The sequence below is a fragment of the Idiomarina sp. 28-8 genome, from assembly GCF_000320945.2.
Classification (GTDB): domain Bacteria; phylum Pseudomonadota; class Gammaproteobacteria; order Enterobacterales; family Alteromonadaceae; genus Idiomarina; species Idiomarina loihiensis.
Window position 1 is genome coordinate 1 of sequence record NZ_DF266789.1, and the last position, 57,497, is coordinate 57,497.

Annotated in this window: 56 protein-coding genes, 1 tRNA gene and 1 rRNA gene (1 of these 58 running past the window's edge); 17 read left to right on the top strand and 41 right to left on the bottom strand. The window is 47.5% G+C overall.

The annotated features are described in order from the left end of the window. From RJ32_RS00235 to rluD, 5 genes are all read right to left on the bottom strand, one after another. Positions 1–251: ribosomal RNA gene (locus RJ32_RS00235) — 16S ribosomal RNA — on the bottom strand; the annotation flags it as partial. A gap of 398 nt (positions 252–649) precedes the next feature. Further along, positions 650–1,477: a CDP-diacylglycerol--serine O-phosphatidyltransferase gene (gene pssA, locus RJ32_RS00240; RefSeq protein WP_034818094.1), complete on the bottom strand. Its 828-nt coding sequence runs from the start codon at positions 1,475–1,477 to the stop codon at positions 650–652. Between the two features lie 89 nt (positions 1,478–1,566). Beyond that, the gene (gene clpB / locus RJ32_RS00245) at positions 1,567–4,140 is read right to left on the bottom strand and encodes an ATP-dependent chaperone ClpB (RefSeq protein WP_034818096.1); all 2,574 of its coding nucleotides are present in this window, start codon (positions 4,138–4,140) and stop codon (positions 1,567–1,569) included. A gap of 72 nt (positions 4,141–4,212) precedes the next feature. Then, on the bottom strand, positions 4,213–4,926 hold the full coding sequence (pgeF, locus tag RJ32_RS00250) for a peptidoglycan editing factor PgeF (RefSeq protein WP_034818098.1): 714 nt from the start codon (positions 4,924–4,926) through the stop codon (positions 4,213–4,215). Then, positions 4,904–5,872: a 23S rRNA pseudouridine(1911/1915/1917) synthase RluD gene (gene rluD, locus RJ32_RS00255; RefSeq protein ID WP_034818210.1), complete on the bottom strand. Its 969-nt coding sequence runs from the start codon at positions 5,870–5,872 to the stop codon at positions 4,904–4,906. Before rluD ends, pgeF begins: the two co-directional genes overlap by 23 nt. A 111-nt stretch (positions 5,873–5,983) precedes the next feature. Here rluD and RJ32_RS00260 point away from each other — a divergent pair, with 111 nt between their 5' ends. Then, positions 5,984–6,754 carry an outer membrane protein assembly factor BamD gene (locus RJ32_RS00260; RefSeq protein ID WP_034818099.1) on the top strand — a complete coding sequence of 257 codons (771 nt, stop codon included), beginning with the start codon at positions 5,984–5,986 and terminating at the stop codon, positions 6,752–6,754. Positions 6,755–6,780: 26 nt separating this feature from the next. On the opposite strand, the gene glnB is transcribed toward RJ32_RS00260, so the two are convergent. From glnB to RJ32_RS00370, 22 genes are all read right to left on the bottom strand, one after another. Then, on the bottom strand, positions 6,781–7,119 hold the full coding sequence (glnB, locus tag RJ32_RS00265; protein WP_011234436.1) for a nitrogen regulatory protein P-II: 339 nt from the start codon (positions 7,117–7,119) through the stop codon (positions 6,781–6,783). Positions 7,120–7,130: 11 nt separating this feature from the next. Then, positions 7,131–8,762: an NAD+ synthase gene (locus tag RJ32_RS00270; protein ID WP_034818102.1), complete on the bottom strand. Its 1,632-nt coding sequence runs from the start codon at positions 8,760–8,762 to the stop codon at positions 7,131–7,133. A 115-nt stretch (positions 8,763–8,877) separates the two neighbouring features. After that, complete coding sequence (flhB, locus tag RJ32_RS00275) at positions 8,878–10,005, bottom strand: flagellar biosynthesis protein FlhB (RefSeq protein ID WP_011234438.1); 1,128 nt, start codon at positions 10,003–10,005, stop codon at positions 8,878–8,880. A 30-nt stretch (positions 10,006–10,035) separates the two neighbouring features. Beyond that, complete coding sequence (gene fliR, locus RJ32_RS00280) at positions 10,036–10,821, bottom strand: flagellar biosynthetic protein FliR (RefSeq protein WP_011234439.1); 786 nt, start codon at positions 10,819–10,821, stop codon at positions 10,036–10,038. After that, on the bottom strand, positions 10,821–11,090 hold the full coding sequence (fliQ, locus tag RJ32_RS00285; protein ID WP_011234440.1) for a flagellar biosynthesis protein FliQ: 270 nt from the start codon (positions 11,088–11,090) through the stop codon (positions 10,821–10,823). The genes fliR and fliQ overlap by 1 nt, the downstream gene beginning before the upstream one ends. Before the next feature lie 8 nt (positions 11,091–11,098). Continuing rightward, positions 11,099–11,845, bottom strand: coding sequence for a flagellar type III secretion system pore protein FliP (gene fliP, locus RJ32_RS00290; RefSeq protein ID WP_011234441.1), 747 nt, complete (start codon positions 11,843–11,845; stop codon positions 11,099–11,101). Continuing rightward, positions 11,842–12,192, bottom strand: a complete 351-nt coding sequence (gene fliO / locus RJ32_RS00295; RefSeq protein WP_227016386.1) for a flagellar biosynthetic protein FliO — start codon at positions 12,190–12,192, stop codon at positions 11,842–11,844. Before fliO ends, fliP begins: the two co-directional genes overlap by 4 nt. Continuing rightward, positions 12,167–12,622, bottom strand: coding sequence for a flagellar motor switch protein FliN (gene fliN / locus RJ32_RS00300; RefSeq protein WP_011234443.1), 456 nt, complete (start codon positions 12,620–12,622; stop codon positions 12,167–12,169). Before fliN ends, fliO begins: the two co-directional genes overlap by 26 nt. A gap of 31 nt (positions 12,623–12,653) precedes the next feature. Beyond that, complete coding sequence (gene fliM, locus RJ32_RS00305) at positions 12,654–13,718, bottom strand: flagellar motor switch protein FliM (protein ID WP_016341320.1); 1,065 nt, start codon at positions 13,716–13,718, stop codon at positions 12,654–12,656. A 16-nt stretch (positions 13,719–13,734) separates the two neighbouring features. Then, the gene (fliL, locus tag RJ32_RS00310) at positions 13,735–14,277 is read right to left on the bottom strand and encodes a flagellar basal body-associated protein FliL (RefSeq protein WP_034818106.1); all 543 of its coding nucleotides are present in this window, start codon (positions 14,275–14,277) and stop codon (positions 13,735–13,737) included. Positions 14,278–14,345: 68 nt separating this feature from the next. Further along, positions 14,346–16,112, bottom strand: a complete 1,767-nt coding sequence (locus RJ32_RS00315; protein WP_034818108.1) for a flagellar hook-length control protein FliK — start codon at positions 16,110–16,112, stop codon at positions 14,346–14,348. Between the two features lie 124 nt (positions 16,113–16,236). Next, a complete protein-coding gene (gene fliJ, locus RJ32_RS00320; protein WP_011234447.1) occupies positions 16,237–16,680 on the bottom strand; it encodes a flagellar export protein FliJ in 444 nt (147 codons plus the stop codon). A gap of 3 nt (positions 16,681–16,683) precedes the next feature. Continuing rightward, positions 16,684–18,033, bottom strand: a complete 1,350-nt coding sequence (fliI, locus tag RJ32_RS00325) for a flagellar protein export ATPase FliI (RefSeq protein WP_011234448.1) — start codon at positions 18,031–18,033, stop codon at positions 16,684–16,686. A gap of 3 nt (positions 18,034–18,036) precedes the next feature. Then, positions 18,037–18,786 carry a flagellar assembly protein FliH gene (fliH, locus tag RJ32_RS00330; protein ID WP_034818112.1) on the bottom strand — a complete coding sequence of 250 codons (750 nt, stop codon included), beginning with the start codon at positions 18,784–18,786 and terminating at the stop codon, positions 18,037–18,039. A 14-nt stretch (positions 18,787–18,800) separates the two neighbouring features. Beyond that, the gene (gene fliG / locus RJ32_RS00335; RefSeq protein WP_011234450.1) at positions 18,801–19,847 is read right to left on the bottom strand and encodes a flagellar motor switch protein FliG; all 1,047 of its coding nucleotides are present in this window, start codon (positions 19,845–19,847) and stop codon (positions 18,801–18,803) included. Beyond that, on the bottom strand, positions 19,840–21,531 hold the full coding sequence (fliF, locus tag RJ32_RS00340) for a flagellar basal-body MS-ring/collar protein FliF (protein WP_034818222.1): 1,692 nt from the start codon (positions 21,529–21,531) through the stop codon (positions 19,840–19,842). Before fliF ends, fliG begins: the two co-directional genes overlap by 8 nt. Before the next feature lie 47 nt (positions 21,532–21,578). After that, on the bottom strand, positions 21,579–21,911 hold the full coding sequence (gene fliE / locus RJ32_RS00345) for a flagellar hook-basal body complex protein FliE (RefSeq protein WP_034818114.1): 333 nt from the start codon (positions 21,909–21,911) through the stop codon (positions 21,579–21,581). A gap of 147 nt (positions 21,912–22,058) precedes the next feature. Beyond that, the gene (locus RJ32_RS00350) at positions 22,059–23,420 is read right to left on the bottom strand and encodes a sigma-54 dependent transcriptional regulator (RefSeq protein WP_034818116.1); all 1,362 of its coding nucleotides are present in this window, start codon (positions 23,418–23,420) and stop codon (positions 22,059–22,061) included. Next, positions 23,413–24,420, bottom strand: coding sequence for a PAS domain-containing sensor histidine kinase (locus tag RJ32_RS00355; RefSeq protein ID WP_034818120.1), 1,008 nt, complete (start codon positions 24,418–24,420; stop codon positions 23,413–23,415). The genes RJ32_RS00350 and RJ32_RS00355 overlap by 8 nt, the downstream gene beginning before the upstream one ends. 119 nt (positions 24,421–24,539) lie before the next feature. Continuing rightward, a complete protein-coding gene (locus tag RJ32_RS00360; RefSeq protein ID WP_034818122.1) occupies positions 24,540–25,976 on the bottom strand; it encodes a sigma-54 dependent transcriptional regulator in 1,437 nt (478 codons plus the stop codon). Between the two features lie 21 nt (positions 25,977–25,997). Next, positions 25,998–26,525 (bottom strand): DUF1285 domain-containing protein, encoded by a 528-nt coding sequence (locus tag RJ32_RS00365; protein ID WP_034818125.1) that lies wholly within the window; start codon positions 26,523–26,525, stop codon positions 25,998–26,000. Between the two features lie 10 nt (positions 26,526–26,535). Continuing rightward, positions 26,536–27,159, bottom strand: coding sequence for a response regulator transcription factor (locus tag RJ32_RS00370; protein ID WP_034818127.1), 624 nt, complete (start codon positions 27,157–27,159; stop codon positions 26,536–26,538). 201 nt (positions 27,160–27,360) lie between these two features. On the opposite strand from RJ32_RS00370, the gene RJ32_RS00375 reads away from it, so the two are divergent. Genes RJ32_RS00375 through pdxH form a run of 3 tightly spaced genes read left to right on the top strand, consistent with a single transcriptional unit; the run spans position 27,361 to position 31,247 of the window. After that, a complete protein-coding gene (locus RJ32_RS00375; protein WP_034818129.1) occupies positions 27,361–29,013 on the top strand; it encodes an amidohydrolase in 1,653 nt (550 codons plus the stop codon). Positions 29,014–29,028: 15 nt separating this feature from the next. Further along, a complete protein-coding gene (locus RJ32_RS00380) occupies positions 29,029–30,591 on the top strand; it encodes a response regulator (RefSeq protein WP_034818131.1) in 1,563 nt (520 codons plus the stop codon). 17 nt (positions 30,592–30,608) lie between these two features. Further along, positions 30,609–31,247, top strand: a complete 639-nt coding sequence (gene pdxH / locus RJ32_RS00385) for a pyridoxamine 5'-phosphate oxidase (RefSeq protein WP_034818133.1) — start codon at positions 30,609–30,611, stop codon at positions 31,245–31,247. Here the strand turns inward: pdxH and RJ32_RS00390 are convergent. Continuing rightward, positions 31,228–32,298 (bottom strand): Ldh family oxidoreductase, encoded by a 1,071-nt coding sequence (locus RJ32_RS00390; protein ID WP_034818135.1) that lies wholly within the window; start codon positions 32,296–32,298, stop codon positions 31,228–31,230. The genes pdxH and RJ32_RS00390 overlap by 20 nt on opposite strands. A gap of 71 nt (positions 32,299–32,369) precedes the next feature. Here RJ32_RS00390 and RJ32_RS00395 point away from each other — a divergent pair, with 71 nt between their 5' ends. The 4 genes from RJ32_RS00395 (at position 32,370) to RJ32_RS00410 (ending at position 36,440) form a co-directional block, all read left to right on the top strand. Continuing rightward, the gene (locus RJ32_RS00395; protein WP_034818137.1) at positions 32,370–33,404 is read left to right on the top strand and encodes a 6-phosphofructokinase; all 1,035 of its coding nucleotides are present in this window, start codon (positions 32,370–32,372) and stop codon (positions 33,402–33,404) included. A gap of 18 nt (positions 33,405–33,422) precedes the next feature. Next, on the top strand, positions 33,423–34,349 hold the full coding sequence (speB, locus tag RJ32_RS00400; protein WP_034818139.1) for an agmatinase: 927 nt from the start codon (positions 33,423–33,425) through the stop codon (positions 34,347–34,349). A 1-nt stretch (position 34,350) separates the two neighbouring features. Further along, positions 34,351–36,261: a biosynthetic arginine decarboxylase gene (gene speA / locus RJ32_RS00405; protein ID WP_034818141.1), complete on the top strand. Its 1,911-nt coding sequence runs from the start codon at positions 34,351–34,353 to the stop codon at positions 36,259–36,261. 103 nt (positions 36,262–36,364) lie between these two features. Continuing rightward, a tRNA-Phe gene (locus tag RJ32_RS00410) sits at positions 36,365–36,440 on the top strand. Between the two features lie 135 nt (positions 36,441–36,575). Here RJ32_RS00410 and RJ32_RS00415 read toward each other — a convergent pair. The 6 genes from RJ32_RS00415 to RJ32_RS00440 all read right to left on the bottom strand — a co-directional run bounded on the left by RJ32_RS00415 (position 36,576) and on the right by RJ32_RS00440 (position 43,695). Beyond that, positions 36,576–39,707, bottom strand: coding sequence for an efflux RND transporter permease subunit (locus tag RJ32_RS00415; RefSeq protein ID WP_034818143.1), 3,132 nt, complete (start codon positions 39,705–39,707; stop codon positions 36,576–36,578). Positions 39,708–39,719: 12 nt separating this feature from the next. Further along, entirely contained in the window at positions 39,720–40,622 is a 903-nt protein-coding gene (locus RJ32_RS00420) for an efflux RND transporter periplasmic adaptor subunit (protein WP_034818145.1), read from the bottom strand. Then, on the bottom strand, positions 40,619–41,866 hold the full coding sequence (locus RJ32_RS00425; RefSeq protein WP_011234871.1) for a TolC family protein: 1,248 nt from the start codon (positions 41,864–41,866) through the stop codon (positions 40,619–40,621). The genes RJ32_RS00420 and RJ32_RS00425 overlap by 4 nt, the downstream gene beginning before the upstream one ends. A 47-nt stretch (positions 41,867–41,913) precedes the next feature. Further along, complete coding sequence (locus RJ32_RS00430) at positions 41,914–42,237, bottom strand: hypothetical protein (protein ID WP_034818148.1); 324 nt, start codon at positions 42,235–42,237, stop codon at positions 41,914–41,916. Between the two features lie 75 nt (positions 42,238–42,312). Next, the gene (gene lspA, locus RJ32_RS00435) at positions 42,313–42,816 is read right to left on the bottom strand and encodes a signal peptidase II (RefSeq protein WP_034818150.1); all 504 of its coding nucleotides are present in this window, start codon (positions 42,814–42,816) and stop codon (positions 42,313–42,315) included. Next, positions 42,817–43,695 (bottom strand): cation transporter, encoded by an 879-nt coding sequence (locus tag RJ32_RS00440; RefSeq protein ID WP_034818152.1) that lies wholly within the window; start codon positions 43,693–43,695, stop codon positions 42,817–42,819. 94 nt (positions 43,696–43,789) lie between these two features. Between RJ32_RS00440 and cadR the strand changes: the two genes are divergently transcribed. Next, a complete protein-coding gene (gene cadR, locus RJ32_RS14425; RefSeq protein WP_074668950.1) occupies positions 43,790–44,209 on the top strand; it encodes a Cd(II)/Pb(II)-responsive transcriptional regulator in 420 nt (139 codons plus the stop codon). Positions 44,210–44,395: 186 nt separating this feature from the next. Here cadR and RJ32_RS00445 read toward each other — a convergent pair whose 3' ends face one another. Next, positions 44,396–44,581 carry a hypothetical protein gene (locus RJ32_RS00445; protein WP_034818154.1) on the bottom strand — a complete coding sequence of 62 codons (186 nt, stop codon included), beginning with the start codon at positions 44,579–44,581 and terminating at the stop codon, positions 44,396–44,398. Between the two features lie 211 nt (positions 44,582–44,792). On the opposite strand from RJ32_RS00445, the gene RJ32_RS00450 reads away from it, so the two are divergent. From RJ32_RS00450 to RJ32_RS00470, 5 genes are all read left to right on the top strand, one after another. Continuing rightward, on the top strand, positions 44,793–46,043 hold the full coding sequence (locus tag RJ32_RS00450; protein ID WP_034818156.1) for a TolC family protein: 1,251 nt from the start codon (positions 44,793–44,795) through the stop codon (positions 46,041–46,043). Positions 46,044–46,046: 3 nt separating this feature from the next. Beyond that, on the top strand, positions 46,047–47,192 hold the full coding sequence (locus RJ32_RS00455) for an efflux RND transporter periplasmic adaptor subunit (protein WP_034818158.1): 1,146 nt from the start codon (positions 46,047–46,049) through the stop codon (positions 47,190–47,192). 11 nt (positions 47,193–47,203) lie between these two features. Further along, positions 47,204–50,401, top strand: coding sequence for an efflux RND transporter permease subunit (locus tag RJ32_RS00460; protein ID WP_034818161.1), 3,198 nt, complete (start codon positions 47,204–47,206; stop codon positions 50,399–50,401). A gap of 62 nt (positions 50,402–50,463) precedes the next feature. Beyond that, complete coding sequence (locus RJ32_RS00465; RefSeq protein ID WP_034818164.1) at positions 50,464–51,351, top strand: cation diffusion facilitator family transporter; 888 nt, start codon at positions 50,464–50,466, stop codon at positions 51,349–51,351. 2 nt (positions 51,352–51,353) lie between these two features. Beyond that, the gene (locus tag RJ32_RS00470) at positions 51,354–51,689 is read left to right on the top strand and encodes a YnfA family protein (RefSeq protein ID WP_006956209.1); all 336 of its coding nucleotides are present in this window, start codon (positions 51,354–51,356) and stop codon (positions 51,687–51,689) included. A gap of 48 nt (positions 51,690–51,737) precedes the next feature. Here the strand turns inward: RJ32_RS00470 and merR are convergent, their stop codons facing one another. Next, complete coding sequence (gene merR, locus RJ32_RS00475) at positions 51,738–52,181, bottom strand: Hg(II)-responsive transcriptional regulator (RefSeq protein ID WP_034818168.1); 444 nt, start codon at positions 52,179–52,181, stop codon at positions 51,738–51,740. A 74-nt stretch (positions 52,182–52,255) separates the two neighbouring features. Between merR and merT the strand changes: the two genes are divergently transcribed. Genes merT through merA form a run of 3 tightly spaced genes read left to right on the top strand, consistent with a single transcriptional unit; the run spans position 52,256 to position 54,378 of the window. Next, on the top strand, positions 52,256–52,606 hold the full coding sequence (gene merT, locus RJ32_RS00480; RefSeq protein ID WP_034818171.1) for a mercuric ion transporter MerT: 351 nt from the start codon (positions 52,256–52,258) through the stop codon (positions 52,604–52,606). Positions 52,607–52,619: 13 nt separating this feature from the next. After that, positions 52,620–52,919, top strand: a complete 300-nt coding sequence (gene merP, locus RJ32_RS00485; protein WP_034818174.1) for a mercury resistance system periplasmic binding protein MerP — start codon at positions 52,620–52,622, stop codon at positions 52,917–52,919. Between the two features lie 55 nt (positions 52,920–52,974). Further along, positions 52,975–54,378, top strand: coding sequence for a mercury(II) reductase (gene merA / locus RJ32_RS00490; protein WP_034818177.1), 1,404 nt, complete (start codon positions 52,975–52,977; stop codon positions 54,376–54,378). A gap of 142 nt (positions 54,379–54,520) precedes the next feature. Here merA and RJ32_RS15335 read toward each other — a convergent pair whose 3' ends face one another. The 5 genes from RJ32_RS15335 to RJ32_RS00510 all read right to left on the bottom strand — a co-directional run. Next, positions 54,521–54,661, bottom strand: coding sequence for a cupredoxin domain-containing protein (locus RJ32_RS15335; RefSeq protein ID WP_153849795.1), 141 nt, complete (start codon positions 54,659–54,661; stop codon positions 54,521–54,523). A 45-nt stretch (positions 54,662–54,706) separates the two neighbouring features. Beyond that, positions 54,707–54,973 (bottom strand): DUF5676 family membrane protein, encoded by a 267-nt coding sequence (locus tag RJ32_RS00495; RefSeq protein WP_034818180.1) that lies wholly within the window; start codon positions 54,971–54,973, stop codon positions 54,707–54,709. Between the two features lie 103 nt (positions 54,974–55,076). After that, positions 55,077–55,517 carry a hypothetical protein gene (locus RJ32_RS00500; RefSeq protein WP_034818226.1) on the bottom strand — a complete coding sequence of 147 codons (441 nt, stop codon included), beginning with the start codon at positions 55,515–55,517 and terminating at the stop codon, positions 55,077–55,079. A 214-nt stretch (positions 55,518–55,731) separates the two neighbouring features. Beyond that, on the bottom strand, positions 55,732–56,085 hold the full coding sequence (locus tag RJ32_RS00505) for a cupredoxin domain-containing protein (protein ID WP_034818182.1): 354 nt from the start codon (positions 56,083–56,085) through the stop codon (positions 55,732–55,734). Between the two features lie 37 nt (positions 56,086–56,122). Further along, positions 56,123–57,497, bottom strand: partial view of a heavy metal translocating P-type ATPase gene (locus RJ32_RS00510; protein WP_034818185.1) — the 3' portion only. The gene runs 887 nt beyond the window's last position; 1,375 of the gene's 2,262 nt are visible here — the last part of the coding sequence; its start codon lies beyond the right edge, outside the window; the stop codon is at positions 56,123–56,125.

Sequence of the window (57,497 nt, forward strand, 5' to 3'; positions counted from 1 at the left end):
CCAGCTAATCCCGCTTGGGCTCATCTTTAGGTGTGAGGCCCGAAGGTCCCCCACTTTGGTCCGTAGACATTATGCGGTATTAGCCACAGTTTCCCGTGGTTGTCCCCCGCCTAAAGGCAAATTCCCAAGTCTTACTCACCCGTCCGCCGCTCGTCAGCAGAGAAGCAAGCTTCTCTCTGTTACCGCTCGACTTGCATGTGTTAGGCCTGCCGCCAGCGTTCAATCTGAGCCATGATCAAACTCTTCAATTAAAAGCAGTTCAATCAACTCAATGAATTACGCGTTTTTGCTCACTCCATTACTGAAGTTCGCTGAACACTCATTCAAAAGTTGCAATACAAATAGTTCGTTTTGCTTAACTTCTGCAAGTGCCCACACAGTTTGCTTGGCTTGATAGTATTGTTAAAGAGCGTTGCTTCTTCCGAAGCAGGGAGGCGTATTCTACACGTCCCTTTCGTTTCGTCAACCACTTTTTAACGGCTTTTTTTAAGCCCGGTTGAAACTAAAACGCCGTTGTCAGAATCCTTGCAAATAAGCCTTGCGGATAACTCATGACAACGGCGGCGCATTATAGTGATCTCTCTGAGCCTTGCAAGATCTTTTTAGGCTCTTCTTGATCGTTTGGTCAGATCATCACCAAGTTGGTGTTTTAATCTTCTTTTTCAGACTTTTCTGCTTCTTTTTTAGTCTCTTTATTATCATTAAAGTCTGCATCATCTTCATCGTCGTCGCCTACAACGTGACCCAACTTCAACTTCTTCACATTCTTTATGGTTAATACCGGACCCGATAAAGCGTATAAGAAGAATATAGAGAACAGTACTAAAGATGGTTGCGTCGCAACAATAACGAACACCAGAACAATAACCAGAATCACAAGGAAAGACACTTTGCCTTTCCAGTCTACGTCTTTAAAAGAGTGGTAACGGAAATTAGTGACCATTAACAATCCGGCGCAAATAGTAATAACAGCGGCAAAACCACCCATGTCACTACCTTCGACGCCGTATTCAGCACCCACCCAAACTAAACCGGCAACAATAGCCGCTGCACTGGGTATAGCCAGACCCTGAAAGAAGTTTTTATCGGAGGAGCCAAGGTTCGTATTAAACCTTGCCAATCTTAATGCGCCACCGGCAACAAAAATAAAGGCCGCTAACCAACCAATTTTGCCAAGATCAGCCAGGGCATAGTTATACATGACCAAAGCAGGTGCCATACCAAAAGATACGATATCGGCCATACTGTCGAATTCAGCACCGAAGTCGCTCTCTGTATTAGTCATTCTTGCAACTCGACCGTCCAGTCCATCAAAAACCATTGCGATAAAAATGGCGACAGCCGCTTCAATAAAGCGGTCGTTCATTGATGCCACTATGGCATAAAAGCCTGAAAACAAGCCTGCAGTCGTAAACAAGTTTGGTAGTAAATAGATACCGCGGCTCTTACCATTGGTATTTGAGCTGTCATTACTCATGTATAAAACACTCTTTAGTCACTAAATAGGAAAGTAGTCAGGTTACCACATTAGGGCTTCGAACCGGAAATGCCCGAAGCCCTATCAAATTACTGTGTGATCACTAACCGCTCGTTTTCAACACTTACTTTGATCGGTCTAGCAGGCTCTAGTTCCCCTGACAAGATTTTTTGCGCTAACGGATTTTCCAGCTCATGCTGAATAGCACGTTTCAAAGGACGAGCTCCAAAAACGGGATCGAAGCCGGTTCTGGCCAAATGCGACAAAGCCCCATCATCCAATTCTAGCTGATACTCTTTTTCTTCCAAACGTTTATAAAGAAGCTGTAACTGGAATTCAGCGATAGACCGAATTTCACTCTCACCCAATGGATGGAAGACAACCGTTTCATCGACACGGTTAATGAATTCCGGGCGGAAATGATGCGCCAGCACTTCCATTACCTCGGCCTTCATCTGCTCATAAGTATGCTCTTTGGCATGCTCCTGAATTAAATCGGACCCCAGGTTAGAAGTCATAATAATCACGGTGTTTTTAAAGTCGACCGTGCGCCCTTGTCCGTCGGTTAAGCGTCCGTCATCCAATACCTGCAATAAGATATTAAAGACATCGGGGTGAGCCTTCTCAATTTCGTCCAGCAAGATTACCGAATAGGGTTTACGCCGCACAGCTTCAGTTAAGTAGCCGCCTTCTTCGTAGCCAACATAGCCAGGAGGCGCACCAACCAGACGGGCAACCGAATGCTTCTCCATGAACTCGGACATATCAATACGCACCATGGCATGATCGGTATCAAACATGAAGTTCGCTAACGCTTTAGAAAGCTCAGTTTTACCCACACCGGTTGGGCCCAGGAATAAAAATGAACCAATAGGTCGATTCGGATCGCCTAAGCCCGCACGAGAACGACGAATGGCATTAGAAACCGCATCTACAGCCTCATTCTGTCCAACTACCCGGCTGTGTATTTGCTCTTCCATCTGCAACAGTTTTTCACGCTCGCCTTCGAGCATTCTGTTAACCGGAATTCCCGTCCACCGTGATAGTACATCCGCGATTTCTTCTTCAGTAACACGGTTTTTCAGCAAGCTCATATCCTGCATTTCGGCTTGCAAGGCTAAATCCAGCTGCCGCTCCAGTTCAGGTATACGACCATACTGAAGCTCCGACATACGGTTTAAATCGCCGGCGCGACGGGCAATGTCCATATCGGTGCGAGCCTGTTCCAACTGAGCTTTAATATGCTGGGTGCCCTGCACCGCCGCTTTTTCCGTATTCCAGATTTCTTCCAGTTCTTCGTATTTACGCTCTTGTTCATCTAGCTCATCATGCAGAATCTCCAAACGTTTTTTACTGGCGTCATCCTTTTCTTTCTGCAACGCCTGACGTTCAAGCTTTAATTGAATAATGCGCCGCTCCAGACGATCCAGATCCTCTGGCTTAGAGTCAATTTGCATACGAATGCTCGATGCTGCCTCATCAATTAAGTCGATGGCTTTATCCGGCAATTTACGATCACTGATATAACGGTGAGATAAAGACGCCGCTGCCACAATCGCCGGATCGGTGATTTCGACGGAATGGTGTAGCTCGTAACGCTCTTTCAAACCACGCAAAATAGCAATGGTGTCTTCCACATTCGGCTCTTCCACAAGAACTTTTTGGAAGCGTCGTTCCAGCGCCGCATCTTTCTCAATATACTGGCGATATTCATCCAGCGTAGTGGCGCCAACACAGTGCAGCTCGCCACGAGCCAGGGCTGGCTTAAGCATATTTCCGGCATCCATTGCGCCGTCGGCCTTTCCGGCCCCCACCATGGTGTGCATCTCGTCAATAAACAAAATGATGCGGCCTTCTTCTTTAGAAAGCTCCGTTAATACCGCTTTGAGTCGCTCTTCAAACTCACCGCGGAATTTCGCTCCCGCTAATAACGCGCCCAAATCCAGAGACAATACCCGCTTGTGCTTTAAGCCTTCAGGCACCTCTCCGTTAACGATGCGCTGTGCCAGTCCTTCGACAATGGCGGTTTTACCGACTCCTGGCTCACCAATTAGAACGGGGTTGTTTTTCGTACGGCGTTGCAACACCTGAATCGTCCGGCGAATTTCTTCATCACGGCCAATAACTGGATCAAGTTTGCCTTGTTCGGCACGCTCGGTTAAATCTATGGTGTATTTATCCAGCGCCTGACGCTTATCTTCGGCATTGGGGTCATCTACTTTTTCGCCATCACGTATGTCGTTAATGGCTTTTTCCAGGGCATCGCGCTTTATGCCCTGCTGACGGAAAATATCACCTAACTTGCCTTTGTCTTCAGTCGCAGCCAGCAAAAACAGCTCTGATGAAATATAGGAGTCATTTCGCTTTTGAGCGTACTTGTCACACAGGTTTAGCAACTGCGCGGTGTTTTGGGACAACTGAACGTCACCGCCGGTGCCCTCAACCTGGGGTAAGGCGTCCAGCGCTTTTGACAAATTCGCTCTGAACTGGGGAATGTCCACACCCAGCATCGTAAATAATGGGCGCACTGAGCCACCGTTTTGATCCAACAGTGCCTGCATTAAATGAACGGGTTCTATGAATTGATGGTCACGTCCCAGAGCAATTGACTGGGCATCGGCAATTGCCATCTGAAACTTACTGGTAAATTTATCGTGTCGCATTAGTACTTCCTCACTTAATTCTTTCGTTAGGTTAAATGTGGGTACTTTTTGCGCATTTTCAAGTGATTAAAATTAATTTCGCCAAATAATTGACGCAAATCTAGCGGCCGCTTTCTCCTTGCGCCACGAGTACCAGCGGGTGTTATTACGCACAGTGCATTCGTCGCTTTTAGTAATATTCTTTACTCCCGCACGCAAACACTCATCCGCTGCAATAGAAGCTAAATCGGCCAGCCATTTACTGGAGTGAGCAAGAAAATACTCCACATTAGATGGATGGCGGGCAACAAAAGCATCTCGGACGTCATCTCCGACTTCAAAGACCGAGGCACCAATCGACGGCCCTATCCAAACACGAATCTGAGTCGCCGGAGTTTTAAAACTTGCCAACGCGCTTTTTAATACGCCATCGGCTAAACCTCGCCATCCAGCGTGTACTGCTGCAATTTCCCTTCCGTCATCTGAACAACACAGAATAGGCAGACAGTCTGCGGTTAAAACCGCACAAACACTCTCAGGGGAATCACTGTAGGCGGCATCAGCGATCGCTGATTGAAAAGGCCAGTGTAGAACTCTGTGAGTATGTTGCTGCTGTAACCAGGTAACCGCCGTTGGTAATGCTAATGAGCGTTGCAACACGCGGCGGCGCAGAAGAACGGCTGCAGGGTCATCTCCTACATGCACAGCCAGATTCCCAAAAGCTCTGGTGGTTACTGCCGCATGAACATTCGGCGGCAGTTCCCAGTCAGGCACTATAATGCCGTCAGGCTGACTTGAAACGTTCATGATCAACGCGCAGTTCTTCAATCAAATATTGAAAATCGGTTGGGCGCGGAACATTAAACTCCAGCCAGTCGCCGGTAATTGGATGATGTAAACCCAGCGATGCCGCATGTAACGCCTGACGGTTAAACCCTCGCAAGGTTTGCAATAAACGATCTTCAGCCTGTTTGGGCGGACGTGGACGACCACCATAGGTTAAATCACCGACCAGGGGATGGCGAATATGTGCCATATGCACGCGGATTTGGTGCGTTCGACCGGACTCTAAACGAAGACGCAGTAAAGTATGTGCTCTGTAGCGATCGACCACACGATAATGAGTAACCGCCGGTTTGCCTGATTGCACCACTGCCATATGAGTCCGTTTAGTCGGATGTCGGCCAATGGGTTGATCGACCATACCGCCGGCAGTCATCACCCCATTACAAACCGCTTCGTATTCACGAGTAATATCACGATCCTGCATCATTGAGACTAACTGCGTCTGTGCCGGCACGTTGCGCGCGACCACCATCAGCCCCGTTGTGTCTTTATCCAATCGGTGAATAATGCCCGCCCGCGGTACGAGATCAAGCTGCGGATCGTAATGCAACAAACCATTCAGTAAGGTTTTGTCAGGTGCTCCTGCACCAGGGTGCACAACCAAACCAGCAGGTTTATTAATAACCAGAATATCCTCATCTTCATAAACGATATCCAGTTCCACCGGCTGTGCTTCGTGCCGCTCTTCCCCTTCAATTTCTGCGTCCACAGCGACTAGAGCACCGACAACGACTTTTTCTCGTGGTTTTTCAATGATTTTTGTATCAACGCTTACTTTCCCATCAGTTATCCAGTTTTTTAACCGTGACCTGGAGTACTCCGGGAACAACTCCGCAAGTGCCTGGTCTAATCGTTTTCCAGCTAGAGACTCGGTAACAATGGCTTCTAATTCAATGCTTTTGTTCATATATTGGGTTTCGACTGTCAAAGCCTTTACGGCTGCGTTAGAATGCAAGAATATGCTAGTGTAACGGTTTGCCGGTGCAGCGCCAAAAAAATAAAGGGAATCCTTCATAATATGTTAAGTAATAAGTTAAGCCGAAGCCTCGTTTTATCATCGGTTCTGGGATTAATGTTAGCGGGTTGTTCGAGTCAGTCAGAAGAAGAGCAAGTGGCGAAAACCCAAATAGAAGCCATGTATGACCAGGCTCAGGAGAGTATGGCTAATGGTAATTTGAATTTGGCACAGGAGCAATTGTCCAGCCTGAACAAGCGCTATCCTTTTGGTCCTTTTGCTCATCAAATTCAGTTAGACCTTATTTATCTGCATTATAAACTTGATAATACAGATGAAGCTTTAGCCGCAATTGACCGCTTTATCAGCCTGAACCCAAATCATAAAGATGTCGATTATGCACTCTATATGCGCGGGCTGGTTAATCAGCGTGCGGAGCACAACGCTATACATAATCTGGCTGGTGTTGACCGCTCTGACCGTGACTCGTCTATGGCGGAAGAAGCGTTTAAAGATTTCGCTGAGTTAGTTCGCAAGTATCCGAAAAGCGAATACGCCGCAGATGCGAAGAAACGTTTAATTGCATTGAAAAGCCGCTTAGCTAAAAAAGAACTGGCTATTGCCCAATACTATATGGAGCGTCAGGCATACTTAGCAGCAGCTAACCGCGGCCGGTATGTATTAGAGCACTTTTCAGATACACCGGAAGTAGAGAATGCCTTAGCGATAATGGTAGAAAGTTATGACCAACTGGAACTGCCTGAACTGCGCGAAGACGCAATGAAGGTGCTGAGAGCAAACTTTCCTGAGAATCAGTTAGTCTCAGCCCGCTAGTTTCTTACGACGAATGGCGCGGTAGCTTATACCGCGTCCTCGTTTTCCTCTCCGGTACGAATACGAATGACACGTTCAATTTCGGTAATGAAAATTTTCCCATCACCAATTTTCCCGGTTTGAGCTGTTTCCATAATGGCTTCAATACAACGCTCAACTTCGCTATCCGCAACCACCACTTCCAGTTTTACTTTTGGTAGAAAATCGACCATGTACTCCGCGCCACGATAAAGTTCGGTATGGCCTTTCTGACGCCCAAAGCCTTTTACCTCTGACACAGTCATACCGGCAATGCCGACTTCCGACAGCGCTTCGCGCACGTCGTCCAACTTAAACGGCTTAATAATGGCTTCAACTTTTTTCATCAGTATTTGTCCTATTGACCTTGTCGCTGTAATTCATGGCGATAGTGACTGGTAATAGGGTAACGACGATCTTTACCAAAGTTACGAGGTGTCACTTTAGGCCCGACCGCAGATTGGCGACGCTTGTATTCATTCAAATCGACCAGGCGAACAACCCGGCGCACGTCTTCCTCCGCAAATCCGGCCGCGATAATATCGGTTACCGACCAGTCTCTCTCTACATACAATGCCAGAATGCGATCTAAATCGCTATAGTCCGGCAGGGAATCGGAATCTACTTGATCTGGTGCGAGTTCAGCAGAAGGCGGTCTGTCTATAACCCTTTGGGGGATACAGGCACCCCGGGTATTGCGGAACTCTGCCAATTGATAAACCAGCAATTTGGGAATGTCTTTAATAGGTGCGAAACCACCGCACATATCACCGTATAAGGTTGCATAACCCACCGCCATTTCGCTTTTATTGCCTGTAGCCAGCACCAGCGAACCGGTTTTATTCGATAAGGCCATAAGCAATACACCACGACAGCGGGATTGCAGATTTTCTTCGGTGGTATCGGTTTCTATCTCGCCGAATAATGGTCCCAACTGAGTCATAAACTCATTAAACATGGGCTCAATTGGCACGACGTCGTAGCGAACACCTAAGGTATCGGCTTGTTTCTCTGCGTCTTCCAGACTCATATCTGAAGTATAGCGGAACGGCATCATAACAGCATGAACCTTATCGGCTCCCAGAGCGTCGCTTGCTATCGCCAAAGTTAATGCGGAATCGATTCCACCTGACAAGCCTAATGCCACACCAGAAAAACCATTCTTGGTCACATAGTCACGCACCGCCAACACCAGAGCGTCGTATACATGAGCCAAGTCGTTTTGTTCAGCCTTAGGCTCAAAACCGACACAACGGATACCTTTGTCTTCGTAAGTTACGCTTGCCGTGGTCATTTCACAGTGCGGTAGTTCGGCAACCAGCTCACCTTCTGCATCTAAAACCAGTGAATGGCCATCAAACACCAGCTCATCCTGCGCACCACAATTATTCAAATACAAAATGGGTTTACCGGCTTCTGCCACACGCTGTTTCAACACACCTAAGCGCTGTTCGTGTTTGTTTAACTCGTACGGAGAAGCATTAATTGAAAGCACCAGATCAATGTCATCATCCAATAATTGTTGTAAGGGTTGCGGATGCCACAAGTCTTCACAAATTTGTAAGCCAATGCGCACGCCCTGCCATTCAAACACCTGACTCTGATGGCCCGGAATAAAGTAACGTTGTTCATCAAAAACACCGTAATTGGGCAGGCGCTGTTTAAAGTAGCGGTGCAGGCATTCTCCCCGGTGTAGCACGGACATAGCGTTGAACAACTCTCCGCCAACGGCCTGCGGATGGCCGACAATAACCACACAATCTGAAGCCGCTGCGCTGATTTGTTCTACCGCATTATCCACTGCCTGATGTAGGTCATCGCGGAATAATAAGTCTTCCGGCGGATAACCGGTAATAGCCAGCTCAGGGAACACAATGATATCGTGTTGCTCGCCCTGCTCACGCAGCGTTTTTAAAATTAGGGCGGTGTTGTTGTGAATGGCACCAACTGTAAAGTCCAGCTGTGCCAGGCACAAAGAAAGTTTAGCCATAACTGCTTAGTCCAAATTTGCCACTGCCGATATCGGCACGAATGGTGGCGAATGATATAGCAGCCCGTCTTAACGCGCAAATTAAGCAAGTCGAATGACGTTGTAATCAGGCTGGTTAGTAACGTAAATCGTCCGGAATATCTTTATCCATAGGTGGTTTTTTCGGACGTTTAGCCTGCCCTTTCTTAAACATTCGTAATTGATATACGTACGCAAGAATCTGTGCCACGGCCACGAACAGCCCTTTCGGAATTTCTTTTTCCAGCTCGGTGGTATGGTAAATTGAGCGGGCAAGTCCCGGCGAAGCAACCAGCGGAATTTCATATTCCAGAGCAATTTCACGAATTTTTGCAGCAGTTTCATCGGTTCCTTTTGCAAGAAGAACCGGAGCCTGTACGCCGCCGTCGTCATATTTTAAAGCGACAGCATAGTGGGTAGGGTTAGTTACAACAACGTCGGCCTTAGGCACTTCCTGCATCATTCGGCGATTTGCCATTTCCATTTGTAAGCGACGAATACGCCCTTTAACTTCCGGACTCCCTTCCGTGTCTTTGTGTTCGTCTTTGACTTCCTGCTTACTCATTTTTAAGTCTTTATTGTGTTTCCATACCTGGAAGGGAGCATCAATAACGACAATAAGGAATATCGACAAACACAACAACAGGAACATCCATAGTAAGGTGTCCAGCGCGTTTTCAATCATGGTCGGCATCTGCCCCATAGACATTTGCAGAATGTCGACAAATTTCCACTTAAGCAGAAAGTATGCAGAAACGGCTACCACCATAAACTTAGCTATGGCTTTTATCAGCTCCACCAATGCCTGAACACCAAACATCCGTTTAAATCCATTAAGCGGATTCATCCGGTTAAATTTAGGTGCCATTGCCTGAGCGGAAAAGTTAATGCCACCCAACCAGCTGTTCCCCAGAAAGGTAAACACCACAATAAAGGCAAAAATGGTCAGTATTGGCCAGAGAATTTCTCCAAAGGCAATGGCAAAGGCTTCATACATTTTGCTGGTGTCAAACGCGTGCTGTCGGTCAAGCGTAAACATAATTTCAAAAACGTTACGCACGCCCTGGTACAGCGCCCCACCGAACCAGAAAAACGAAACGGCGGCACTCACCAATACAAAGCCGGTTCCCATTTCTTTGGAGCGAGCAATTTGGCCTTTGTCGCGGGCCTGCTGTTTTCGTCGCTCCGTGGGGTCTTCTGTACGTTCCTGATCAGTCTCAGCCATGCTTACTGCCCTTTGTCAGAGAAAGTCGATTTAAGCACATTGACTACCCAATATCTCGCACATGGTTTGTACCACCCGCGCCCATTGGTTTTCGAAGTGAAAAATAAAGCCGCCCATGGTTAGCCACACAACCACTAATCCACTGACCATAGTAATAGGAAAACCAATAGCAAAAATGTTCAGCTGTGGAGCCGCCCGGGTCATAACCCCAAAGCTTAAGTTAATTAGCAGCAACGCAATGACCCCCGAAAGCATCGCCGTTAAGGCCGCCGAGAACATGTAAACGCCCCACTCCGCAACCGCAAATAAAGCGTCGGCATCCAACCCGGTCATACCCACAGGTATTGCGTCAAAACTGGCAACAACCATATGAATCATTAATAAATGCCCGTCGAACGCGAGAAAAACCAGACTGGCTAACATTAAAAAGAACTGTGCAATAACCGGCACTTGCTGGCCGTTGGTGGGGTCAACCATAGAGGCGAAACCCAAACCAATTTGCATGGCAATAATTTGGCCACCCAGAACAAATGTTTGCAGGAACAAAATGGAAAGCAACCCTAAGGCAACCCCAATAACGACTTGCTGTGCTGTAACTAAGAAACCGCCTACCGACATCATTTCAACGCCCGCATTAATTTCCGGCAAAGCAGGTGAAACGGCCATAATAATGGCAAGAGATAAAAAGATTTTGACGCGGGAGTTCACTATGGTGCCGGAAAACAGTGCCATACTCATGATCATTGATGACACCCGTGTTAGCGGCCACAGGTGTTGTTCCAACCACTCGAGCAGAACAGAAGTCACCAGATCCATTAGCCGACCACTTCAGGTATCCGGTTAAACATCTCGATAGTGAAGTCCATTACGGTTTCAGTCAGGAAGTGTCCACCAAGACCAATAACGGCAAGGGTGACAAGTAGGCGGGGCAGAAAGCTTAAGGTTTGCTCGTTGATAGAGGTAGCTGCCTGGAAAACCGCAACGACCAGACCCACTAAAAGTCCGGGAATAATTATAAAAGCCACCATAATCACTATGGTTTTCAAAGCTTCCTGAAAAATGTCGAGAAACATTTCCGGTGACATATTGCCTCCTAAACCCCGAAACTTCCGGCCAGGGTACTCATGGTTAAACTCCAGCCATCAACCAGCACGAACAACATGAGTTTAAACGGCAGCGATACGATCATGGGCGACAGCATCATCATACCCATGGCCATGAGAACGCTGGCGACCACCAAATCAATAATCAAAAACGGAATAAACAGCATGAAGCCTATTTGAAAGGCGGTTTTTAGCTCGGAAGTTATAAAGGACGGAATAAGCACCGACATAGGCACGTCCTCCGGCTCTTGCACGCCCTCGGTTCCTGATATTTCGACAAAGGTTTCTAAATCGGTTAAGCGTGTTTGCGCCAGCATAAAGGCTTTTATCGGCGCTTTTGCTCTGTCGACCGCCTCCATCGACTGTATCTCTTCATTTAAGTAGGGTTGTAACGCTTTGTCATTTATTTCGTTTAAAACCGGCGTCATGATGAAAAAGCTTAAAAACAGCGCAATGCCCAGTAGCACCTGATTAGAAGGCGACTGTTGCAGACCGATGGCCTGACGCAGAATAGCTAAAACGATAATAATTCGGGTAAATGAGGTCATCATAATGACCATAGCGGGAATGAAGGTCAGCGCCGTCATTATCGCCAAAATTTGCAGCGTTACAGAGTACTCTTCACTACCATCGGGGTTTGTTTTTACCGTAACCGCAGTAAGATCCTGCCAGGCGAAAGCCTGCTCAGGCAGCAAACACAACACGGCTAAAATACAAAGCAGCAACCAGCGGTTCATTGTTCTTGTTTTCCTTCCAGGTTGATATCGCCTGGCAACTCTTTCAGGCATTCTATGCGTTGCTGAGTGACACCAAGTAACAATTTCTGCCCCCCAACATCCACAATGACCAGCCGCTCTTTGGGCCCTAAAGACACGCTACTCAGTACTTTCAGACCAGATGCCCCCTGAAACTTGAGGTTAAAGCGTTTTAACAGCGAGGCTAAAACCACAATCACCGCTAAAACGGCAAAAAGCGCCAAAACCATGGCGCCTATGTCATTGCCTGAAATAATGCCAGCTTTCTCTTCCGCCTTGGCAGCAGAGGGCAACAGCACCAAACTAGCGAAGCTTACGAATACGTTCAATCTGACTAATAACATCGGTTAAGCGTATCCCGAATTTATCATTAACAACAACCACCTCGCCATGCGCAATCAAGGTGCCGTTAACCAGTACATCCAGTGGTTCACCGGCAACACGTTCCAGTTCCACCACAGAGCCCTGGTTCAATTGCAGCAAATTACGAATGCTAATTTGGCTACGACCCACTTCCATAGAAATGGTAACAGGAATATCGAGAATGGCGTCGAGCTTGCGCTTTTCTTCCTCGGTTACCGGCTTATCTTCACTCAGTTCTTCGAGTTCAGCGGTCTGCACGTTATCCATACCAGAATGACTGGACGACTTTCCTGCGCCTTCACCGGCTCCTGATTCGCCACTTTCTTCATCTTCAGCAGCTTCCTGTTCAGCCATTGCTGCTTCCCAGTCATCCATATCTTTATCATCGTTACTCATGTTGCAACCTCACTTTCTCAAGCAGCAATTATTATAAATCAATATCTTCTTCTAACTGTTGTAACTCGGCATCACCACCAATTCGGCGGCCTCCCCGAGTCAACATATGAATATCCGACTTCACGGTTTCAGGGCGCTTAATCTTCTCTGAAATTTTCAAAGCGACGTTGTCTCTTGAACGCCCCATTTTCGCATGGAAAGTCGGTAAATCTTCAATTAGGACGGTTAAGTCGTCTGGCAACTCAAGCGGAATAACATCGCCTTCGCGCAAATCCATCACTTCGCGTAACGACATTTCGGTTTGTGCCAGTTTGGCAATCATTTCCACCGGAACGTCCATAATTTCGTCGCGTAACGCTTTACTCCAGCGCATGTCGGTGTCTTCTTTATCCGACTGCACACCAGCATCCAACAGCTCGCGAATAGGTTCCAGCATGGAGTAAGGCAAAGCAATGTGGAAGTCACCCCCACCACCGTCTAACTCAATATGAAACGAACTAATAACGATAACTTCGGTTGGGCTAACAATGTTCGCCATGGCCGGGTTAACTTCCGAGTCTAAATATTCAAAGCCTACGTCCATAACCGGAGCCCAGGCTTCTTTGTAATCTTCAAACACCAGCTTCAGCAACATTTGAATAATGCGGCGCTCGGTCGGCGTAAATTCACGGCCTTCAATTTTTGCATGATAGCGACCGTCGCCACCGAAAAAGTTATCGACCAGAATGAAGACTAAACGCGCCTCCATAGTAATGAGTGCCGTTCCTTTAAGCGGGCGGAAACGCACCATGTTTAAACTGGTTGGTACGAACAAGGTATGTACATACTCACCAAATTTAATCATCTGGACACCGTTAATTGACACTTCTGCAGTGCGCCGCATCATGTTGAATAAGCTCACCCGCATATGTCGGGCGAAACGCTCATTAACAATTTCCAGCGTTGGCATACGCCCACGAACAATTCTATCTTGCGATGAAAAGTCATAGTCGAGCGCATCCGCAGAGGCGGATTCTTTCTCTGTGTCCTCTTCTTCAACGTCATCAACACCATGTAAAAGCGCGTCAATTTCGTCTTGAGATAGTAAGTCACTCACAGCCATAATAGCTCACTTATTGCATTACCAAGCTGGTAAATAAAACCTGTTCAACAATGGGTTTCCCTGTTACTTCTTCGAGCGCAGAACGAACTTCAGTCAAAGCCAGCTCACGCAATTGTCCTTTACCTTCAGCTGTTTTCAACCTGTCAGCCGTGGTTGAGGAAAACACTTCATGCAGCGTGCCTTCAATTAACGGAATATGCTTTTTCGCCAGTTCTTCACTTTCTTCGCCGCGCACCATTAACTGCGCTTTAATTTGTACTGTTCGCTCACGTGAGTCGCCAGGTACAATGAAAACGAACGGCCGGGGCATGCCAACATAAAGCGCATTGCCAATTTCCGGTCGTGGCGATGACGACGGTGCGGCCGAGCTGCTTTCGCCATCTGCGGCAAAAGCTGATTCGCCCTCAGACGAGCCACCAAATAGCCACAGCACCAACACTACGGTAATGATCAACACAATACCGATACCACCGAAGAGAATCAGCTTTCTCTTCTTACCGCCGGCTTGCTCTTCAGTTTGTTCCGCATCGTTGTCGTCTTTATCTTCTGCCATGCTCTATTTCCTGTATTACCGTCCATCGACAGTTACTATAGCTTGATAGCCGCTTTAGATATACCGTTTCAGACATAGAAATCGACTTGTCCGTCAGCAAGCACACGGCCTTCTTCTAAAGCTATTTCGCCTTCAACAGCCCAGTCTTCCGCATCATTAGCTCCTCCGGCTTGCCCGCCAGCGGTGCGCCCGCCTTCTTTACTTTGCTCTCCGACCTGGGTATCAGCTAAATTGATACCCTGTTGTTCCAGCATTTCACGTAATCGTGGCATGGTCGTCTCTAATGCATCACGAGCCTGTTGTGTCTGAGCCTGAAACTGCACTGATGCCTGCTCACCGCTCATGTTAACGCGAATGTGGACACTACCAAGTTCCGGCGGATCCAGACGAATATCCGCACGCTGGATATTCCTGCTCATCATAATATTGATGCGTTCCTGCAGTTTCTGCGACGCCTCAGTTTGCTGTAAATCTAATGGTCTTTGCAGTGCCTGCAACGTATTCGCCTGGCTGGATTCATTCGCAGCTACGGTTCCCTGCGTGGTTGAAACCATTTGTCCCTGTATTGCCCGCGCCGCACTGGCATCGGCCAAAGCATCGGTGTTATTCCGGAAGACTTGTCCTTGCTGAACCGCATCGGCTACCTTGGTTTCTGCTTCAACAGTTGTATTCACAGAAGCACCTTTAGCCGTTTGCTTGCCCTCATCGCTTTTAACTCCAATATCGCCAGAGCCAGCTTTTTCTTTACCTACTTTAACGTCTGTTGCTGTAATAACCGATTCCGACGCCTTACCCTCTGCCGACTTTTCATTCAGCCCTGTGCGACCTTTCAGTAATTGTCTTACTTCAGCCAATAACTGCTCAGCTTTAGCCGACTGTTCCTGAGTCAAAGCCTGAGGCTTATCTGCGCCGCCATTCTGGCTGGCTAAAATCTTGCGCAATTCGGCGGCGAACTGCTGCAGTTTCTTCTGCTCCGCTAAACTTAACTCGCTACTTTCGCCCTTCGCTTGTTGCGCAGAAACCTGCTGCTCCAGTTGCTTAAGCAAATTTGTTAATTCTTCAGCACTTTGCGGCTTGCCTGTGTTTTTATCCGCAGATGCAGACAATTGAGACAGTACTCGCTCTGCCGCCTCATTCAAAGCCTGAGTTAAGGCTTTTTCATTACCTACTAATAACTTATCAGCATCGGCTTTGGGTAAAAGGGGTTCAAGCAAATTAACTATGAACTTACCGGCATCTTCAACGGCACTTTCAGTGCCTTCGCCCTGCTCTGCGGCCTGGATCAGTTGTTGAAGCTTTGCCTGCAGTGCCTGTTTATCGCTATCGGTCATGCCGGCCAGCAGCTCATCGGCAAACTTCTGCCGCTCGGCATCGGTCATAACGGCATCGCCCTCGCCTTCATCGGCAGAATCCAGCTTAGCCATTAAAGCTTCCAGCATTTCCGCCAGTTGCTCATCTGTCATTTTTAATTCGCCATCGCCCGCAGCAAGATCAATCTCGTCACTAACCACGGTTTCGCCTTCAGAGCTAACTTCAGCACTTTCCTGCTTCATTTGCTGCAACAATTCCCATAAATTTCGGGTCACCGGCTCGCCAATATTTTTGCGTTCAATGTCTTTGCCTTCAACCTCACCTTCACCGTCATTACCGGCTTTCTGGTAAGCTTCAATTTTGGCGGCCAGTTGTTGCAGCTCTTTATCGCCACTATTTTGTTGTAGCATCAGCCGCGAGAACTCACCGCTATCACCATCGGTGCTCTTTAATGAAAGATCGTTACCTTTACCAATACGTGCAAAGTTGTCGGCAGACTCGGTTAAATTAAGCAGCTGTTGCATAGTTTTATTCCTGAATTAAGTGCTTATTGACGCCTTGCTTAATAATACTTCGCAATGCGCTTGCGCTATTTTCAATAGCTGAGCAAACAATATCTAGTAAGTATCTAAGCAAATTTCGTTCCAACTATTTTCTGGCGCGAATAAAACGCTGGCTGCTAAAATCGTCCAGATTATTTTGTTCTTTTCTGGCTTCTGCTATTTGCTCACGCTTGCGCTTTTCTTTTATTAAAAAATCTATCGACTCGCGCTTGCGACGCTGCGCCAGCCAACGATCTTTGCGCTGTTGTAACACTTGCTGCAACTTAATAATATCGTGATGCAACTGTTCAACACCTTCATCTAATTTACCGACAAATGCGTGATACTGCCCTACCTGAATTGAGGCAATCCCGCTTTGCCCGCGATGCTGCAACTGATTTAAGTAGTCGAGTCGATATTTTGACATACCGTCCAGGCGCATCTGTTGCTCCTGAACCTGTTGCTGTACCTGAGAGAAATCCTGTGCAGCTTTATCTTCGCGCCTCTGTTCCAACTCCAGTAACATTTCCAATTGTGCCAACTCAGCCATAAATTACATGCCCGCTGACTGTTTCTGCTTCGGATTGACTAGCTGATTAAGCAGCAACAAGCTTTCATCATAGTTCACAACTTCCCGCATTTTCTGTTGCAAAAACATACTTACTCGCGGCTGCATTGCAATAGCCTGATCGATAGCAGGGTCACTTCCTCGGGTGTATGCGCCAATAGAAATCAAGTCGCGATTGCGACGGTAACTTGAGTACCACTGTCTAACTTTAATCGCCTGTTGCATATGCTCTTCCGAAACAACCTGTGGCATAACCCGGCTAATAGAAGCTTCAATATCAATTGCCGGATAATGACCGCTGTCGGCCAGTTCCCGGTTCAGTACAATATGTCCGTCCAGTATTGCTCTCGCGGAGTCCGCAATAGGATCCTGCAAATCGTCGCCCTCGGTCAGAACCGTATAAAACGCGGTCACAGAACCTTGTCCGTCGCCGCCATTCCCTGCTCTCTCGACCAATGCTGGTAACTTAGCAAAAACAGAAGGCGGATAACCTTTGGTTGCCGGTGGTTCACCCACAGCAAGGGCAATTTCCCGTTGCGCCATGGCGTAACGAGTCAGTGAATCCATTAACAGCAACACATTCAGACCCTGGTCACGAAAATATTCGGCAACCTGAGAGGCTGTTTCACAACCACGTAAACGAATAAGCGGCGACTGGTCAGCAGGCGCTGCTATTACAACCGCTTTTTCTCGACCTTCTTCACCGAGGATTTCTTCTATAAATTCTTTTACTTCCCGGCCACGTTCGCCTATCAGGCCAACTACAATCACATCCGCCGTGGTACCGCGAGTCATCATGCCCAACAGCACACTTTTACCCACCCCACTACCGGCAAACAGCCCCATTCGCTGCCCCTGCCCCACGGTTAAGCAGGCATTAATAGCCGTTACGCCAACGTCCAGCGGCTGCTTCACCTGACGTCGGTTCAGTGGGTTCATGGGTTTGCTTCGGTAGGTTTTTCCGTCAGAAAAAATGGGGCCTTTATCATCAAGGGGCTCGCCACGAGCATCAATAACACGACCCAGCAGTTCCATACCCAGCGGCAATTGGTTTTTGCGGTTTAGTGGGCGTACTCTGGCTCCGGGAATAACGCCATGAGCGTCTTCGGTGGGCATTAAGTAACTGATGTTGCCTTCAAACCCCACCACTTCGGCTTCAATATCACCACTGTCAGCCTCAACCGCCACACTTGAACCCACCGGAGCACGGCAGCCAACGGCCTCAAACATTAAACCAACCACGCGGGTAAGATATCCCGACACAGCCACTGATGGCTTTTGGATACGCTCACGTTTTTTGCGTAGTTGTTTCACTAACTGCTCAGAAGCGCTCATGGGTTAACCTTTTAATTTGGAGAACACATCTTCCATACGGCTGGTCAGGGTGTAATCTATGGTGGAGCTTTCTGTAGTAACCCGGCAACCGCCGCGTTCCAGTAAATCGTCTTTATTTAGCAACCAGCCTTTTTCTTTCAGTTCATCTTCGCTGAATGTACTTTGCAAAATAGCTAAGTCTTCTTCATTCAGATGAATAATGACCCGCTGATCAGTAACCGGTAAGACCGCAATAGCTTCGCGCACGGCTTTGACGATGAGTTCTTTTGAATTAGCAGCGACATCCAGACAGATGACCCGCGTCAGCTCAGTGACCATATCAATTAGCTCGTCCTGCACCGCTTCAGTGATACGTTCATTCGGATGAGACAAACTCTGCAGCAAAACGTCTAACTGCTGCTGTTGCTCCTGCATGGCCTCTTTACCAGCTTCAACACCCTGTTGCTCACCCGCTTCAAAACCATCTTTTTTGCCAGCTTCGAAGCCTTCGTCATGGCCTTTCTTAAGGCCTTCATTGCGGCCTTCGTCAAAACCTTCTTTATGACCTTCTTCGCGTGCAGCCTGACGAATTTCTTCCAATTGTTCTGCGGTCAGAGGCTTAAGCTCTTCTTCCTGCTCGTTGTCCGCTTCCGGCGGTTCATATTGCCAGCGCCGGGGTTTGTTTAACGCATTTACCTGAGAGCCCTGCTTAAGCTCTTCCGAGGTCATGTCAGGTAAATCCCAAAGCTGGGTTGCGTCTTTATCATCCGTCATTATGCGTTAAACCCTTATAGGAATTCGTCACCGCCACCGCCGCCAAGCATAATTTCACCTGCGTCAGCTAAACGGCGCGCCGCTGCCAGAATATCTTTCTGCGCGGCCTCTACATCACTAATACGAATCGGCCCCATAGCTTCAAGGTCATCACGCAGCATATCGCCGGCACGTTTCGACATGTTCTTGAATATTTTCTCCTGAACCGCGTCGTCCGCACCTTTCATCGCTTTTTGCAACGTTTCACCTTCAACTTCACGCAGCAAGGCCTGAATACCACGGTCGTCGACTTCCACCAGATTTTCGAACACAAACATTAAGTCCTGGATACTCTGGCTCATCTCTTCGTCCTGCTCGCGAATAGAGTCCATCAACTGGCCTTCGATGTTGGTATCCAGATAGTTCATAATATTGGCCGCCGCTTTCAGGCCGCCCATCTTCGCCGCCTGAGCACCAGCCTGCCCGGCAAATTGTTTTTCCATAATTTCGTTCAGTTCCTGCAAGGCTGCAGGCTGAACTTCTTCTAAGTTGGCTATTCGCATCATTAAGTCCAGACGGACTTTGTCCGGGAACTGCGCCATAATTTCGGCACTTTGTTCGGGGTCAAGGTACGACAGGACAATGGTCTGGATTTGCGGGTGCTCGTTACGGATAATAGTGGCTACCTGCTTAGAGTCCATCCACTTCAGTGAATCAAGACCTTTCGAGCCGCCGCCCATGACAATCTGTTCAATCAGGTTACCGGCTTTGTCCTCACCCAGAGCTGAAGTCAGTGCCTTACGCACAAACTCTTCACTCTTGAAGCCAATATTGGTGAACTTCTGAATATCTTCCAGGAACAAATGGTGTACAGCGTTCACTTTGTCCTGGTTAAAGTCTTCCAGGCTCGCCATGGCCATGCCCACTTTCTGCACCTGTTTAGGTTCCAGGTGTTTTAGAATCTGAGCCGCATCTTCTTCCGATAAGCTAAGCAGTAAAATAGCCGCTTTCTCAACACCTTCTAAAGTGTCGACATCAAACTCAACCTTACCGCGCTTAGTTCTAGTATCTTGATCAGGCATCTTCGTTCAACCACGCTTTAACCACTTGTGAGGACAGCTCAGGCTCGTTGGCAACCAACGCGCGAACCGCTTTTAACAAGTCTTCATCTTTGTGCAAGTCAGGTAGTTGCAGGCTACCATCAGCCCCAAACCCAACTGCACTCTCATCAAACTGTGAGGATAACAGATCAATGGTTTCGTCGCCCATCGATTCCTCATCGGAAAATGCATCGGCATCATCTTCTACACCCGATTCCGGATTCATCAGTTTCTTCAGCATTGGACGAACCACCGCCAGAATCAAAACCATAATAACCAGTGCGCCCATCACCAGACGGAAAGCTCGCCAGAACCATGGCTCTTCCCACACAGGCGTCTCGCCGGCACCTAAGTCAGGCAACTGCGCGAACGGTACCGATACGACTTCGATGCTGTCACCACGGTTAATATCAAAGCCTAAACCACCTTGCAGCAAACGGCGAATATTAGCGATTTCTTCAGCGCTACGCGCTTGTGTTTCGCCTTCACCCGCTTCATTAGTTATTGCTTCATGGTTAACCGCAACAGAAACACTCAAACGCTTAATGGTACCGGTTTGGTTCCGGGTATAAGTGACTGAATTATCAAGCTCATAATTACGGGTTGCTTCACGGTGGCTGCTGCCATTAGTGCCGCCACCTGCAGTTCCTGCTCCGGCTTCTTCCGGAATGTCAGACTCTAAAGGAGGTTGATTTGTGAGTGCTCCGGGAATACCACCAATGGCGCTACCGACAGAGCGGTTTTCAACCGTCATTTCACTGCGAATAGCCGGCATATCAGGGTTAAATTGACGCTGAGTTTCTTCACGCTGAGTAAAGTCCATAGTCACGTCAACCTGTGCGGTATAGTTGTCATAGCCCAGCACGGGAATCAAAATACTGTCTATTTTTTCTAAGTAGGCCTCTTCGCGTTTTTGTTCAATTTGATACTCACGCGAACTTTTAGCCGCCAGTGCACTTTGCGAACCAGAGTTAAGCAGACGTCCGGCCTGGTCAGTGACCGTTACATGCTCAGTACTAAGTCCGGTCACCGACGAGGCAACCATATCAACAATAGAGGCCACTTCTTCTTCGCTTAATGAGGTGCCACCGCGCACATTCAACATAACCGATGCTTTAGGTTGCTTTTCGCGACGGGCAAAGACATTTTCTTTAGGTACAGCAAGCAAGACTCGTGCAGCAGAAACCTTTTTCATTTCCTCAATAGCACGCGCTAACTGAACTTCACGGGAATGAATAAGACGTTCACGCTCCAGTCTTTGACTAACACCAAAGCCCGGTTCGCTCATTAGTATTTCGGAGCCGTTATTGGTCGAGTTACCGTAATCAACACCAGCACGAGTCAGCTGCAACTTAATAGCATCGTAGTTTTCTTCCGGTACTGAAACCGTGTTGCCTTCCACCTGGTATTCAATGCCGTTTGCATCCATGTAGTCGAGGGTGCTGATCAACTCCTGCGTTTCTAACTGACCTAATGGACGATAAGTTGACTCTTGAGCCCACAACATAATAAAAACAGCAATAGCAACACAGATAGCCAGCGCCAGCACGACAATAACCTGGCGCAGCATGTCAAAGTTACCCAGCATCGTCATAATGCCGGTTTTCTCACCGCCGTCTTCATTACCTGAACTGTTGTTATCAGGTAAGTCAGTATCTTGTACCATTAAATCTGTTGATTCAGCCACGACTTATATCTCCAATGATGCAGCGGTTATACCGGCATTGACATTATTTCTTTGTACGCATCAACCACTTTGTTGCGCACCTGAACCGTTGCCTCAAACGCTATACTCGCTTTCTGGCTGGCTATCATGGTTTGTTCAAGGGTGACATTCGGGTCACCGAGTTCCATGCGAGTTTTTAAATCACCTGAGGTTTGCTGCAGTTCGTTGACGTTATCCATTGCGCTTTTCAGCATATTGGAAAAATCAGCCTGAGCGGTATTGCCTTGCAGGGCGTTCACATTCGTAGGCTGATCACGCTGGGAAGCCTGCGTGGCCATCGATTGTAACTGTTGATAAAGTGCGTTTGCTTCCACTTTCATAATTAACCCCGTCAAAAATTCATCACTGACTTTATTTAAGGTTAGTTATGCAAACAGAATGCCAACTTTTGGTCGCATCGGTAAGATACAAAGAAAAGCCCTGAGAAACAGGGCTAGTGATAATGCTCGAGGTATTTCAGTACAGCGTTACGAGCCGGTTAGAGTCAGCCCCTGCTCTCGTATTTTCGCCAGCTTGTAGCGCAAAGTCCGTGGACTAATACCAAGCTCATCGGCGACAGGTTGGCGTTTTCCCTGATGACGTTGCAACGCCTCTTTGATAATTTGATATTCCTGATTGAAAAGCGACTCATCGAGGTTTTCCGACTTATCTTCAGGCGTCTCTATTTGTTCCGGAAACACGCTAGCGGTTTCCACCGCGTCGTTCAGTTCCAGCATAAGATCCTGTGGCTGAATTTCTCCATCGCGATGCAATACCAGAGCTCTTTGCACTACATTTTCCAGCTCCCGAACGTTGCCCGGCCAGGAATAGCGCATTAACTGTTGAACTGCTGCCGCAGCGAAATTGACGGGCGTTTTAATACCGGAACGTTGTTTATGTCGCTGCAGTAAATTTTCTGCCAGGGGAACGATATCCGCGGGTCGCTCACGTAGAGACTTCCAATGCAGGGGAAACACGTTTAGTCGATACATTAAGTCTTCACGTAATAACCCTTCGCGCACCGCCTGTTGTAAGTCTCGGTTAGAGGTAGCTATTAACCGGACATCCAACTGTATGGTTTTACGCGAGCCCAGACGCTCCACCTGTCGCTCCTGAATAACCCGTAATAATTTAGCCTGCAAGTGCATAGCCATTTCAGTGACTTCGTCCAGCAGCAAAGTACCGCCCTGAGCCAGTTCAAATTTACCGGGAGAAGACTGATTAGCGCCCGTAAAGGCACCTTTCTCATAACCAAATAACATGGATTCCAGCATGTTTTCAGGTATCGCTGCGCAGTTAATGGCAATAAAGGGCCCATCTGAGCGATCCGAATGCTGGTGAATATAACGCGCCAGCACTTCTTTACCGGTACCGCTAGGCCCAGTGACCATTACGCTTGCTTCACTACCCGCAACTTTTCGTGCCATAGCCAGCACTGCCTGGCTGGAGCCTTCTTCTGCGACCGGCTCAATATCGTTAATTGCACCGTCGGGCAAATAACGCTGCACCAGTGTTTGTAGCTTTTCAATTGAAAACGGCTTAGTCAGATAATCGACAGCGCCTTCACGCATAGCAACGACTGCGTCATCCACCTTTGCAAAGGCCGTCATCATAATAACCGGAATGTCGTATTGCTGGTTATTCATGCTACGCAATAACTGTAAGCCATCAATTCCCGGCATTTGCACATCGCTGATAACCAGCGCCACTGACTCTTTTTTTAGAATAAGTAAGGCTTCTTCGCCGTTAGCGGCTTCCAGGCACTGACAGTCAGCCAGTTCCAGTGTATCGATAATTGCTTCACGCAGCGATACATCATCTTCAACAACCAATACTTGTCGCTCAGCCATAACGTACCTCTTTCATTATATTTTCTGACCACTCATATACCGGCAGCACTAGGGTAAAACGACTGCCTTTATTTGGCTGGCTTTCCCAGTCAATTAAACCGTTGTGTGCTTTTATCACCGTTTGGACAACCGCCAGACCTAAACCGGTACCGTTCGATTTTTCAGTGAAAAATGGAGTGAATACACTGCCTTGCTTTTCAGCCGGAATGCCGCAACCAGAGTCAATAACAGAAACTTTCCAGTTACCATCATCAACATCGGTTTTTAATAGCACTTCCTGTCCGGGCCGGCTGGCATCAACAGCGTTGTTAACCAGGTTCTGCATTGCCCCGATCAGAGCGGTTTGATTAGCTCGCAACACCACACCAAAGTCAGGATCAATACAATTGATTTTCACCTGATGCTGCTCAGCGTAACTTTCTGTGTTCATCAGCACTTGCTGGATCAGGCTATTGGTACTGAGTTCTTCCAGCATGGGTTGCTCACCGCTTTTGGCAAACAACAACATATCGTTCACCTGTTGTTCCAGCGAATGCAGACGCGACAGTAACTTATCGGAAAAACGCTGTTGTTTGACCGCAGAAATACTGCCCTGCTTTAGGTTTTGCGCATAAAGAATTGCGGCAGACAGAGGCGTTCTTATCTGATGTGCCAGCGAAGCCACCATTTTTCCCATGGAAGACAAACGCTGCAAATGACCGATGCGGTTTTGCAGACGCCGCGTCTCGGTCAGGTCTGTCAGCACAATAAGCTGCCCTGGCTTTTCATTCACAACTGAGGTGTCTAAACGAACCCGTCTGCCGTTACGCAAAGACACTTCGTGCCAGTCATCCGCTTTGGGAGCAAAAAGTTCACTCACCAGTTCACGCCATAAAAACTTTTTCAGAGGGTGTCCTAAAAGGCTCGTGGCATTGTCATTGCAATAATCCACGACCCCATGACTGTCCAGTAAAATAACAGCGTTGGGCATGGCATCAATAATTTGATGGTAGGTGGCCATACTGACATCTCCAATTAACAACTATGGAGAAGCTAATGCAAAATAGATGCCAGTATAATTCTCTTTATTTTCAGTTAATTACGTAGCTTTTGGATTGTCAAAAGACTGACGCTTTGAATTTAATCTTTCTGAATTCCGTACTTTTTCATTTTCTCAACTAAGGTTGTACGGCGCATACTGAGTAAATCGGCCGCTTTAGCAACTACCCAGTCAGATTTATCCAACGCCTGCGCTATCATTCCCGTTTCAATTTCAGTTAGCATATCTTTCAAATTGACCCCGTCATCGGGCAACTCAGAATCAGCAGCACTATGTGTGTCGTCATCAAGTTCTTCATCTGACTCACTGAAAATGGCACTCAGCGCTTCGCGCTCCAGCATTTCTTCGGGGTAATCTGGAGTTGGTGCGTCATGTTCAATATGCTGATATTTTGGAGGTAAATCAGGCACGTCAACCAGACTATCGGGGTGCATTATAGTCAGGCGTTCTATCAGGTTAGTCAATTCCCTTACGTTACCCGGCCAGCGGTGATAGGACAACGACTCCAGAGCACGCTCAGTAAAACGCACCCCTACGCCCCGCTCCTTTTTAAAACGCTGGGTCAGTTCTTGCAGCAGTAAAGGTACGTCTTCCTGACGCTCGCGCAGAGCCGGAACCTCAATAGGAAAAACATTTAAGCGGTAATACAAATCTTCACGGAATTTACCGTCAATAATCATTTGTTCCAGTTCGCGGTGAGTCGCCGCAACCACTCGTACATCGGCAATAATACTTTTACTGCCACCCACACGTTCGAAGGTCCGCTCTTGCAAAACTCGTAGCAGCTTTACCTGCATGGGCAATGGCATATCGCCAATTTCATCCAGAAACAAAGTGCCGCCCTGAGCCAATTCGAAGCGGCCTTTACGCGCACCGATAGCACCGGTAAAAGCCCCTTTTTCATGCCCGAACAATTCACTTTCTAATAAGTCACCCGGAATTGCACCGCAATTCACCGGCACGAAAGGCCCGTTACTACGTCCGGACAAATCATGAACACCGCGAGCCACAACTTCTTTACCTGTTCCTGACTCTCCCAGAATCAGAACATTCGCTTCTGTTACCGCTACCTGTTCAATCAACTGACGTACATGTTTCATTGTACGCCCGTTACCAACTAAGGTTTGCTCCAGCTTACCTCCGCCCGGGTGCCGCTTTCTTGCCGCTTTAGCAGGCATTTGCTGGTGATAAGCCTGACAGTAATGCAACATATTCGATAAGCTGGCGTAATCAAAAGACTTTTCCAGAGGGCCAATAACATTCGCTTTCTGTAACGCATTGTGCTGATCATCTGTGGCACAGATAAAAGGTAGATGCGGCGCATCGCCGGCTAATTGATGCAAGTTCTCAATGCCATTACCAGCAATCACACAGAGAGCATCAGCAGCACGAAGCTTTAGAGTGTCTGAAGGAGATATGACTTCAACGGTTTCGCCAATAAAGGTCAATACCGTTTCAAAATGCTGACGACGCTCTGGTTGCTGTTCAACCAGGTAGACTGTTCTTGTTTTTGTCATAGACGAGTTTACCGCAACGTCCTATTCCACACTTCCTAACACAAACGTTTCACCCGCACTGGACAGATACCACTGTTCTTGTCCATCGACAGTTCTTGACTCTGCGTGTGAAACCCACTGATAGAATACATTGCGATGTACTCTCGCTGTTAACCCTCGTTGCATCACAATGTAGGGCACGCCGTTTTTCATTGTGAGAGAATGTTCAGAGCTCAATACCAGAGTATCACCGATGTTGGTGGTTAACAGTAATAATTGCTGCCCATTTTCTTCTAATTGACTCCAGTCGACAACGACAAAGGGCGTATCTTCAACCGTAATCTTAACTTTTTCGGCAGGTGTTATTAAAAAATACTCACCGTCTTCAACCACTAAAACGGACGCAAAGAGTTTTACCAATGCGGAGCGCTTTATCTGGCTCCCCTGATAAAACCAGTCGCCATTTGAAGCAATATGAATAGGGATCTCACCACAATAAGGCGGATCCCACAACTCGGTTGGTGCATGTTGGTGTTTTTCTAGGTCAGAAATTAATCGGTTAAGTGACATAAATCGAAACTTAGTCGACCAGTTTTTTTTGTCTCAGTAGATACCAAAGCGTGGCTTCAGTACGATTCGATACTTTAATGGCTTTGAATATTGCCGACAAATGCACACGAATAGTACCTTCAGTAATGCCCAGAATGTTTGCAATCTCTTTATTTGAAAGCCCCTGAGCCAGCAACTGCATTATTTCCAGCTGACGTGGTGATAAAAAGCTCTCAGCTCCACTGGACTTGTCTCTTGGTTCATTCAAATGAGGGTCATCAGGAATGTGACGGTCACCATTCAGTAAAGCCCGAATAGCCAGTTTAGCCTGCTCAGCTGAACTGTCTTTTGGCAAGTAGCTGCGAACTCCGGCAGCCAGTACCTGACGAACTTCCGAAATGGAGCGCGGGCGCGTAAACAACACAATATGCGTACGTGGAGCCACTTTTTTCAGGCGTTGCAGCGCAGGTCGAATTTCGGCGTCCGGTAAATCCATTTCCAAAAAAATCAAATCATAATCATCGGCCGATAAATAACTCTCAGCAACTTCAAACGATTCTGCTTCGTATATCGAAGGCTGATTCGCATAGTTTGTGAGAATTTGTATAAGACCTGCGCGCATAAAAAACTGCGGGTCAATAATTAGAACTTTCATCTTGAGATCCAAAATAACGCTTATTCAATTAACTTTTAGCATACCGAAAATATAACAGACAGCAAGTTTTTTACGGACAATACCGGTTTTGAAAAAGCTAATGTTAACTTAGTTAACAAAAAAATCAGCGAACGCCTAGTCGCTTGTACAGTAAAAACGCTATAGTGTTGCCCAAGTTATTTTCTACGGAGTTTTATTGTTATGCGACGTATTACCTGCCTGTTTATCGGCCTCAGCTTATCGGCTTCAGCCATTGCCGACACCTTGTATACCAACATGAAAGGCTACACTCTTACCAGCCCTGCCGGCGAACAAGCGGTGTTGCAGCAGTTTTCGACCATGCTGGTTGAACATGGAAAAATTCAGGCTATTGGTGGTAACGCACTTGCTGAGCGTTTTACTGACACTGAACAAACCGTTGATATGCAGGGGAAAACTGTTCTTCCGGGGTTAACTGATGCCCATGGACATATCCAGAGTCTGGGCACCAGCTTATTACAGGTGGATTTACGCGACACTGACTCGGTTTCTGCAGCGGTCAAAAAAGTTCATACCTATGCTGGCGAGCAGCCAGAAATGGAATGGATAACAGGCCGTGGCTGGAATCAGGAGCAATGGCAACAAAAAGCTTTTCCCAGCGCGGCACATCTTGACGAAGTGGTCACTGACCGTCCGGTTTGGTTAATACGCGTCGATGCGCACGCTGGCTGGGCCAACAGCGAAGCCCTGCGTCGTGCAGGAATAGATAAGGATACAGTAGCCCCGGAAGGCGGTGAAATTGTCCGTGACGAACAAGGCAACCCAACCGGTGTACTGATCGACAATGCAATGCAATTGGTTGAGGATGTTGTTCCCGAACCATCGCTTCAGCAACAACGTGCCGCGTACGAACTCGCTTTTGAGCATTTGATTAAACTGGGCATTACCAGTGTCCATGACGCCGGTATTAATGCCGATGAGATATCCGTTTACAAGGGGTTGCACAATCAGGGCCGTATGCCTCTGAGGGTCTATGGCATGATAGCCGCTACCGAACCTAAATTGGCGCAACTTTTGGCAGAAGGCCCTTACGAAAGTGACGACCAGAAACTGACCATTCGTAGCGTTAAAATATACGCCGACGGTGCTTTAGGGAGCCGCGGTGCGGCTTTGCTGGAAGACTACAGTGACGACCATGGTAACCATGGCCTGATGGTCACTTCAGAAGAAAAAATTCGTGATCTGTACGAGCTTATCATTCCTCATGGCTTCCAGATAAATACTCACGCTATTGGTGACCGGGCCAACCGCGTTGTACTGGATAACCTGGCAGAAGTTTATAATGAACTTGGTGGTCGCAATTTACGTAACCGCATAGAGCATGCGCAAATTGTACATCCGGACGATTTAAAGCGTTTTAACCAGCTCAATTTAGTTGCTTCCATGCAGCCTACGCATGCCACCAGTGACAAGAATATGGCAGAAGATCGTCTTGGCGCGGCGCGTATGGAAGGAGCTTATGCCTGGCAAACACTGCTGGATCAGGGCACGGTTATTGCTGCCGGCTCAGACTTCCCGGTAGAACTCGCTAATCCATTTTACGGACTGCATGCAGCGGTTACCCGACAAGATCGTGATGATATGCCAGCCGGAGGTTGGTATGCTGAAGAGAAAATGAGCCTGCAGCAAGCGCTGCGCTCATTTACCATCGATGCCGCTTACAGTGCCTGGCAGGAGAAATCTCTGGGCTCGCTGGAACCCGGTAAATGGGCTGACTTTATTGTCGTAGATCAAGACCCATTTGCCGTCGACTCCAGTGATATCTGGCAAACTCAGGTTGAACAAACTTACGTTGCGGGCGAACGAGTTTATTAACAGGGACGCATAAGTATGAACGATGACTTTCTATTTTCTGATGACGAGCCTGATATAGCGGAAGAAGAAGTATCGGAACCGTATAATATACTCATTGTCGATGACGACGAAGAGATACACACCATTACCAAAATGGCATTAGGTGAATTTAAACTCGACGGTCGTCCGCTGAAATTTCATTCGGTTTATTCCGGCAAAGACGCTATTGCGTTTTTACAGGACAACACCAATATCGCCATGATGCTGCTGGATGTAGTGATGGAAACCGATCACGCCGGACTCGATGTTGCCCAGTGGGTACGCGAAACCCGGAAAAACCGGCTGATACGCATTGTTCTGCGAACAGGACAACCGGGGCAGGCTCCCGAAGAAGATGTCATTGCCCGTTATGATATTGATGACTATAAAGAAAAAACTGAGCTCACATACCGCAAGCTGGTTACTCTGATGTATTCCTGCTTACGGGCTTATCGTGACTTAAACGCTATTGAGCGCAACAAACGTGGTCTGGAAAAAGTCATTAACGCGTCGGCTGAAGTATTTTCTGCGCGCTCAATGCAAGCCTTATGTCAGGGCATACTGGAGCAACTTGTCGCGCTAATTACTCTGTCTGATGACGCCATGTATTGCCGCATTGATGCGCTGACCGCCAGTTCAGATACTGACGACCCGTTTGAAATTATTGGCGGCACTGGCGAATATGAAAGGGCTGTAGGGCAACCCGTACACGGCGAAATTGACTGGGGTATTGTCCGCCCTATGCAGCAAAGCCCGCAGAATGTTGATTTTCGTATTGTTGACGGTAATTACTACGGTCTGTACAAAACCAGCAGTTCACGCCAGTACTTACTCTTTATTCGTGGTGTCCGTGACTTATCTGAGCTGGATCAAAATCTGCTGGGGCTTTTTGTGAATAATAGCTCCATTGCTATAGATAACCTGCAAGCCACAGAAAATGAGCGGGAAGCACAACGGGAACTGCTTTATAGTGTCGGCGAAGCCATTGAAAAACATTCTATTGATGAAATTAGCCACCATGTTAAACGTTCCGCAGAAATGGCTGGCCAGCTGGCGATATTCTCAGGCGCAACTCATGAACAGGCCGAAGCGTTAAAACAGGCCGCATCCGTTTATGATATCGGTAAGGTCTCTGTGCAAATGGAGTTAGCTCAACGCGCCGACGTATTGAGTATTCACGAATATGAAGAAATTATGCAGAAAGTCATTCAGGGGCATGATTATTTACGCCAGACGGATTCAGCAGTTGCTAAAATCGCGGCCCTTATTGCTCAGGATATTCACGAACGTTGGAATGGCACAGGCTTTCCCAGCCAGAAATCGGCAAAAGCCATTGACCTTAACGCCCGAATTCTGAGTATTACCAGTCACTTTGACGCCCTGCGAACGCAGCGCAGTTATCGTGATGCAAAAGAATCTGAGGATGCCGCAGATTATCTGCTACAGCACAGTGGTAAATTCTTTGATCCAGAGCTAGTGGGACTTATGCTGGATAATCTGGATGCGATGGAAAAAATACGTCAGCGCTTCCTGGACAAAAAACAGGATACGCACCTTTAGTCCATTAAGGAGAGGTCATGGATTTACAAGCAATGCGTCGGGAATACGGGTTAGGCAGCCTGCACCGCGAGCAACTGGAAGCCGACCCGATAAAGCAATTTGAAAAGTGGATGCAGCAGGCAATAGACAGCAATTTATTGAGTGACCCTACCGCCATGACACTGGCAACGGTGGATGCTGAACACGTGCCCAGCCAGCGTATCGTGCTGCTTAAAGGTTACGACCATACCGGCTTTCGGTTTTATACCAACAAAAACAGCCATAAAAGCCAGGACATAAGCAAGAACCCTCAAGTTGCCCTGCACTTTGCCTGGCTGCCCTTAGAACGGCAAATTAGTATTATTGGTAGTGCAATCCCCCTTGATGATGAAGACAACGACCGTTACTTTCACTCACGCCCCAAAGAGAGTCAGGTTGCAGCGCTTGCTTCGCAACAAAGTCGCCCGGTAGAAAGCCGCGACATACTGGAAAGCCACTATCAGTCACTACTGAAAGACTATGAGAACGCGGAAGTTCCGCGCCCTCAAAGCTGGGGCGGCTACAGCGTTCATCCGCAACAATTTGAATTCTGGCAAGGCGGCCAGCACCGTTTACATGACCGCTACCAGTACAGCAAAGACCGCGAAAACTGGCGTATTACCCGTTTACAGCCTTAGGTAAATCCACACCACAGAACTCGGCGCAGCGTTGCAAAACTTTTAAAGTAGCGCTGCTGTAGGAAACTCCCTGTTGCAGCTGCTCACGTTTGCGCTTCTGCGCCGCTTCCCCCGGAATACGCACCGGCTGCTCAGCAACCGCAGGAGCACTTTTACGGCTGTCTGCCAATAAGTCATCCACCTGCTGTAAAAACTTTTGTTTTTCACCAAAAGCTTCGGGGTCAATCACTTGTACCCATATTGAGTTCGCATCGCCGTCGTCACTGCCCTGTCTGCGCCCGTACTGACTTAACGCCATCGACCAAATTTCACTAAACAAAGTGAGACCGTAGCCTTTATAACCCAGTTGCTCACCGCCCAATGGGGCTATTGAACTGCCCGGTGACTCAAAGAAAGTTAGCGGATCATCCGTCCATTCACCATCAGGCTTTATCAATGCTTTATAAGGCAACCGAGTACCGTTCGCTTTAGCCTGACGAACCTTGCCCGCTGCAGTCATGGAAAAACTGATATCAAACAACAGAGGGTCATTTGAACTCGGAACGCCAACCGCAAAGGGGTTAGGTGAAAACACCGCTTCTTTGCCCCCAAAAGGTGCTACCGCGCGTTGTCCGGGAGTCGAGCACATTAAGCTCACCACCAGCCCCTGATCTGTAGCAATGCTTAAATAGGCCGCGAGCGCTGCAACGTGTTGGCTCCGGCGTACAACAACGGTACCGGTACCGGCTTGCTTCGCCATCTTGCAGGCTGCATCAATAGCCTGCGGCACCACGTAAGGTCCGGGCAAAAACTGGGCGTCCCAGTTAGCCACCGCAGCGCGCTCACTCAGCACCACCGGCAGGCCTTTTGCCAGACTCTTGCCGTCGCGCAGCCACTGGCAATTATTTAACAGACGAATTAAGCCATGAGTACTAAACCCCAGTAAATCACCTTCCAGCAAGTAGTAACCAAGGTTACGCGCCACCTCACCCGAAGCCCCTGCTTCAGCTAAACAGGCACGCGCCCAGTCCGATAATTCTGAATAATCAAAACGTACAACATCAGTGCTCATGAAATTTCCTCTTGGTCACGGCATGCAGGTCGTTTAAGCTACGCATAAGACATTATCAAGGAGTAGAGATTGTGTCATCTGTTAACACAATAAACCGCATTGCCATTATAACCAGTGGTGGTGATGCCCCCGGTATGAACGCCGCACTCCGTGCCGTAGTTCTCGCTGCTGAAAACTATGGCATAGAAGTCATGGGGTTTCGCCATGGCTATGAAGGCCTGCTGAATAACGACTTTGTAAAACTTGGCCGTGAAGACGTTGAACACATTTTGCAATATTCCGGCACCATTATTAAAAGCGCCCGCAGCGAGCGCTTTAAAAGTGAAGAAGGCGGACGGGAAGCCGCAACGAATTTAGACGCACACCAAATTGACGCCTTTATCGTTATTGGCGGCGACGGTTCGTTCCGTGGTGCTGAGCACCTGGCTAACTTCTGGAAAGGTCCCATTGTCGGTATTCCGGGTACCATCGATAATGATCTCTTTGGCACAGATAACACTATTGGCTATGACACGGCAGTAGAAACCGCCATGGACGCGTTGGATAAAATCCGCGATACCGCCGAGGCCATGGATCGTGTCTTTATTGTCGAAGTTATGGGGCGCAACGCCGGTTATATCGGTATTAGCAGCGCTATGGCCAGTGGTGCCGAGCGAATGATTCTGCCCGAGCTGCAAAAAGATAAACCATTAACGGTTGATGCGCTGGTTAAGCACATTGAATCGGTACAGCGTGTTCGCGGTGACTCGAGCTACGTCATGGTGTTATGCGAAAATCAATGGCCCGGTGGTGCGGTTCGACTTGCGGAACAGTTAGAAAATCGTCTTAACTTACCTTGTCGTCCCTGTTTACTTGGGCACGTTCAGCGCGGTGGACGCCCTACGGCAATGGATCGCATTTTAGGAACGCGGCTAGGTGTGCATGCGGTTGAACTCGTTCGTCAGGGAAAAACAGCGGTTATGGCCGGTGTTACAGCGAATGAGCTCAGCGAAACACCATTAACTGACACCTGGACAAAACGTAAAAAGCTCAGTGAAGAGCTCATTAATATTCAACAAAGTCTGTTTAATCCGATCAAAAAAGATCGCAATAAATCGACTCAGTGAGAGAGGTCTGTAACGATAATGCCCCTAACGCCACTAACGGTGCCACTACCTGTACCATTAAATGACCCGAGCCGCCCATTTTTCGGCGCGGAGCACAGCACCGACTTACATCCGGGACATACCCATATTCTTGGATTTGGTTTTGATGGTACCGCCTGTTTTCGTAAAGGCACCCGAGAAGGGCCCGACGGTTTACGCGCGGTTTCTGAGGACATTGAATCTTACTCGCCGTACCTTGACGCCGACTTAGAAGATCAAAGCTTCTACGACTTAGGCAACCTGCGTCTGGGCTTCGATGACGATGAAGAAAAGCAATGGCATCACGCGGTTCACGACTTTAACGCGATATTTGATTCCGTCGACCTGGCTCAGCAAAAAATTAAACTGCTGACCTTAGGCGGTGAGCATTCTATTTCTTATGCGCCTATTGTGAAGTACTTGCGACAATACCCCGATATGGTGTTGCTGCATCTGGATGCTCACGCTGATTTACGCGATGGCTTCCTCGGCTACCATTATTCGCATGCATCTATTATTCGTCGTTCAGTCGATCACTTTGGTCCCGGCCATGAGCTCATTCAATACGGCATTCGCTCCGGGACACGCGACGAGTACCAATGGATGAAAGAACACAAAACCATTCGCAGTTCGCGTAAAGACTTTCTCGACAGTGTGGAAGCTATTGCTAAAGACCGTCCGGTTTACCTGACGCTGGATCTCGATTATTTCGATCCTTCTTTTTTACCTGGCACAGGAACTCCGGAGCCGGGCGGTGAAGATTTCCATTCCTTTGTCAGCCTGATGAAACTCCTGCGCCAGAAAAATCTGGTGGGTGCTGACGTGGTTGAATTGTCACCACAAATAGACCCAACCGGTAACTCCGACGTGTTCGCCGCTAAAATTGTGCGCGAATTATTACTCGTTTTACAACAGTCGGGAGCCTGAGATGTCAGACTGGAATATTGATCAAGCAGAAGAACTGTACGGTGTTAACCGCTGGGGCGCGGGCTATTTCTCCATTGGCGAAAACGGCAATATTCAAATTCGCCCCAACCACCGCCTGCCAGATGTCACCATTGATATGAAAGAAGTAGTGGATGAAATTATTTCGGAAGGTATTCAGTTTCCAGCCGTTATCCGTTTTCATGACATTTTGCGCTCGCAGGTTGAAATCATTAACGAGACTTTCGGTAAGCTGATAGCTGACGCCAATTACCAGGGGCAGTATTGCGGTGTATTTCCCATTAAAGTGAACCAAATGCGCGAAGTGGTTGAAGAGATCATGGACGCAGGTGAACCTTATAACTATGGCCTTGAGGCTGGCTCTAAGCCGGAGCTGATGGCAGTAATGGCGTACAACGACAATCCCGATGCGCTGACGATTCTCAACGGCTACAAAGACAAAGACTACCTGACTCTGGCACTGCTTGGCCGTCAGTTGAAACGCAAAATGATCATCGTTATTGAAAAGTTCAGCGAACTGGAAATGCTGATCCCGTTGGCCAAACAAATGGGTGTTGAGCCCATGATTGGCCTGCGCTCAAAAATGATGGTAAAAAGCTCCGGTAAGTGGGCTGGCTCCAGCGGCGACCGCGCTAAGTTTGGTTTAAGTATTGCCGAAATTCTGAATGTTATTGAACGGCTGCGCGAAGAAGACATGCTGCACTGTGCCAAGCTGCTGCATTTCCACATTGGCAGCCAGTTGTCCGATATTCGTAAAATTAAAGAAGCCGTCAACGAAGGCGCGCGTCTGTACGCCAAATTAGTACAGGAAGGCGTGCCTTTAGAATACTTGGATATCGGCGGCGGTCTAGGCATCGATTACGATGGTACCAGCACCACCAGCGACTCCTCACGCAATTACTCCACAGAAGAGTACGTTGCTGACGTTGTCTGGGGTGTGAAGCAAATTTGTGACCTGGAACAGGTGCCCCACCCTAACTTAGTCAGTGAAAGTGGGCGTGCGATGACCGCGCACCACAGCTGCGTCGTCACCAACATTGTTGGCGAAATGAAACCGGCCGGTACACAATTCAATATCAGCGCCAGCGAGAACGAACACATTTTAGTTAAGAACATGCGCGAACTGCACAGCTCCGGCGACCAGTTCCACCCGCAGGAACGTTATAACGACGCCGCCGGCTATAAGCAAAATGCCTACGAAGCCTTTAAACTGGGTATTTTATCGCTGAATGAAATGGCCAAGCTGGACACCATGTACTGGCAAATACTTACCGACATCCACCACTCACTGGATAAAGACAGTTACGTTATTCAGGAACTGGAAGAGTTGGAGGATATGCTTGCCAGCCAGTACCTATGTAACTTTTCAGTATTTCAGTCAGCCGCCGATACCTGGGCCATTGGGCAAGTATTGCCTATCGTGCCTATTTCGCGCCTGAACGAACAGCCCGAAGTGCGCTGCTCTATTGCCGATATTACCTGCGATAGTGACGGTAAGCTCAGCAAATACATTGAAGGTACTGAAATTAGCGATAATATTCCGATGCATAGCCTGCGCAAAGGCGAGGACTACCACGTAGGTTTATTCCTCACCGGCGCCTACCAGGACGTTATGGGCGATATGCACAACCTGTTTGGCCGCCTGACCGAAGTGCATGTGTACTGTCACGACGATGAACCCGGCGACTTTTATATTGAAGAAGTGGTACCGGGAACATCGGCCGAAAAAGTACTACAAACCATGCAGTACAATACCGAGTACATGGCCAAAACTGTGAAGAAACAAATTGACCGTCAGGTACGTAAGGGCTCACTAGCGCCACGTGAAGGTGTCCGCTGGACAAACTTTTACGAGCACTGTTTAGCCGGCAGCACCTACTTACGCGTTGAATAATTCACCAAAACAGGCGTGTAGTGCGCAATTACTGAGCAAACAGTAAAAAAGCAACGAAAAGCGGTTGACTCGAAACCGAAAAAAACGTTTAATACACGCCGTTGCCCGGATAGCTCAGTCGGTAGAGCAGAGGATTGAAAATCCTCGTGTCGGTGGTTCGATTCCGCCTCCGGGCACCACATATTGCAAGGCCCCGCTGGAAACAGCGGGGCTTTTTTGTTTTAGGCATTGTGCCATTTTTGTACCAACCAAGCCTTCATCAATGCAAAGATAAAAAAGCACGCCCAATAACGAGCGTGCTTAAATACTTCAACTTATTCTACATGGGTTCCTTTAAAACGTTGTACTAAGTAATACAACGCTGGCAGCACCACCAAAGTCAATAATGTCGACGAGACAATGCCGCCGATTACCACAGTAGCCAGTGGTCGCTGTACCTCAGCGCCGACACCGGTATTAAATGCCATAGGGACAAAACCCAGGCTAGCTACGAGAGCAGTCATCAGTACAGGTCTTAACCGTTGTTGCGCGCCTTCAAACACCGCATCTTTCAACGGCAGTCCGTCGCGCAGCAGTTGCCGTATGAATGTCAGCATGACCACGCCGTTCAAAACCGCCACGCCCGACAGTGCAATGAAGCCGACTGCAGCGGAAATTGATAGCGGCATATCGCGCAGCGCTAATGCGAATATCCCGCCGGTCAGCGCTAAGGGAACGCCTGTAAATATGACGAGTGCACTGCTCAGCGAATTAAACGCACTGTATAGCAGGCCAATAATTAATAGCAGCGCTAATGGCACAACCAAACTCAACCGTTGGGAAGCTGATTGCAGCTGTTCAAAGGTACCGTCGTAGTTAACCCAATAACCTGCTGGCAAATCAACCTCAGTCGTTAGCGCATCCTGAACATCTGCCACAAAAGAGCCCAAATCACGATCTTCAACATTCGCACTCACAATAACATTGCGTTTGCTGCTTTCTCGGTTAATTTGGTTCGGTCCACTTTCCAAACTCAATTCGGCGACCTCTCCCAACGGCACATAGCGCAGCTCAGGGTTGCCGGCAGGCAGATCAATAGGCAGTGATTTAAGCTGTTCAATGCTCTTACGCCATTCTTTGTCGAGACGTACCATTAGCTTGAAGCGTTTATCCCCCTCGTAAATAATCCCTGACTGAACTCCACCAACCGCAGCTTGAACTGCTCGCTGTACATCAGCGACTGTTAGGCCTAATAACGCTAAATGATCACGCTTAGGTATCACTGAGAGTGTCGATAAACCCGTCATTTGTTCAACCCGAACATCAGCAGCGCCATTAACGGTGCGAATGACTGCGGCGGCTGAGTCGCCTAACCGTTTAAGCGTTTGCAAGTCATCGCCATAAATACGAACCCCCAAGTCAGCTCGAACGCCTGCAATAAGTTCGTTAAACCGCATTTCAATCGGTTGAGTGAACTCGTACTTATTACCGGGAAGCTCTTGCACAGCAGTTCGTATTTCAGCAACCAGTTGCTCTTTGGTTTTTTCTGGGTTTAGCCAGTCCTCACGCTCCTTTAAAATAATAATGGTATCAGCGACGCTCGGTGGCATAGGGTCGGTCGCAACATCCGGGGTACCAATTTTTGAGAATACCAGTTTAACTTCGTCAAAGCGTGACACCACAGACTCGACATCTTTTTGCATTGCTATAGATTGCTGCAAGCCAGTCCCCGGAATGCGCAAGGCTTGCATGGCAATATCGCCTTCATCAAGCTGTGGCAAAAACTCAGTTCCCATGCGACTCGCCTGAAACATTGATACCGCAAACAGCCCAAAGCCAAGCAAAATAATGACAACTGGAAGCTTCAGTGTTTGCCGTAAAACCGGCTGATACACTTTGCGGGCGGCTCGCATTATTCGGTTTTCACCGTGCTTAATATTGCCACGGACAAATATTGCAATAGCAGCGGGTACAAAGGTAACGCTGAAAATCAGAGCCCCTAAAAGCGCGGCTACGACAGTAAACGCCATGGGATGAAACATTTTGCCTTCAACACCACTTAACGCAAATATGGGCAAGTACACCAGCATAATGATAAGCACACCAAATACCGCAGGGTTAAATACCTCACGAGTACTATGGGTTACTTCAATTAAGCGCTCTTTAGTGGTAAGTACCCGGCCTAAGCGTTGCTGTGCAATTCCAAGCCGTCGCAAAGCGTTTTCAACCACAATGACCGCACCATCGACGATAATACCAAAATCAATTGCGCCCAGGCTCATTAAATTACCAGACACCTTGTTGGCGACCATGCCGCTTACCGCAAACAGCATACTCAAGGGAATAACGCACGCCGTAATCAGTGCTGCACGGACATTTCCAAGCAGAATGAAAAGCACCACAATAACCAGCACCGCACCTTCAAACAGGTTTTTCTCGACCGTTGCAATAGTTTTATCAACGAGAGAAGTACGGTTATACACCGTTTCAATCACCACCCCGTCTGGCAAGCTTCGTTGCACCTCCTCAATTTTATTGGCGACATTCTGTGCAACGATGCGACTGTTTTCGCCAATAAGCATCATGGCCGTGCCCAATACCACCTCGCTCTCGCCCGAGGTTGAAGCGCCAGTGCGTAATTGTTCTCCCAGTTTGACCTCAGCCACGTCACTCACGCGCACCGGTGCATCATCACGTTTTGTCACGACCACATCACGAATATCGTCAAGTGTCTTAAGCTGTCCAGGCGAACGCACCAACCATTGCTCACCATTTTTCTCGATATAACCGGCACCAGCGTTTCTATTGTTAAGATCCAATGCTGCCAAAAGGTCCTGCATGGTCACTTTATAGGCCAGCATACGACCGGGGATGGGAGCCACCTGGTATTGCTTTTCATAACCCCCCACACTATTAATCTCGGTAACACCGGGCACCTTGACCAGTTGCGGCTTAATGATCCAATCCTGGATGGTACGCAACTGCTCGGGCGTATACGCCTCGCCATCGGCATTGGTAGCCCCCTCTTTCGCGCGTACTACATAATTAACAATTTCACCAAGGCCGGAGGCTATTGGCCCCATCGTCGGCTCGATACCGTCGGGTACTTCTCCCCTTACCTTTTGCAATCGCTCACTGATTTGCTGTCTAGCCCAGTAAATATCGGTGCCCTCTTCAAACACCACGGTAACTTGCGACAACCCATAGCGTGAGATCGAGCGGGTGTAGTCCAGCTTTGGTAAACCTGCCATCGCGGTTTCCACCGGATAAGAAATACGTTGTTCGGTTTCTAATGGCGAATAGCCTGGCGCTTCTGAATTTATCTGTACCTGAACATTGGTAATATCCGGCACAGCATCGATGGGTAGCTTTAATGTGCTATAAACGCCCGCAGCTGCTACTAACAAGGTTGCGGCAAGCACCAGCCATCGACGATCAACCGCAAAGCGAATGAGTGCATCTATCATTGTTTACTCTCCCTAATGGCTTTGGCCTGCGCCTTGTTTTAGAATGTCAGCCTTTATCAAGTAGCTGTTTTCAACGACATAACTTTCGCCATTCTCAATACCCGATAACACCTCGGTGTATTCACCGTCAGTTCGGCCTAACTCAACTTCCCTGGCTTCGAAACGATTACCCTCTTTAATAAAAACAACGGGGTTATTTTCTAAACGTTGAACAGCATCATTGTTTATCGCCAAGCTCGCGTTAAAGCTGTCTGTAACGACATCCGCTTTTACGTGCATTCCCGGTCGCCAATGCCCCGACTGATTGGGCAACTCGATAAGTGCGCGTGCAATATGTCCGCCAGTCATTTGTGGCGAGATATAAGACACAGTTCCTTCGACGGTTTTATGATGATGCAAGTCGTACACATAGGTCGTTTGCTCTTCTTCTAACGACTCAATGTTCTCCGGGAACGCTGAAAGCTCTACCCAGACCGATGATGGATCCAGGACTTCAAATAATGGCTTTTGCTCAACCACTTCACCAACATTGGTAAAACGTGCAGTTACCTCTCCGCTAATTGGGCTGATGACTTCAAATGCCGTGCCTGTCGTAACATTCTCAACAACAGCCAGAGTTTGCCCGGCTTTTATGTCATCGCCGATATTGGCCTTTAGTGACGTAACAATACCTTTGTACTTCGCTCCGATATGCACAATATTGTTATTATTGGGGGCTATTACACCGAAAATTGTTTGCTTTACTCGAATGCTTTGAGCGCTCGCTGTTGCCAACGTTAATTTCGCGTTTTCTATTGCTGCATCACTTAAATTGGTATGGGGTGCTTCATGCTCTTCGTGTTTTTTCTCATAAGCCAATACGGGCAGTGAAAAACTGGCAATGCAGATAATTGTAATCAATGTGTTGAGTTTCATTGTTGTACTCCTAAAAACGGCTGTCCGGTCATGCGCTCTAATTCGATGATGTCGCTGTAAATCGCATGTTGACGGGAGATTTTTTCATACTCGAGTTTTGCTAACTCTGTTTGCGCGTCTAACACTTGCAACAAAGAGTGCGTTCCGCGTGCGTAACCCTGTTGAGTTTGTGCGAGTAACTGTTCAGATAGCGGCATCAGTCGCTGGTTTATCTTTTGCAGATAACTTTGGTGAGTTTGCAAACTGTGCACTAGCGATAAAGCCAGTGATTTTAGTTGCTGCCGAACCTGTTTTTGCTGCGCCAGGATAGACTGATGCAGTAATCGGCTTTGTTTTATGCGACCGACGTTAGGGTCAGTGAACTGCAATGGCATCGATGCCTGGACGATTAAACCTACATCATCGAACTCATTATTGTAGCGAGCCCCGACACCAACGGTAATATCCGACTTTGAGTCCGCTGCTAACGCTCTGGCTTGCGCTTGTAGAAGTTGCTCAGAGTCCAGTAAACGCAAATACTCCGGCGCCCGATTAACAGCCGATAACACGTTGGCTTTTTCCGGGAGGCTTAGCGGAAAAGTAAAGTCTCCAGAGACGCGCGTAAAATTGAGCTCGCCTGCCCACATTGAAGCCAGTTCAGCTTGTTGCTTTTTCAGTTTACCGTTCAACTCGTCAGAGAAAGCGTATTGGCGCTCTAACTGTAATTTAATGCGAATAACCTCGGATTTAGGCACCGCGCCAGCTTCTACACGCTCCTGTGCCACTTTTATCAGTCGCTCAGTTCGCTGAATTTGACGCTCGCTGGTATGCGCGACTTGCTGAAGTTTTAAAATGTCATAGAAACGCTGTGTGGTTTCTGCCAAAACCTCAATTTGACGATACTCAAACTCTGCTCGCTGAGCTTTCTCTTTTTCGGTTGCAGCTTTAACTCGTAACTGCCGTTTGTCCCCTAACTCTATGAGCTGAGAAAAGGATACGGTCAATTGTGAGTTACTGATACCTTCTAGCCGTCCTGAGCCGGCAAAGTTTTCTATTTCCGCAGATACCCTTGGGTTCGCTGAAAACTCAGCCTGCTCGATCAGTGCTCCTGCAGCTCGTATTTTATAATCATACTCCAGTAACTCAGGGTTATTCTTGATCGTTTTTTGTAACGCTTCTTTCAGCTTTAAATCTGTCGTCGCAGCCGTCGCCACAGGCACTAGCGCACCTAAGCAAAAGGCTGCCACGAAGTATAAATACTTCATGTTGCTTCTCCATTAACTTATAGGTTTTAAAAAGTCTAAGTTAACGGTTACGCGTTTGGTGGAGGTACAGGGGGTTGGTGAGTCAGGCTTTGGTCAAAACCTATCGAGTTTGAGTTGGGTGCCAAAATAACAGGCACGGCTGAAATTAAGAGGTTATAACCAGTAATGCAACTAATATGAGGTTGTGTTTGTTGTTTACTATCATATATTGATTTATTTAAGTCTTGATTTTCACGCTCAATTTCTAAGACTAAGTCATACGCAACTCCTGCACTCTTTATTGAAGACTGACTGAAAGTACCAGCCACAGGAGCACAGGCAAAAGAGCTATGAATGAGCACAGTCAGTATTAAAAACCAAGATATTTTCATTCAATTACCCTACTCAATATAAATTCCTAATCCATCCAAAATAAGCTCGGCCATATTAATTATTATACTTACTATTTACTTAGAACCCGGTAGATTCGGTATCATTGAGACCTGCAAGTTGCTTAACAGTAATAGGATAACTCCTAGGGTAATTGCAATATCGGCAATATTAAAAACTGGCAATTGCCACGTTTGCCAACCTAGATGAAGGGAGTCGACAACATAGCCACGAAACAGTCGGTCAATGAGGTTCCCAACCGCCCCCCCAAGAATCAGCCCGTAGCTAATGCCATCCCGTTTACTTACTTTATTAAAGATCAACCTCGTTAAAGCCACAGACATTAGCAGAGCAACCCCAATAAAAAAATAGCGCTGCCAACCTCCACCATTTGAAAGCAGGCCAAATGCCGCACCAGTGTTCCAAGTGTGTACCCAATTGAAAAAAGGGGTCAATGAAATCGAATCACCGTAAGCTATTGATTGCTGCGTCTGCCACTTGATCACTTGGTCAAGGACTACAGTTAAACCAGAAATTAACAGAGAAATATAGGGCGAAAATCCTTTATCAACGCAGGACATTCAGTTCCCCTTCAGTGCAAAAATGCGTCTTGACCCGTTAAGCACGATTAAACCTGCTATGCTACCTATAATAAGATCTGGGTAATTCGACCCGGTCAACGCAACGAGGATGCCAGCGATGATTACGCCAAGGTTAATCACTACATCATTAGCTGAAAAAATCCAACTTGCTTTCATATGCGCACCACCTCCTCTATGTTTGGAGATAAGTAGAAGACAGATGGTATTGCCAATCAACGCGACAAATGCAATCCCCATCATCGCAAGTGACTCAGGTTCACTCCCGAATACGAAGCGTCTCACAACTTCTGCAAGTACACCCAGAGCCAAAACCAGTTGTAGTACGCCAGCTAGGTGCGCAGCACGTATTTGCATATTAACACTACGCGCTACGGCATAAAGAGAAAGCCCGTAAACTGCCGCATCGGCAAAATTATCTAAAGATTCCCCAATCAAACCAGCAGACTGCCAAAGCAGTCCGGCAGTCATTTCCACCAAGAACAGAAGAGTATTGATGGTGAGCAACCAACACAAGGTGCGGGACTCCTGCTTATCCGAACTTGCCGAAAACTCCTCAGCTTTGATTGCCTCGGAGTCCGCAGCAGTGTCTCTTTCAAGCGAGGCACCCAAACCTAGAGTCTCTAATTTAGAAGTAATAAAGGCTGTCTCACCATCATGTAATACCTTCAGCCGACGGTTTGACAAGTCGAAGGATAATGAATGAATTTCCTCAAACCCATTCAGTGCCAAGCGAATCATTCGTTCTTCTGATGGGCAATCCATTTTTGCTACAGAGTAAACGATGAGCCGTTTACCTGACTCTTCGTAGGCATTTTTTGAGTCGCCATTTGTTCGAACCGTATCAAAGGAACTAGCCATCGTATTACTTACCTTAAATATATAGTTTCACAATTAAAAACTATAAAGTTACTATAAGGTCAAGAAATTACTTAACTAGATAGGAAATTTTCTTATGCGTATTGGTCAACTAGCAGACTTATTAGGAATTCAAACCCAGACAATAAGGTTCTATGAAAAAAAGGGTTTGTTACCTTTACCAGCTCGTAGTTATAACGGATATCGAGTATACACTGAAAAACATTACAAAAGACTTAAGTTTGTATGTAGCTGCAGAGCTATAGGCCTTTCATTATCTGAAACCCGCAGATTACAAGATTATCAAGACAATCCACATCAACCTTGCTCAGCCGTTAATACCCTGATTGATGAACACATAATGCACATACGCTCTCAAATTACTTCTTTGCAAGATCTTGAGAAGCAACTCACTTCAATTAGAACAAGTTGTACTGGCCAAAGCAAAGTTATTGCGTGTACAATTCTTAATAAAATTGATGAAATAGAATCTGTTAGTTGTAACCGAGACGTCTAAATTTCCGGAGGTTACACAACGTACTTACACAATTTTTTAAGGTTGTCCAGCGGAGCTTCGTTAGGCTACTGAGTGTCTAGTGAACTAGTGGCGATTCAGAATGCACTAGTTGAGAACTATTTTTAATTAATGTACCGTTAAGCTGCTTATTTAGAACTGTAGGTAATGATGCTTAGACTCGGATTTTTAATACTGGTGCTTGTTGCTGTTCTGACTCAAATCAGTCAGGCGGTTGCTGATGTGCATCAATCTCACCAGTCCTCTTCTGAGCAACACCTCAATTTTGAGCATGACGAATCGCACATCGATAAGCGAAACCTCCCTAAAAGTGGCGAAATCAGCTTTGACTGCCATCACTGCTGTCACTGCCATGGCTCATTTCATTTATATGCCATGAAGACTGAAAAAACTCTCGCGTTACCACGAATGGGAACAATGCGCCCTGGGTACACCCAGTTCTACACTAATCCACTGTCATCACCACTGTTCCGGCCTCCCATCTCCTCATAACTGTCTAATAAGCTGCTATAGCAGCGCAAAAAAATCATTATTTTACGCAGTAATATGACTGAGGAGTCTATCTATGGGTCCGTTTTCGACACATAGCAAACGCTTGTTTATTGCCGTAAGTCTGGCAATAAGTTCAAGCTACGCCAATGCACAACAGTTGCCCGAGCAATGGCAACAAACTGTGCAGCAACACCCCAGTGTTGAAGCCGCTCAACAGCAGGCTGAAGCGCTGATCCAACAGGGCAAGCAATTAAATCAGCCTTTGTACAACCCTAGTTTATCGTCACGCTTAGAGCGCGAAGGTGATATCAATAATTACGGCGTTGGTCTAAGCCAAACGCTGGACTGGAGCACTCGCAATGAAGCACGAGCCAGTCAGAGTGACGCCATGACGGCTATGGCAGTGAGTATTTATCGCCAGTCGGCGACATCGCATGCTAAAACTCTGCTGAATGCCTATGTGCAATGGCTGGATGCAAAAAAGCGTTACGCACTCGCCGAGCAGCAAAAGAAAATCGTTAAACAGGCGATAAGCCTGGTTGCCGAACGGCGTAAAGCCGGAGACTTAGGTGCCGTCGACGAACAACTGACGGTACTCGCACTAAGTCGGCAACTGCAACAAACGGCAGCGGCTTATCAACAACTGCAATCCGCTGAAGCAGAGTTAAACGCTCTGCTAACAACGTCTGATGTCGGTCAACTCTCCATTAACGAGGAGCTATTTAACGTTGAACCTGCGTTAACGGCTCGTTGGCAACAACATCCAGCGTTAAAAGCCGCTTACCTGCAATGGCAATTAAAGCGCGCCGATGTCGACTGGAAACGCTCGTTAACCACCGCCAACCCAACCGTAGGCGTCGAAGCGGGCGAGAGCGATAACGAAACAGTAGTTGGCTTATCATTCAGCATTCCACTACAGATTCGCAATAACTACAGCGATGCAGTACGCGCAGCCAATAGCGAAGCTGTTGCTGAAGAAAAGCGTTTGATTGCGCTACGCCAACAATGGCAAGCAGCACTGAAGTCGTCCCTTAACAACTACCGCTTTGTTAAAAAACAATGGCAAAACTGGCAAAGAGACTTTCAATCTCGGCAGGATGAGTCGATGCAGGTGATTGAGCAGTCCTGGCTCGCCGGAGACTTATCCACCACCGACTATCTCACCGCCATGCAACAGCAGCTCGATAGTCAATTTGCAGGTATAGCGCTGCAAACACAATATCGGTTGGCCGCCATTGAATGGTTGTACCGTTCGGGCGAACTCAGTAAAGCGCTGACGTTATCGCCGTTAAGCCAGCAAACAAACGCAGAGATTGGAGAGTAAACGATGTCAGTAAAACCTTTATACGCAGCAATAGCACTTGCGCTGAGCTTTTCGGTTATGGCGCAGGATAAACACGGACACGACGAAAAAGAAGATACCCACAAGGAAAAAGGCAAACACGAGCAAGGTGAACATAAGGAAAGTGCAGGCGTGGAGCTATCCAGCAAGCAGCTATCCATGGCAGATATCACCACGCGAACCTTGCAAACTCAAGTCATTGAATACCCGGTTTATGCCCCGGCCGAGGTGGTTGCCAACGACTTTAACAGCTATATCGTGAGTCCGCGCATCGATTCGACCGTGCTCAAACGTTTTGTCAGTATTGGCGATCACGTCGAAAAAGGTGAACCACTAGCCACACTCTTCAGCGCCACCATGGCGGAGGCGCAAAGTCAGTATTTGGTCACACTTAACGAATGGCAACGCGTGCAGTCACTCGGCGAGTCAACGGTGGGTGAAAAACGCTTTGTTGAAGCGAAAAACGCCTTTACCTCAGCGCAAGCGCAACTCAAAGCATTTGGTATGTCAGCCAGTGATATTAAGCGTTTAAGTAAACCTGACTACCCTATCGGCGAATACCAACTGACCTCAGAAATTGGCGGGATTGTGGTTAGCGATAACTTCAAGCAAGGCCAGCAAGTTAATGCCGGTAATCACTTGGTTGAAGTGCTGCAAGAAGAAACCTTGTGGGTTAATGCTCGTCTACCAGGCTCAGCTGACCTTAGTGTGCAGTTTGGTGATCCTGTTACAGTGAGTGTCGACAATCAGCGCTTTGCGGCAAAAGTCATTCAGGAAGGCCACACAATAGACCATAAAACCCGCACCCGAACGGTACGACTTGCGGTAAATAACGAAAAGGACCAATTACACCCTGGTTTATTTGCGGATGTTTATTTCTCAGTCAAGTCGGATGGACCGGTGCTTGCAGTTAAGGACTCAGCCTTAATGCGGGCACCTGATGGTGACTGGCAGATATTCATTGAGCACGAACCCGGAAAGTTTGAACCGAAGAAAGTCGAATTGGTTGATGAAAAGGGTCCGTGGAAAGTCATTCGAGGCGTTAAGGAAGGCACAGAGTACGTCGATAACGGCGCGTTTTTCGTTCGCTCTCAAATCGCTAAAGGCGGTTTTGACCCACATAACCACTAACAGGAGGTTGTATGTTTCAGCGCATTATTCAGTTTGCTGTCGCTAATCGCCTGTTATTGGTATTGGCTTTATTCAGCATCAGCATTGCGTCATTTTTTGTTATTCCCAAACTTAATCTGGATGCCTTCCCCGATGTTACCAACGTTCAGGTAACGGTAAATACGGAGGCCCCCGGGTTAGCAGCGACCGAAGTCGAGCAGCTGATTACCTATCCGATAGAGTCGGTGATGTATGCTCTGCCCGACGTCAAAGAGGTTCGGTCAATCTCAAAAACAGGTTTATCGGGCATTACAGTGGTGTTTGACGAGAGTGTCGATATCTACTTTGCCCGGCAACTGGTGTTTGAACGACTGCAGGCGGCAAAGGAGTTGATACCCGAAGGCGTAGGTACACCCGAAATGGGTCCTAACTCCTCCGGCCTAGGCCAGGTTTATCAGTATCTGCTACTTGCCGAACCGGGCTCCGGTGTCAGCAGTATGGAGTTACGCAGTCTAAACGACTATGTGGTTAAACTGCTACTAATGCCCGTTGAGGGAATTACCGAAGTCTTGTCCTTTGGCGGCGAAGTTAAGCAATATCAGGTTAACCTCAATCCCGCTAAGCTGTTGTCTTACGACCTTACCCAGCAAGACGTAATGGGCGCGGTCAACAAGAATAACGGTAACGTTGGTGGTTGGTATATGCCCCGCGGTCAGGAGCAGTTGGTTATTCGCGGCACCGGTTGGTTGGATAGCGGTAAAAAAGGCCTGCAACAAATACGACAAATACCGCTCAAAACCGTTGACGGCGTTTCCGTAACACTGGGCCAGGTTGCCGACGTCGAAATCGGTAGTGAAATTCGCCAGGGGGCGGTCTCAATGTCGCGTAAAGTCGACGGCGAGGTCAACCAGCTGGGCGAAGTGGTATCGGGTATTGTGCTCAAACGCATGGGCTCGAATACCAAAGCCACCATCGACGGTATTAAAAAGCGCATTCCGCTTATTCAGCAAGCATTACCCGAGGGTGTCACCTTTGAGCCGTATTATGATCAGGCCGACTTAATACAAAAAGCCGTATCTACGGTCGCGTATTCACTGCTCATTGCCTTTGTGTTTATTATCGCAGTATTAGCACTGTTTTTGCTCAACATACGCGCTACTTTTTTAGTGTTACTGTCCATTCCCGTTTCTATCGCCATTGCCCTAATGGTAATGTCCGCGATGGGCATGTCGGCTAACCTGATGTCGCTGGGCGGGATAGCTGTTGCCATTGGTATGCTGGTCGACGGCTCCGTGGTGATGGTTGAAAACATCTTTAAGCACTTAAGTCGTCCGGATAGTGAACATCATGGCGACGCCGAGCAACGCACAGAGCACCGCGACCCGGATCCTCAGGCAGCCAAACTCGACAGTCATGGTATCAAGCTGCGAGTTAAGGAAGCGGCTAACGAAGTGGCTCGACCGGTATTCTTTGCCGCCATGATCATCTTGGTGGTCTTTATGCCACTGTTTAGTTTTCAGGGTGTTGAAGCTAAATTATTTGAACCCATGGCTATCAGCATTATGTTGGCCATTATCTCCGCGGTTTTTGTGGCCATTATGGTTGTCCCGGCATTAGCCAGTTACTTTTTCAGTCGGGGTATTAAGCCTCGTGAAAATAAACTGCTTAAACCACTAGATAATGGTTATAAAAGACTATTGTCGGTCGCTTTACGCAGTAAAAAGGCCGTTATTACCCTGGCCGGTGTGCTGTTTGTCGGCGCTTTGGTGTTAGTGCCTCGTCTCGGCACGGAGTTCGCTCCCGAACTGGAAGAAGGCACGATTAATATTCGCGTGACATTAGCCCCCTCCTCTAACCTTGAAACGGCCTTAGAGGTGGCTCCGAAGCTTGAAAAAATCCTGATGTCGTTCCCGGAAACCACCTACGCACTCAGCCGCATTGGACGAGCCGAAGTGGGCGGCGATCCAGAGCCTATCAGCAACATCGAGATATATGTGGGCCTTAAGCCGCAATCCGAATGGACAACGGCATCCGATCGCTACGCCTTACAAGAAAAAATGGAGGCAAAACTCGATGCTCACCCAGGCTTGTTGTTTAATTTTTCACAACCTATCGCAACACGGGTTGATGAACTGCTCTCAGGTGTAAAATCGCAGCTAGCCATCAAACTATTTGGACCCGAGCTTGACGTGTTGGCCCGTAAAGGCCAGGAAATAGAAAGTGCCGTCAAGCAAGTTGACGGGGCGGTTGCAGTAGCGATGGAGCAAATAAAAGGTGAAGCACAACTCGTGGTTTCGCCGAAACGCCAACAACTCTCACGCTACGGCTTAAATGTCTCCGATGTACTGAGCGTTGTCGACAATGGCTTGGGTGGCGCTTCGGCAGGCCAGATCATTCGCGGTAATGAGCGCTATGATATTTACGTGCGGCTGGCCAAGCAATTCCGCGATACGCCGGAGTCTATTCGCTCGTTACGCTTGTTAACTCCTTCGGGAGCCTGGGTAACCGTAGGCGAAGTCGCCCACGTCGCAATTGAATCAGGACCACCGCAAATCCGTCGTGATGATGTACAGCGTCGCGTTGTGATTCAATCGAACGTTCAGGGTCGTGACATGGGTAGCGTGGTTGCCGATATTCGGAAGGCGATTGACGAGAAGGTGGATTTACCAACCGGTTACTCAGTCGATATTGGTGGCCAGTTCGAAAGTCAACAACGAGCACAGGAGCGCTTGTCCATTGTCGTTCCCATATCGCTGGCACTCATCGCCCTGCTGCTTTATTTTGCTTTCGGCACCATGGGTCAAGCCATGTTGATTTTGGTGAATGTACCATTGGCAGTCATCGGCGGTATTGTGGCTCTCTATGTGTCAGGACAGTACTTATCGGTGCCCAGCGCCGTGGGTTTCATCACGCTGTTTGGTGTGGCGGTACTAAACGGTGTAGTTCTGGTCGAGAGTATTAACCAGAGAATAACCGATGGGCATGCGGTTAATGATGCCGTGTTTGATGGCGCATGGTCGCGACTCCGCCCAGTATTGATGACTGCAATAACCTCAGCGTTAGGACTCATTCCCATGCTGTTTGCAACCGGTGCAGGGGCTGAAATTCAACGCCCACTGGCTACCGTCATTGTTGGTGGTTTGGTATCAGCTACTCTGCTGACATTGGTTATCTTACCCGTGCTCTATCCTTGGTTTTCGAAACAAAAAATTAAGGATTTAAGCCGTTAGGGTTCAATAGCATTTAAGGGGGCGGTTATTGTCGCCCCCTTTTATTAAAAGAGGAACGTATTATGGGACATCACCATAACCATGATCACTCAAAGGACATGCCGTCCAACCGATTAGGTTGGGCATTTCTGCTTAACTTTGTTTTTACCATTATTGAGTTCATTGGTGGTTTTCTTACCAACAGTACCGCCATTTTAGCTGATGCCGTTCATGATCTTGGCGATAGCCTGTCGTTAGGTCTCGCGTGGATACTAAATAAACTTGGCAAAAAACAGGCTAACCAACACTTTACCTACGGTTATAAAAGACTGAATCTTGCCGGTGCATTTATTAATGCCGTTGTGTTAATCGCAGGCTCTGCCTGGGTACTTGTGGAAGCAATTCCCAGACTCTGGAACCCTCAGATGCCCGTCGCTGATGGCATGATTGCTTTAGCCGTCGTTGGCATTACAGTTAATGGATTTGCTGCTTACAAATTGTCAGAGGGCAAAACGTTAAACGAACGCGTTATTAACTGGCACTTGCTGGAGGATGTTCTCGGCTGGGTCGCTGTACTTATCGTTGGTATTGTTTTGCTGTTCGTAGACTGGCCGATTCTCGACCCTATATTGTCGATTGGCTTTACTCTATTTATTTTAGTGAATGTACTACGCAACCTGTGGGCAACGCTGAAGCTCTTCATACAGGCCACGCCAGACAAAAAAACCTACAAACAAGTCGCGGACGCTTTACTGGAGCTACCTCATGTTGCTGACCTACACCATTTGCATTTTTGGTCACTAGACGGCGAGGAGCATGTATTAACCGTTCATTTGGTGTTAACTGAAAATCTTGATATCGAGGCCCGTAGCGACTTAAAACAGCACATCGATAACGTCCTTGCGCCCTATGCTTTAAGCCATACAACGGTAGAACTAGAAGATCCTGATGAAGCGTGTAGGGACAACTGATAATGAGTGCATTATTTTTATTGAAAACGCTCGGGTTATTTATTGCCACCGCAATTGCCGAAATTGTCGGTTGCTATTTACCCTACCTATGGCTCAAAGAGGGCCATTCCGTTTGGTTGCTCATTCCGGCAGCAATAAGCTTAGCTTTATTTGCTTACTTATTAACACTTCATCCAGCGGAAAGCGGGCGGGTCTACGCAGCTTATGGTGGTATTTACGTGTTAACTGCCATAGTCTGGCTGCGAATTGTCGATAAATCGCCACTATCCAATTTCGACCTGATTGGCACGACGTTTGTGCTAACCGGTATGGGGATTCTTGTGTATGGCTGGCGTTAGCTATAAAGCAATTCAGTTAAAGAACTCCACTCAAAAGTTTTACACAGACTAGCGCACCTTATGTTTGTCCGTGGTAGCGTCCTCAACCCCGTCATTAAGCGACGCCATCAGTGGACAATAGACATCTCCGTGTCCGGCGCTGCATTTTTGCACCAACTCATTCAGCGCTTGTTCAATTTGCTGTAAGTGCGATATCTTTCGACGAACACTGATGAGCTTTTGCTCCCCAAGCTCCCGTGCCTCATCGCAATGAGCGCCATCTTGCAGAGTTAATAGCTCACCAATTTCATCCAGACTAAATCCAAGCCATTGAGACGCGCGAATAAAATGAAGCCGAGCAAGCGCTTGTTCGTCGTAATGTCGGATCCCCCCATACGGCTTTTCCGGCTCGCTCATTAGCCCTCGGCGCTGATAATAGCGCACCGTTTCCACGCCCACGCCGGCTGTTTTGGCCAGCGTGCCAATTGTCATTACGTTGCGTTTTTTTAACATAGCTATTGCTTCCGTAGTGAGGTACGGGTTTAAGATTAACACATTAAAGCAAAATGCCCGAAGGAGTTACTCTTATGTCAAATTCAAAATCTGGTCGGGGCTCTCTTCTCGCGGGAGGGATCGCAGCGACTCTGGCATCTGCGTGTTGTCTGGGTCCCCTCATATTACTTGCACTCGGTGTATCCGGGGCCTGGATTGGGAGCCTCACAGCACTTGAGCCTTATCGACCCATTTTTATTGCCATTGCATTGATTGCCATATTCTTTGCCTGGCGTCGAATATACCGGCGTGCTGATGACTGCAACCCTGATAACACCTGCGCAACGCCAAATGCTCGTAAGAGCTACAAAGTGATGTTTTGGCTCGTTGCGGTGCTTACTTTAACAGCATTGGCTTACCCCTATGTTGTTCCTTTGTTTTACTAGGAGGCAATACACGATGAAAAAAACAATGATAACAACCATTTTATTTTTACTGTTTAGCATGCCCGCATTGGCGGTTGAGAAAACGGTTACGCTATCAGTACCCGGTATGACATGCGTCACCTGCCCAATTACTGTCAAAGCTGCACTTGGCCAAGTTGCAGGTGTGAGCGCCGTCGATGTCCGTTTTGAAGAGCGGGATGCAACCGTGACATTCGACGACGAAAAAACGTCAGTTAAGCAGCTCACTGAAGCAACGACAAATGCAGGATACCCATCAACACTGAAAGCAACGGCACCAAAAAATCAGTCATGAAACATCACAATGCCTTATAGCTGCTGTAAAACTGAAAGACCAAGGAGTAACCGTTATGAGTAATAACAATTTACACATTGCTGTCATTGGTAGCGGCGGCAGTGCGATGGCTGCGGCACTCAAAGCGACCGAGGGAGGTGCCCGAGTGACGCTCATTGAGAGAGGTACTATTGGCGGAACTTGTGTCAATATTGGCTGTGTCCCGTCTAAAATCATGATCCGAGCGGCTCATATCGCCCAACTGCGGCGAGAAAGCCCTTTTGATAAAGGCTTAAGTACCCATACTCTTAAGGTAAATCGATCAGCTCTCCTCGAGCAACAACAGGCTCGGGTAGAAGAACTCCGTGAATCCAAATACCAGAGTATTCTTAGAGAGAATTCCGCCATTACCGTTATTAACGGCGAAGCCCGCTTTATAAACGATGAAACTCTTTCCGTATCACTTTGCGATGGCGGTGAGCAAACGGTTCACTTTGACCGTGCTTTTATCGGCACCGGGGCCCGACCCGCACAACCACCCATCCCCGGCTTAGCTGAAACCCCTTACCTTACTTCGACAAGCGCATTAGGGCTAAGTAACATTCCTAAGCGCCTCGCTATTATTGGAGCCTCGGTCGTTGCTCTTGAATTAGCACAGGCCTTCGCGCGTCTCGGTAGTGAAGTTACTGTTTTGGCTCGCAGTCGGGTGTTATCCCAAGACGAGCCTGCCATTGGTGAGGCAATAGCCACTGTTTTTTATCACGAAGGCATCAATGTGCTTGAGCATACAGAAGCCAGCGAAGTGCGTTACGACGGACAACACTTCATTCTCAAAACCAATGCCGGAACATTAAAAGCAGAACAACTGCTCGTGGCCACAGGCCGCACGCCCAATACGGAAAACCTCGATTTAGAAACCATCGCCGTACAAACCGAGCGCGGTGCCATAACGATTAACGATCGCATGCAAACCTCTAACTCAAGAGTATATGCGGCAGGCGACTGTACGAATCAGCCGAAGTTTGTCTATGTCGCCGCCGCAGGCGGCAGCCGAGCCGCTATTAACATGACGGGCGGTGATGCGCATCTTGATCTCAGTGCCATGCCCGAGGTTATCTTTACTGATCCACAAGTCGCCACGGTGGGTTTATCAGAAGCTGATGCTAAAACTGGTGGTTACGTCACCGAAAGCCGCACGTTGGGCCTTGAAAATGTCCCACGGGCATTGGTTAACTTCGATACCCAAGGGTTTATAAAAATTGTCGCAGAAAGTGGCAGCGGCCGGCTGCTCGGTGTTCAAGTCGTCGCAGGAGAAGCTGGTGAGTTGATTCAAGCTGCTGTAATGGCGATAAGAGCAGGAATGACAGTCAATGAGTTGGCTGATGAGCTCTTCCCATACCTTACGATGGTAGAAGGCTTAAAATTATGCGCTCAAACGTTTACTAAAGATGTTAGCCAATTATCTTGCTGCGCTGGGTGAGATAACCTAGCTTAACTTCACTGGACAGTTACCAATATTTCGGGTTTAGCTGCTGGTTGGTGATAGGTTAAGCTAGTTCAGGAGTGATAATAGTTGTTATAAGCACTTTTTTTTCATTCATATTAGCTCTTATTTGTCTCACTTATTTGACAATAAGTTTTCCTAGATACCTTTGCATCTGACAATGAAAATCGTATTCTCCGGTCTTTAATACTGGCAATTCGATCAACTTTAACTTATTGGTCGGTAAAGTATCGCTGATCCCCAGATCAGGAATAAGCAAAGTTTCAGAGCAACAGATTTAAAGGCTTCCAGTTTGACAACAATCTCATTTAGCCGTTTTCATTTGTTTATTATATAACGTTACAATTAGCCAGCCAGTAATCATAGCTCCCAAGGACCACCCGAATAATCCCGTAACAAATCCACTAAAACTCAAATGCCACTCGAAACCAGAGAGTTTTCCGTGAACCATGCCTTCTGTTAAAGCCATCATGCTAGAGGGCATAATAAGCACTAGCAAGCTACAAACTCCCCATAAAACTGCGAAAGCACCGCCAGCTGCTAAGCCAAATTTCTTTGCATTAAGTTTCATAACTTCCTCCTTAAAAATACCGTTGTAAATTAGATATATTGAAAAAGTACCGCTACTTGCACACTGCAAGTAGCGGCATTTCCAACGGAGAGCTTAATCTCTACTACATTTCCTTTTTTTCTTCACTCTGATGTTCCATCATCTGCTCCATCATCATTTGCATCATATCCATTCTATGCTCCATCATTTTCATTTTATTCATCATATTCTCTTTGCCCATTTGCTCTGCTTTGTCTCCCTTTTTATGTTCTCCTTTGTTCATGCCTTTATCCATCCCATGGTTCATCATTTGCATTCCCTTCTGCATTGACTTCATGTGTTCTTCCATTAGTTTTTTACGTTTCTTGGGATCGGATTCGCTTTTTATTTTTTCCATAGCTTCGCGCATTTCTTGCATGTGCTCATTCATTGATGTCATTTTTTCATGATGCATCATTCCACTCATTGAACCTGTTTTATCATCACCATGTTTATGCTGTGCATCAGCAAAGACAGGAGAGGCCATTAAAGCTGTGATAGTTAAAGCTGAAAGTACTTTTTTCATTTTATTACCCTCTTGACTATGACCAAATTGTATTGGTCTCATTAATTTTACTTTGTTTCACTATCGTTAAATCTTGGAGCCCACGCTGACGTAGACCTCATATAACGGCGATATTTATTGCCGAATCCTTCAATGCCTTCGATAAAATTGAATTTCATCGAATCTAACGGGAAACTTTTAAAGCTCATATTGTGACCTGGACGTTTTAAGCCATTTAACCGACAACTAGCTTTCCCCGATACATTTGCATCTGGCAATGAAAGTCGTACTCTCCGGGTTCCAGTGCTGGTATTTGAATTGGCTTTAATTTGTTAAAAGGCAACGTTTCACTGATTTCCAGGTCAGGGATAAGCAGAGTTTCAGAGCAAGGCGATTGATCCTTCCGCAGAAACCTGAGTTCAACCGGCTTACCTTCAGGTACGTTTATTCTCGAAGGCGAGTAGGTGCCGTTTTCGACGGCAATCACCCAATCACCTTCTCCCAGCTTCATCTGCTTGGGCGTGTAAAGCCAAAACCACCAGACGATCAGTGCGATCAGAGCGATACCAGCAATATTAATAAATAACATATTTATTCTCCTGAATGCGCCAATGTTAAAAGGTGCATTAATGTTTCTTGGCTTTGAAAAAGCGTAACCGGTTAGCGTTGCTCACTACCGTAAGCGAAGAAAAAGCCATTGCTGCACCTGCAATAACCGGACTCAACAGCATTCCAAAAAATGGATACAGAACGCCTGCGGCAAAAGGAATACCTGCTACGTTGTAAATAAAAGCACCAAATAAGTTTTGTTTAATGTTGCTCAGTGTGGCCTTGCTCACCGCGACCGCATCGGCAAGCCCGTGCAACGACCCGCGCATCAATGTAATATCAGCACTTTCAATAGCGACGTCCGTTCCCGTGCCAATCGCGAAGCCTACATTGGCAATAGCTAGTGCTGGCGCATCATTAATACCATCTCCCGTCATGCCAACGATTTCGCCTTCCATCTGCAGCTCCTGAACCTTTTTTGATTTTTCTTCCGGCAGAACTTCAGCGAAAAATTCTTTAATTCCTACTTTTTCAGCAACTGCTTCTGCTGTCGCGCGATTATCACCAGTAAGCATCACTACTCGCACACCGTTATCTTGCAAACGTTTAATGGCGGCTACGGAGTCGTCTTTTATCGGGTCGGCAACTGCAATAATTGCAGCTAACTCATTATCAACGGCAAAGTACATAGGCGTCTTAGCTTCAGCAGCTAAGCCTTGGGCTTTTTCAACAAAGTTACCGAGCTCAACTTGACGTTCACGCAACAGCTTTTCATTACCGAAAAGGAGGGACTTCCCGTCAACTTCTGCCTCCACGCCATGACCAGCGATGGCGTTGAAGTTCGAGACCTTACTTGTCTTAATCCCTCTTTCCCTGGCTGACTCAACTATCGCCTGTGCTAGCGGATGTTCAGAGCCAGACTCAAGTGTCGCTGCAAGTTGCAGTACGGTTTGCTCATCGTACTCACTCGCTACTAATACGTCGGTGACTTTAGGAGAACCAAGTGTAATGGTGCCCGTTTTATCCAGGATCATAGCCGATACTTTCGACGCTGTTTGCAATGCTTCGCCATTGCGAATCAGCACACCTGCCTCTGCGGCTTTTCCTACACCCACCATTACCGACATAGGCGTCGCCAGGCCTAATGCGCAAGGGCAAGCAATAATCAAGACAGTGGTCGCTGATACCACAGCAAAGGCCAGTGCCGGCTCAGGCCCAAAGTTAAGCCAAGCTAGAGCACTGATAACAGCGATAATCATAACGACTGGCACAAAGTAAGCTGAAATAACATCGGCAAGACGACCGATTGGGGGCTTAGAGTTTTGCGCCCGTTTCACCATGTTAATAATTTGAGCAAGTGCTGTATCTTTTCCGACTCTTGTCGCTTGAAACAAAAAGGAACCACTTTTATTTATCGTGCCCGCCACAACGTCATCACCAACTGATTTTTCC

What these genes read in the sequence shown, in the direction of transcription:
- pssA (WP_034818094.1), bottom strand. Translation starts at nt 1,477, where the DNA reads ATGAGTAATGACAGCTCAAATACCAATGGTAAGAGCCGCGGTATCTAT.
- clpB (WP_034818096.1), bottom strand. Translation starts at nt 4,140, where the DNA reads ATGCGACACGATAAATTTACCAGTAAGTTTCAGATGGCAATTGCCGAT.
- pgeF (WP_034818098.1), bottom strand. Translation starts at nt 4,926, where the DNA reads ATGAACGTTTCAAGTCAGCCTGACGGCATTATAGTGCCTGACTGGGAA.
- rluD (WP_034818210.1), bottom strand. Translation starts at nt 5,872, where the DNA reads ATGAACAAAAGCATTGAATTAGAAGCCATTGTTACCGAGTCTCTAGCT.
- RJ32_RS00260 (WP_034818099.1), top strand. Translation starts at nt 5,984, where the DNA reads ATGTTAAGTAATAAGTTAAGCCGAAGCCTCGTTTTATCATCGGTTCTG.
- glnB (WP_011234436.1), bottom strand. Translation starts at nt 7,119, where the DNA reads ATGAAAAAAGTTGAAGCCATTATTAAGCCGTTTAAGTTGGACGACGTG.
- RJ32_RS00270 (WP_034818102.1), bottom strand. Translation starts at nt 8,762, where the DNA reads ATGGCTAAACTTTCTTTGTGCCTGGCACAGCTGGACTTTACAGTTGGT.
- flhB (WP_011234438.1), bottom strand. Translation starts at nt 10,005, where the DNA reads ATGGCTGAGACTGATCAGGAACGTACAGAAGACCCCACGGAGCGACGA.
- fliR (WP_011234439.1), bottom strand. Translation starts at nt 10,821, where the DNA reads ATGGATCTGGTGACTTCTGTTCTGCTCGAGTGGTTGGAACAACACCTG.
- fliQ (WP_011234440.1), bottom strand. Translation starts at nt 11,090, where the DNA reads ATGTCACCGGAAATGTTTCTCGACATTTTTCAGGAAGCTTTGAAAACC.
- fliP (WP_011234441.1), bottom strand. Translation starts at nt 11,845, where the DNA reads ATGAACCGCTGGTTGCTGCTTTGTATTTTAGCCGTGTTGTGTTTGCTG.
- fliN (WP_011234443.1), bottom strand. Translation starts at nt 12,622, where the DNA reads ATGAGTAACGATGATAAAGATATGGATGACTGGGAAGCAGCAATGGCT.
- fliL (WP_034818106.1), bottom strand. Translation starts at nt 14,277, where the DNA reads ATGGCAGAAGATAAAGACGACAACGATGCGGAACAAACTGAAGAGCAA.
- RJ32_RS00315 (WP_034818108.1), bottom strand. Translation starts at nt 16,112, where the DNA reads ATGCAACAGCTGCTTAATTTAACCGAGTCTGCCGACAACTTTGCACGT.
- fliJ (WP_011234447.1), bottom strand. Translation starts at nt 16,680, where the DNA reads ATGGCTGAGTTGGCACAATTGGAAATGTTACTGGAGTTGGAACAGAGG.
- fliI (WP_011234448.1), bottom strand. Translation starts at nt 18,033, where the DNA reads ATGAGCGCTTCTGAGCAGTTAGTGAAACAACTACGCAAAAAACGTGAG.
- fliH (WP_034818112.1), bottom strand. Translation starts at nt 18,786, where the DNA reads ATGACGGATGATAAAGACGCAACCCAGCTTTGGGATTTACCTGACATG.
- fliG (WP_011234450.1), bottom strand. Translation starts at nt 19,847, where the DNA reads ATGCCTGATCAAGATACTAGAACTAAGCGCGGTAAGGTTGAGTTTGAT.
- fliF (WP_034818222.1), bottom strand. Translation starts at nt 21,531, where the DNA reads ATGGTACAAGATACTGACTTACCTGATAACAACAGTTCAGGTAATGAA.
- fliE (WP_034818114.1), bottom strand. Translation starts at nt 21,911, where the DNA reads ATGAAAGTGGAAGCAAACGCACTTTATCAACAGTTACAATCGATGGCC.
- RJ32_RS00350 (WP_034818116.1), bottom strand. Translation starts at nt 23,420, where the DNA reads ATGGCTGAGCGACAAGTATTGGTTGTTGAAGATGATGTATCGCTGCGT.
- RJ32_RS00355 (WP_034818120.1), bottom strand. Translation starts at nt 24,420, where the DNA reads ATGGCCACCTACCATCAAATTATTGATGCCATGCCCAACGCTGTTATT.
- RJ32_RS00360 (WP_034818122.1), bottom strand. Translation starts at nt 25,976, where the DNA reads ATGACAAAAACAAGAACAGTCTACCTGGTTGAACAGCAACCAGAGCGT.
- RJ32_RS00365 (WP_034818125.1), bottom strand. Translation starts at nt 26,525, where the DNA reads ATGTCACTTAACCGATTAATTTCTGACCTAGAAAAACACCAACATGCA.
- RJ32_RS00370 (WP_034818127.1), bottom strand. Translation starts at nt 27,159, where the DNA reads ATGAAAGTTCTAATTATTGACCCGCAGTTTTTTATGCGCGCAGGTCTT.
- RJ32_RS00375 (WP_034818129.1), top strand. Translation starts at nt 27,361, where the DNA reads ATGCGACGTATTACCTGCCTGTTTATCGGCCTCAGCTTATCGGCTTCA.
- RJ32_RS00380 (WP_034818131.1), top strand. Translation starts at nt 29,029, where the DNA reads ATGAACGATGACTTTCTATTTTCTGATGACGAGCCTGATATAGCGGAA.
- pdxH (WP_034818133.1), top strand. Translation starts at nt 30,609, where the DNA reads ATGGATTTACAAGCAATGCGTCGGGAATACGGGTTAGGCAGCCTGCAC.
- RJ32_RS00390 (WP_034818135.1), bottom strand. Translation starts at nt 32,298, where the DNA reads ATGAGCACTGATGTTGTACGTTTTGATTATTCAGAATTATCGGACTGG.
- speB (WP_034818139.1), top strand. Translation starts at nt 33,423, where the DNA reads ATGCCCCTAACGCCACTAACGGTGCCACTACCTGTACCATTAAATGAC.
- speA (WP_034818141.1), top strand. Translation starts at nt 34,351, where the DNA reads ATGTCAGACTGGAATATTGATCAAGCAGAAGAACTGTACGGTGTTAAC.
- RJ32_RS00415 (WP_034818143.1), bottom strand. Translation starts at nt 39,707, where the DNA reads ATGATAGATGCACTCATTCGCTTTGCGGTTGATCGTCGATGGCTGGTG.
- RJ32_RS00420 (WP_034818145.1), bottom strand. Translation starts at nt 40,622, where the DNA reads ATGAAACTCAACACATTGATTACAATTATCTGCATTGCCAGTTTTTCA.
- RJ32_RS00425 (WP_011234871.1), bottom strand. Translation starts at nt 41,866, where the DNA reads ATGAAGTATTTATACTTCGTGGCAGCCTTTTGCTTAGGTGCGCTAGTG.
- RJ32_RS00430 (WP_034818148.1), bottom strand. Translation starts at nt 42,237, where the DNA reads ATGAAAATATCTTGGTTTTTAATACTGACTGTGCTCATTCATAGCTCT.
- lspA (WP_034818150.1), bottom strand. Translation starts at nt 42,816, where the DNA reads ATGTCCTGCGTTGATAAAGGATTTTCGCCCTATATTTCTCTGTTAATT.
- RJ32_RS00440 (WP_034818152.1), bottom strand. Translation starts at nt 43,695, where the DNA reads ATGGCTAGTTCCTTTGATACGGTTCGAACAAATGGCGACTCAAAAAAT.
- cadR (WP_074668950.1), top strand. Translation starts at nt 43,790, where the DNA reads ATGCGTATTGGTCAACTAGCAGACTTATTAGGAATTCAAACCCAGACA.
- RJ32_RS00445 (WP_034818154.1), bottom strand. Translation starts at nt 44,581, where the DNA reads ATGGCAGTGACAGCAGTGATGGCAGTCAAAGCTGATTTCGCCACTTTT.
- RJ32_RS00450 (WP_034818156.1), top strand. Translation starts at nt 44,793, where the DNA reads ATGGGTCCGTTTTCGACACATAGCAAACGCTTGTTTATTGCCGTAAGT.
- RJ32_RS00455 (WP_034818158.1), top strand. Translation starts at nt 46,047, where the DNA reads ATGTCAGTAAAACCTTTATACGCAGCAATAGCACTTGCGCTGAGCTTT.
- RJ32_RS00460 (WP_034818161.1), top strand. Translation starts at nt 47,204, where the DNA reads ATGTTTCAGCGCATTATTCAGTTTGCTGTCGCTAATCGCCTGTTATTG.
- RJ32_RS00465 (WP_034818164.1), top strand. Translation starts at nt 50,464, where the DNA reads ATGGGACATCACCATAACCATGATCACTCAAAGGACATGCCGTCCAAC.
- RJ32_RS00470 (WP_006956209.1), top strand. Translation starts at nt 51,354, where the DNA reads ATGAGTGCATTATTTTTATTGAAAACGCTCGGGTTATTTATTGCCACC.
- merR (WP_034818168.1), bottom strand. Translation starts at nt 52,181, where the DNA reads ATGTTAAAAAAACGCAACGTAATGACAATTGGCACGCTGGCCAAAACA.
- merT (WP_034818171.1), top strand. Translation starts at nt 52,256, where the DNA reads ATGTCAAATTCAAAATCTGGTCGGGGCTCTCTTCTCGCGGGAGGGATC.
- merP (WP_034818174.1), top strand. Translation starts at nt 52,620, where the DNA reads ATGAAAAAAACAATGATAACAACCATTTTATTTTTACTGTTTAGCATG.
- merA (WP_034818177.1), top strand. Translation starts at nt 52,975, where the DNA reads ATGAGTAATAACAATTTACACATTGCTGTCATTGGTAGCGGCGGCAGT.
- RJ32_RS00495 (WP_034818180.1), bottom strand. Translation starts at nt 54,973, where the DNA reads ATGAAACTTAATGCAAAGAAATTTGGCTTAGCAGCTGGCGGTGCTTTC.
- RJ32_RS00500 (WP_034818226.1), bottom strand. Translation starts at nt 55,517, where the DNA reads ATGAAAAAAGTACTTTCAGCTTTAACTATCACAGCTTTAATGGCCTCT.
- RJ32_RS00505 (WP_034818182.1), bottom strand. Translation starts at nt 56,085, where the DNA reads ATGTTATTTATTAATATTGCTGGTATCGCTCTGATCGCACTGATCGTC.